General features: G+C 42.4%; 37 protein-coding genes and 1 pseudogene. 17 read left to right on the top strand and 21 right to left on the bottom strand.

What is annotated here, in order from left to right; all coding sequences use genetic code 11:
* Positions 1-162 precede the first annotated feature (162 nt).
* Both A1232T_RS06880 and A1232T_RS06870 read left to right on the top strand, forming a co-directional pair.
* Positions 163-1,269 (top strand): RNA-guided endonuclease InsQ/TnpB family protein, encoded by a 1,107-nt coding sequence (locus A1232T_RS06880; RefSeq protein WP_077448726.1) that lies wholly within the window; start codon positions 163-165, stop codon positions 1,267-1,269.
* 53 nt (positions 1,270-1,322) lie between these two features.
* Positions 1,323-2,159, top strand: a complete 837-nt coding sequence (locus tag A1232T_RS06870) for a symmetrical bis(5'-nucleosyl)-tetraphosphatase (protein WP_077448725.1) — start codon at positions 1,323-1,325, stop codon at positions 2,157-2,159.
* Positions 2,160-2,241: 82 nt separating this feature from the next.
* Here A1232T_RS06870 and A1232T_RS06865 read toward each other — a convergent pair whose 3' ends face one another.
* The 7 genes from A1232T_RS06865 to ahcY form a co-directional block, all read right to left on the bottom strand.
* Entirely contained in the window at positions 2,242-2,976 is a 735-nt protein-coding gene (locus A1232T_RS06865) for a glucose 1-dehydrogenase (protein WP_077448724.1), read from the bottom strand.
* Positions 2,977-3,121: 145 nt separating this feature from the next.
* Positions 3,122-5,524 (bottom strand): site-specific recombinase, encoded by a 2,403-nt coding sequence (locus A1232T_RS06860; protein ID WP_077448723.1) that lies wholly within the window; start codon positions 5,522-5,524, stop codon positions 3,122-3,124.
* Positions 5,525-5,742: 218 nt separating this feature from the next.
* The gene (locus tag A1232T_RS06855) at positions 5,743-7,527 is read right to left on the bottom strand and encodes an acyl-CoA dehydrogenase C-terminal domain-containing protein (RefSeq protein ID WP_077448722.1); all 1,785 of its coding nucleotides are present in this window, start codon (positions 7,525-7,527) and stop codon (positions 5,743-5,745) included.
* A gap of 117 nt (positions 7,528-7,644) precedes the next feature.
* The gene (locus A1232T_RS06850; RefSeq protein WP_077448721.1) at positions 7,645-9,438 is read right to left on the bottom strand and encodes an acyl-CoA dehydrogenase C-terminal domain-containing protein; all 1,794 of its coding nucleotides are present in this window, start codon (positions 9,436-9,438) and stop codon (positions 7,645-7,647) included.
* 481 nt (positions 9,439-9,919) lie between these two features.
* Entirely contained in the window at positions 9,920-10,819 is a 900-nt protein-coding gene (locus A1232T_RS06845) for a 16S rRNA (uracil(1498)-N(3))-methyltransferase (protein ID WP_077448720.1), read from the bottom strand.
* Positions 10,820-10,823: 4 nt separating this feature from the next.
* Positions 10,824-11,687 carry a methylenetetrahydrofolate reductase [NAD(P)H] gene (gene metF / locus A1232T_RS06840; protein ID WP_077448719.1) on the bottom strand — a complete coding sequence of 288 codons (864 nt, stop codon included), beginning with the start codon at positions 11,685-11,687 and terminating at the stop codon, positions 10,824-10,826.
* Between the two features lie 120 nt (positions 11,688-11,807).
* On the bottom strand, positions 11,808-13,229 hold the full coding sequence (gene ahcY / locus A1232T_RS06835; RefSeq protein ID WP_077448718.1) for an adenosylhomocysteinase: 1,422 nt from the start codon (positions 13,227-13,229) through the stop codon (positions 11,808-11,810).
* Positions 13,230-13,971: 742 nt separating this feature from the next.
* On the opposite strand from ahcY, the gene A1232T_RS06830 reads away from it, so the two are divergent.
* Positions 13,972-14,823: a hypothetical protein gene (locus A1232T_RS06830; protein ID WP_077448717.1), complete on the top strand. Its 852-nt coding sequence runs from the start codon at positions 13,972-13,974 to the stop codon at positions 14,821-14,823.
* A 124-nt stretch (positions 14,824-14,947) separates the two neighbouring features.
* On the opposite strand, the gene A1232T_RS06825 is transcribed toward A1232T_RS06830, so the two are convergent.
* The 3 genes from A1232T_RS06825 to A1232T_RS06815 form a co-directional block, all read right to left on the bottom strand.
* Positions 14,948-15,754 (bottom strand): 4'-phosphopantetheinyl transferase family protein, encoded by an 807-nt coding sequence (locus A1232T_RS06825; RefSeq protein ID WP_143513963.1) that lies wholly within the window; start codon positions 15,752-15,754, stop codon positions 14,948-14,950.
* Between the two features lie 65 nt (positions 15,755-15,819).
* Positions 15,820-16,332 carry a peptidoglycan-associated lipoprotein Pal gene (pal, locus tag A1232T_RS06820; RefSeq protein ID WP_077448715.1) on the bottom strand — a complete coding sequence of 171 codons (513 nt, stop codon included), beginning with the start codon at positions 16,330-16,332 and terminating at the stop codon, positions 15,820-15,822.
* 277 nt (positions 16,333-16,609) lie between these two features.
* Positions 16,610-17,257 (bottom strand): DUF6231 family protein, encoded by a 648-nt coding sequence (locus A1232T_RS06815; protein WP_077448714.1) that lies wholly within the window; start codon positions 17,255-17,257, stop codon positions 16,610-16,612.
* 163 nt (positions 17,258-17,420) lie between these two features.
* Between A1232T_RS06815 and pepN the strand changes: the two genes are divergently transcribed.
* Positions 17,421-20,111, top strand: coding sequence for an aminopeptidase N (pepN, locus tag A1232T_RS06810; protein ID WP_077448713.1), 2,691 nt, complete (start codon positions 17,421-17,423; stop codon positions 20,109-20,111).
* 124 nt (positions 20,112-20,235) lie between these two features.
* Here the strand turns inward: pepN and A1232T_RS06805 are convergent, their stop codons facing one another.
* Positions 20,236-21,321 carry a 3-deoxy-7-phosphoheptulonate synthase gene (locus A1232T_RS06805; protein ID WP_077448712.1) on the bottom strand — a complete coding sequence of 362 codons (1,086 nt, stop codon included), beginning with the start codon at positions 21,319-21,321 and terminating at the stop codon, positions 20,236-20,238.
* Positions 21,322-21,685: 364 nt separating this feature from the next.
* Here A1232T_RS06805 and lpxB point away from each other — a divergent pair, with 364 nt between their 5' ends.
* Both lpxB and A1232T_RS06795 read left to right on the top strand, forming a co-directional pair.
* Positions 21,686-22,981: a lipid-A-disaccharide synthase gene (gene lpxB, locus A1232T_RS06800; protein ID WP_077448711.1), complete on the top strand. Its 1,296-nt coding sequence runs from the start codon at positions 21,686-21,688 to the stop codon at positions 22,979-22,981.
* 65 nt (positions 22,982-23,046) lie between these two features.
* Positions 23,047-23,952 carry a ribonuclease HII gene (locus tag A1232T_RS06795; RefSeq protein ID WP_077448710.1) on the top strand — a complete coding sequence of 302 codons (906 nt, stop codon included), beginning with the start codon at positions 23,047-23,049 and terminating at the stop codon, positions 23,950-23,952.
* Positions 23,953-24,036: 84 nt separating this feature from the next.
* Here A1232T_RS06795 and A1232T_RS06790 read toward each other — a convergent pair whose 3' ends face one another.
* From A1232T_RS06790 to A1232T_RS06775, 4 genes are all read right to left on the bottom strand, one after another.
* Positions 24,037-26,577 carry an esterase/lipase family protein gene (locus tag A1232T_RS06790; RefSeq protein ID WP_077448709.1) on the bottom strand — a complete coding sequence of 847 codons (2,541 nt, stop codon included), beginning with the start codon at positions 26,575-26,577 and terminating at the stop codon, positions 24,037-24,039.
* Between the two features lie 296 nt (positions 26,578-26,873).
* A complete protein-coding gene (locus A1232T_RS06785) occupies positions 26,874-27,779 on the bottom strand; it encodes a tetratricopeptide repeat protein (protein WP_077448708.1) in 906 nt (301 codons plus the stop codon).
* 272 nt (positions 27,780-28,051) lie between these two features.
* Complete coding sequence (coq7, locus tag A1232T_RS06780; RefSeq protein WP_077448707.1) at positions 28,052-28,693, bottom strand: 2-polyprenyl-3-methyl-6-methoxy-1,4-benzoquinone monooxygenase; 642 nt, start codon at positions 28,691-28,693, stop codon at positions 28,052-28,054.
* A 76-nt stretch (positions 28,694-28,769) separates the two neighbouring features.
* Positions 28,770-30,065, bottom strand: a complete 1,296-nt coding sequence (locus A1232T_RS06775) for a L,D-transpeptidase family protein (protein WP_208606923.1) — start codon at positions 30,063-30,065, stop codon at positions 28,770-28,772.
* 375 nt (positions 30,066-30,440) lie between these two features.
* Between A1232T_RS06775 and prmB the strand changes: the two genes are divergently transcribed.
* From prmB to A1232T_RS06725, 10 genes are all read left to right on the top strand, one after another.
* On the top strand, positions 30,441-31,631 hold the full coding sequence (prmB, locus tag A1232T_RS06770) for a 50S ribosomal protein L3 N(5)-glutamine methyltransferase (protein WP_077448706.1): 1,191 nt from the start codon (positions 30,441-30,443) through the stop codon (positions 31,629-31,631).
* Positions 31,632-31,730: 99 nt separating this feature from the next.
* Positions 31,731-32,834: a chorismate synthase gene (gene aroC, locus A1232T_RS06765; protein ID WP_077448705.1), complete on the top strand. Its 1,104-nt coding sequence runs from the start codon at positions 31,731-31,733 to the stop codon at positions 32,832-32,834.
* Between the two features lie 452 nt (positions 32,835-33,286).
* Positions 33,287-33,955, top strand: a complete 669-nt coding sequence (locus A1232T_RS06760) for a nitroreductase family protein (RefSeq protein WP_077448704.1) — start codon at positions 33,287-33,289, stop codon at positions 33,953-33,955.
* 83 nt (positions 33,956-34,038) lie between these two features.
* Positions 34,039-35,361, top strand: coding sequence for an NAD(P)H-dependent glycerol-3-phosphate dehydrogenase (locus tag A1232T_RS06755; RefSeq protein WP_077448703.1), 1,323 nt, complete (start codon positions 34,039-34,041; stop codon positions 35,359-35,361).
* 20 nt (positions 35,362-35,381) lie between these two features.
* Positions 35,382-35,840 carry a phosphohistidine phosphatase SixA gene (gene sixA / locus A1232T_RS06750; RefSeq protein ID WP_077448728.1) on the top strand — a complete coding sequence of 153 codons (459 nt, stop codon included), beginning with the start codon at positions 35,382-35,384 and terminating at the stop codon, positions 35,838-35,840.
* A 70-nt stretch (positions 35,841-35,910) separates the two neighbouring features.
* The gene (locus tag A1232T_RS06745; RefSeq protein ID WP_208606922.1) at positions 35,911-36,450 is read left to right on the top strand and encodes a DUF4870 family protein; all 540 of its coding nucleotides are present in this window, start codon (positions 35,911-35,913) and stop codon (positions 36,448-36,450) included.
* A 190-nt stretch (positions 36,451-36,640) separates the two neighbouring features.
* Positions 36,641-37,678, top strand: coding sequence for a quinone-dependent dihydroorotate dehydrogenase (locus A1232T_RS06740; protein WP_077448702.1), 1,038 nt, complete (start codon positions 36,641-36,643; stop codon positions 37,676-37,678).
* Between the two features lie 184 nt (positions 37,679-37,862).
* Positions 37,863-38,396, top strand: coding sequence for a CvpA family protein (locus A1232T_RS06735; RefSeq protein WP_077448701.1), 534 nt, complete (start codon positions 37,863-37,865; stop codon positions 38,394-38,396).
* A gap of 121 nt (positions 38,397-38,517) precedes the next feature.
* Entirely contained in the window at positions 38,518-40,056 is a 1,539-nt protein-coding gene (gene purF, locus A1232T_RS06730) for an amidophosphoribosyltransferase (RefSeq protein ID WP_077448700.1), read from the top strand.
* Between the two features lie 159 nt (positions 40,057-40,215).
* Positions 40,216-40,728: a RidA family protein gene (locus tag A1232T_RS06725; RefSeq protein WP_077448699.1), complete on the top strand. Its 513-nt coding sequence runs from the start codon at positions 40,216-40,218 to the stop codon at positions 40,726-40,728.
* Between the two features lie 123 nt (positions 40,729-40,851).
* On the opposite strand, the gene A1232T_RS06720 is transcribed toward A1232T_RS06725, so the two are convergent.
* From A1232T_RS06720 to tnpA, 6 genes and pseudogenes are all read right to left on the bottom strand, one after another.
* Positions 40,852-42,330 (bottom strand): anion permease, encoded by a 1,479-nt coding sequence (locus tag A1232T_RS06720; protein ID WP_077448698.1) that lies wholly within the window; start codon positions 42,328-42,330, stop codon positions 40,852-40,854.
* A gap of 89 nt (positions 42,331-42,419) precedes the next feature.
* Positions 42,420-43,814, bottom strand: a complete 1,395-nt coding sequence (locus A1232T_RS06715; RefSeq protein ID WP_077448697.1) for an MATE family efflux transporter — start codon at positions 43,812-43,814, stop codon at positions 42,420-42,422.
* A gap of 137 nt (positions 43,815-43,951) precedes the next feature.
* Entirely contained in the window at positions 43,952-45,163 is a 1,212-nt protein-coding gene (gene secF / locus A1232T_RS06710; protein WP_077448696.1) for a protein translocase subunit SecF, read from the bottom strand.
* Positions 45,164-45,172: 9 nt separating this feature from the next.
* A complete protein-coding gene (gene secD, locus A1232T_RS06705; protein WP_077448695.1) occupies positions 45,173-47,050 on the bottom strand; it encodes a protein translocase subunit SecD in 1,878 nt (625 codons plus the stop codon).
* A gap of 345 nt (positions 47,051-47,395) precedes the next feature.
* Positions 47,396-47,728, bottom strand: a complete 333-nt coding sequence (yajC, locus tag A1232T_RS06700) for a preprotein translocase subunit YajC (RefSeq protein WP_077448694.1) — start codon at positions 47,726-47,728, stop codon at positions 47,396-47,398.
* Between the two features lie 389 nt (positions 47,729-48,117).
* Positions 48,118-48,546 (bottom strand): annotated as a pseudogene (gene tnpA, locus A1232T_RS14380) (IS200/IS605 family transposase).
* A 42-nt stretch (positions 48,547-48,588) separates the two neighbouring features.
* On the opposite strand from tnpA, the gene A1232T_RS06690 reads away from it, so the two are divergent.
* Positions 48,589-48,685 (top strand): helix-turn-helix domain-containing protein (locus A1232T_RS06690; RefSeq protein ID WP_143513962.1); only part of this gene is annotated, 97 nt, incomplete at its 3' end.

The following is a 48,685-nucleotide window of genomic DNA, read 5'->3' as shown; positions in this document are numbered from 1 at the left end:
TTAATCACTACTCCCCTGATGATCTAAAATACTTTGCTGAGGCGGCTAGTAAATTTGTGTAGATACTTATGCACTTCAGGGGGTGGATATAAGGCGACACACACTGTCGTAAGAAGTCGTTAAAGGGTTGTAAGCTAAAATTAATCTTGCCATACTAAGCATATGAAAACCCTCAAGCTACGCATTAAAGACAAACACATAAAAGAGCTGAATCGTCTAAGCGGTTCAGTGAACTTCGTGTGGAACTATATTAATGCACTTTGCTTTGAGCATCTAAAACGTACCGGTAAGTACTTTTTAGCCTATGATTTAAACCAGTACACCAAAGGTAGCGGTGAGTATTTAGGATTACACAGTCAAACCTTACAAGCTATCAATGAGACACACGCTAAATCACGTAAACAATTTAAAAAAGCCAAACTTAGCTGGCGCAGCAATCGTCCTGATGCCAAACGTAAATCACTAGGTTGGATACCCTTTAAAAAGTCTGCTATCAAATACCTAAGTACAAGACAAACGGGAAAGAAAGTACTGAGATCAACCCTACAGCTATCACTATCTAAAGGTCAAAAGCTCATCATAGATGTATTCGATAGTTACAACCTCAGTCTATATCAAATCAACACGCTTGAGATAGTACAAGACAGCCGTAATCGTTGGTATGCGTGTATTACTGTTAAAGACTTTCCTAAGCAAGTAAGTGGTAAGGGCAGCGTTGGAATTGATTTGGGCTTAAAAGAGTCTGCAACCACATCAAATGGTGACAAGCTAATTATTAAGCAAACGCAAAAATGGGCGAATAAATTAGCAGTAGCCCAGCGTGCTAAGAATAAAAAACGTGTTAAAGCAATCCACGCCAAAATTAAAAATACAAGATTAGACTTAATTCATAAATTCACCACCAAGCTTGTTAAAGATAACAGCTTAATTGTGGTTGGTGATGTTAAATCACGCTCATTTACCAATAAAAAAACCAAGCTCGCTAAATCGACATACGATGCAGGTTGGTTTGAGCTTAAAAGACAACTGGAATATAAATGCAAGCATGCAGGTTGTCAGTTTGAGATGGTAAATGAGAATTACACTACCCAGACCTGCTCGTGCTGCCATAAAATAAGTGACAGTAGTCCAAAAGGTAGAGCAGGCTTGCGAATAAGAGGATGGGCTTGTGCTGAGTGTGGCACATGGCATGATAGAGATATCAATGCTGCTAAGAACATCCTTGCGGTCGGGCTTGACCGTCTAGCTGTAGGAATCCCCTCGGTTTAGCGAGGGGAGGAAGTCAAAAATAGTAAATACTACCAATAAAATTGAGTGAATATATGAAATATCGTGCCGAGTATGTTATCGGAGATTTACAAGGATGTTATGCTGCCTATTTAGATCTTCTAAAAAAAATAGATTTTGATCCTGCGCAAGACAAGCTATGGTTTGTGGGAGATCTAGTAGCCAGAGGCGAAGACTCATTATCCACCTTACGTCATGTAAAGAACCTATGTGAGCAGGGTGCTGCTGCCACGGTATTGGGTAATCATGATATTAATTTAATTGCAGTATGGCGTGGATTTGCCCCTTTAAAGAAAAAAGATCAAACCGAAGCCATTTTAAATGCCCCAGATTGTACTGAGCTACTTAACTGGCTTAGATGTCAGCCTTTAATTGAGTTTCCTAACGAGCAGACAGTATTGGTGCATGCCGGTATTCCTCCTCACTGGAAAATCAGCGAGGCAAAAAAATATGCTCGTGAGGTACAGGTACAGCTTTCTAGCAGCTTATTTCAGCTTGATAGAGTGTTACCAGAGCTTTATAGCGGGGAAGCAGACGATTGGTCGGAGAAGCTCAATGGCTTTACTCGGATCCGAGCCATTACCAATTACTTCACTAGAATGCGGTTGTGTCAGCAAGATGGCAGTCTTGAGTTTAGTTTTAAATCAAGCTTGACTGATAAAATGCCGGAGTCATTCCGTCCTTGGTTTGAATGGGAAGTTCCACGTGATCGAAAAATATTATTCGGACATTGGGCGGCCTTGAAGGCCGATGTGGATCTGCCTACAGCCAGAGCTTTAGACGGGGGCTGTGTGTGGGGTAACTGCTTAGTGGCCTATCGATTAGAGGACGGTAAGATTTTCACCTCTTCCGATAAATGCCCAAAGTCCTAAGTTTTGTCATAATAAAAAAGCTGTCCAAATAAAAAAGCACAAGTTAAATCATGACTTGTGCTTTTTTTATAGCGTGAGCTACTTATTGAGCGGTCATGCCACCATCAGCGATAAACTCTGAACCTGTTGAGTAACTAGACTCATCTGAAGCCAAAAATAGTATTAGGTTACTCACCTCTTCAGGTTGTGCCACGCGTTTTAGAGGAATCGATTTTGCGATTCTATCAACGGCATCTTTGGTATCTCCTTGCATGATCATAGGAGTCGCGATAACGCCAGGGTGAACTGAGTTCACGCGAATACCAAAGCTTGCCAACTCTAAAGCTGCTGCCTTGGTCATGCCCCGCACCGCAAATTTAGAATCTGTATAACCAATAGCACCACCGACCAAGCCATTAATAGAAGAGATATTAATGATAGAGCCGTTGTTGGTTTTCTTCATTGATGGGGCAACCGACTTCATGCCTAAGAACACAGAAACTTGGTTAATATCAAGGATACGGCGATAGTCTGCTAATGACATATCAAATAAAGATTTCGCCATGGTGATGCCAGCATTATTGACCAGAACATTAATCGGCCCAAATTTCTCTTCAGTGATTTTGACAACGTTTAACCAATCTTCTTCGTTTGTGACGTCATGCTTGATAAATAAAGCGTTTTCTCCCAAAGAAGTGGCTAGAGCTTGCCCTTTTTCTTGGTTAATATCCGTTAAGACGACTTTAGCACCTTTCTCAAAGCATTTACGAGCATGAGTCTCACCCATACCTTGTGCAGCTCCAGTAATAACGACCACTTTATCTTGTAAGCGTCCCATAATCTTATCCTTCTTGTTTTAATAGTAACGGGTTTTATAGTGATTAGGTTTTCTCACAACTGGTTATCAAAGAATAAGCCAGCTGGGTCTCACTATTATTATACCCAACAATATAGTATTGAATATTGTCTATTAGTTACCATGTTTATTCGGGAAGCTTGGGTGGATTTTTTGGCTTTGGTAACGGGGTTTTGGCATTTTTTGTCTTATCGTTGCTTGAGCTAGCCCCTGTATCCGAATGTACGATGCCAGTTTCGAGCAGTTCAGGATTAACCAATTCAAACTCTTGAACATCCAATTTGACTATTTTTTTCTCAGTAGGGGTTGTTGGCTGATCAGTAGTTAGCTTGTCTTGGAGTTCTTTCTTCTCATTCATCTCATCAGTATGACTGGTGTCAATAGCAACTCCCTCTGGAACCACTCTGACGCTAGAGAGTCTGCGGACTGCGAAGTGTTTTGGAAACAGTTTATGCTTTTGAGTCTTATTGGCTTCTTCATAAATCATATAGCCTTGACTATCGATCTTGGCGTATTTCATCGGCTCTGGGCGTGGTAAGAAGAAGTCTCTAGGCTGAGTAAATAGGTGAGTGTACATCAATTTACTGATGGTCTTCCATTCAATGACTTCAACTCCTTTAGAGCGTAAGGCCACAATTATGGCTAAGGAGAAGCTGACCAATAAGTTGAGCGTACCGATAAGAGCCACACCCAGTAGAGATATCAAAACAACACCCAGACCAAAATCGTCTGCTGCCATATTAAAGATACCATGCGAAAAGTTAGCAGACGCAAAGGCAATATGTCGGATGTCTAAAGGCATACCGAAAATAAAGCCTACGGTCGCGGTACTGCCTAGGAACACACCAAATAGGAAGTTACCCATAATGGCGCCTAAGTTATTCTCCACAAAGGTACCAAAGCGTTGTAGCCAAGACTCTGAGACGAAGCGTAACAACAGCTTGTGACGGGCAATACGCTCACCAATATTATTAAATAAGGCTAAGTTGTCGTAATAACCGGCAATAAGGCCTGATAAAAACAAGAACACACCAGCAATTGCCGCATGGAATAACGCTAAAGAGTGGAACGGATCTAGGTCATGCAGCAGATGCTCGGCTTGTTCGATACCAATCATCGGAGTGCCTTTAACCTGTAGCCACACTATAGAGATGATTAGAGCTAAAGGCATGGCAATTAGCACGTTACCCATAATGGCGACGAATTGGGTACGTATGATATCGACCATAAGCTCTGAAAGCTTTGCTAACTGGTGTGATTTTTTGCCAGAGCTATCAGAAATGGTAGAAGCAATCGCTGCTGCGGTCATTGCCGGCTGTTTGGTCGCAACGGTACCATGAATAATATGAATAAATACGAAACCTAAGCCGTAAATCATACTGTTGACGAAGGCGCGACTCATTGGAGCCAAATCTAAGTCATAAGATAAAATCTTGATGGTGGCCATAAAGGCAATAACGAAGCCACCAATGGCGGCCATTTTGAACATCTTTTTGTAGCCCGATTTATCGGTACTAATGTAGTGTTCGCCGACACGCCCTGAGTTTTCAGTGATTTTTCGAGACAACAGCTTGGTGTTGTTATCAATTAAGTAGCCGATACTATAGCGGCGTTTGACACTGACAATAATGGCCTGAGTCAGCTCAATAATGGCTTTATCACGCTTCTTATCATCATTGGTTAGCAGCTCACTTAGGATGTGCATACGTTTTAAGCTTTGCTCTAGGCGCAGCAACATATTGGTTAATCGAATCGATATCCCTGTTTTATAAATACGCTTACGAACGGTGTTAACAATGTTGTCACACTGATCTAGCATAACCAGCAAAGGGGCAGGGTCAATGTCACGGCGCGGTGTGACATCCAGATAATCATCTAGCTGATGAGCTTCTCGGTACTCATTGGCAAAGAGAACGGCTTCTTGGTTTTGTGCCACAAACGCAGCAGAATAATCAAGCATCTGGGGGTAAGCTTTCATCAAATCTGGATGCAAGCCAATCCCGCTGACTCGGTAAGATAAAATAACCAAGGCATTTAAGATGTTGTTTTTGACAGTGGCCACAAGATCAAAGTGAGCATCATCAACCATAATTAGGTCAACCATCTCATCCCATAAGCCCTTGTCAATACAAGCCAGCCAGCGCTCATCATCTTTACCGTCAAATAAATAAGCGACCAACTCGACGATAGAGTCGTCTTCAGGCAATAAGGGAACGAAGCGATGCCCAACTAAGCGCATTAAGCTGCTGGAGAAAGTGTGGTCTGAAAAAATACCTGTGTCGGTGTATAACGACATTCTGTGGTATTGATTGAGTAGGGTTAAAACAAAAATAGCCAGACCATTGGCATACTCAGGATGTTTTTTTAGAAGAGTATTTAAGGCTTGGATTTTTTCATTAGCAAGGTCGTTATTTTTTTTATACTCAGCTTCTGATACCCGTAAAGTATCAATTAATCTTTTGAGCACATAAGGCTCAGGGCTATCGCACAGTGCATTTATTTTATGCAAAATATCTTTTAATTCTGCCACTTAATTACCCTTATTCATTCAGATATTGAGAAGGTATCGTAAAGCTTCATTAATTTCAATTAATTTAATTGCAGGTATAGAGTTTAAACTAAGATAGAAATCTATCCTTAGTAGTGGTTAACAAGGTCATATAGTGAAAAAAAGACAGCTACTAGAGCTGTCTCATTTTAAAGTTCAATGAATTATAGACTATTTCTATTATCTAGGTAGGGCTTTAATTAGGTAATATTTTGTTCAAAATATTCTAAATCAAAGTCCATCATTGGGTCACTACCGGTTTTAACCATCTCAGCATGAGCATGGATACGAGGTAGGATACGGCCAACGAAGTAGGTCGCTAGTTTTAGTTTGTTCGCGTAGAAGTCGCCTTCTTTGTCATGGGCAGCTTCAACCATCATAGCAAACATGAACGAGTAGCATAAGTAACCCATTGCATGTAGATAATCTACCGCACAGCCGTTAATTTCGCTCTTACGAGTGCTGATATTGCTCAGAACGGTTGTGGTTAGCTCTTCAATAGTGCTGGCAGCATCTAAAGTTGCTTGCTTGATTTCGTGGTCAGCTTTCATGTTAGCTACGAAATCACGGATTTCAGCTAGGAAGTTTTCTAGGTATTTGCCGTTGTTACGAGCAATTTTACGACCTAGTAAGTCTAGTGCCTGAATACCGTTTGCACCTTCGTAAATCTGAGAAATACGAGTATCACGAACGATCTGTTCCATACCCCATTCGCGGATATAGCCATGACCACCAAATACTTGCTGGCAATCAACAGTCGCTTCTAATGCTTTGTCAGTTAAGAATGCTTTAGCAATAGGCGTTAATAGTGCAACACGCGCTGCTGCTTCTTTAGCATTATCAGCGTCAACACTGAATTTAGACTCATCTAACTGCTTAGCAACATACATGGCAAAGCAGCGTGATGCTTCAGCATTAGCGCGTGAGTTTAATAGCATACGGCGAACGTCAGCGTGGTGGATAATGCTGTCAGCGGCTTTATCTGGGTTTTGAACGCCAAGGTCACTACGGCCTTGAGTACGGTCTAGGGCATAAGCAGCTGCGTTTTGGTAAGCAAGCTCAGTACCACCTAGGCCTTGTAGACCCATAGTCACACGCTCATAGTTCATCATAACGAACATAGAAGCCAGACCGGTGTTCTCTTCACCAACCATCCAACCTTTAGCGCCATCAAAGTTCATAACACAAGTTGCTGAACCTTTGATACCCATTTTGTGCTCGATAGAGCCGGCTGCTAGCGTGTTACGCTCGCCTAGGCTGCCATCTTCATTTACTAAGAATTTAGGTACTAAGAATAATGAAATACCTTTTGAACCTGCTGGAGCGTTTGGTGTTTTGGCCAATACTAAGTGAACGATGTTGTCCGCTAGGTCGTGCTCACCGCCCGTAATGAAGATTTTAGTACCAGAGATATCATAGCTACCATCATCATTTGGAACTGCTTTGGTTTTGATAATACCCAAGTCAGTACCCGCATGTGGCTCAGTTAAGCACATGGTGCCTGCCCATTCGCCTGAGTACATTTTCTCAAGATAGGTTTGTTTTTGCTCTTCAGAAGCTGAAGCCAATAGACAAAGTGTCGCACCAACGGTTAGGTTAGGGTATAGAGCGAAGGCTTGGTTGGTTGTGAAAACCATTTCTTCAGTCAACATGGTAACCATTTTAGGGAAACCTTGACCGCCGTATTCAGGATCACCACCTAGACCAATCCAACCAGCTTCTGCATACTGTTTGAAAGCATCTTTGAAGCCTGCAGGAGTAGTAACAACGCCGTCACCGTGGTAAGTAGCACCTTCTTCATCACCACTACGGTTTAAAGGAAGTAAAACGTTTTTAGAAAGTTTCGCCATTTCCTCTAGAATCATGTTAACAGTATCCATGTCAACATGAGCCAAGTTTTCGTTGGCTTGCCAGAATTTTTCAACGTCAAAAACGTCGTTTAGCATGAAGCGCATTTCATCTAGAGGGGGATTATAAATAGCCATACAATTTCCTATAATTTTTTGGGATTAACTTATGGGGTCATTCGGTTTTAATGTGAGTAATGCTACTAATGAATAGTAGCATTATTTCGTCACACTAAATAGCAGTTACAGTTGTAATTAGAAGGCAAATTGATCAACGTTCATGCTCATGTAAGGCTCAGCACCTGAGTCGATACGCGCTACATAAGTGCGGGTACGTGGCAATAGTTTGCTGAAGTAGAACTGAGCAGTTTTGATCTTAGCGTCATAGAAGTCAGTTTCAGTCGTGCCGTTTGCCAGTGCTTGCTTAGATACTGCAACCATACGTGCCCATAGGTAAGCTAGAGTCACATAGCCACTAAAGTACATGTAGTCTACAGCTGCTGCGCCAACTGCATCTGGGTTTTGGGCAGCTTGTTTACCGATTTGAGCGGTTAATTCAGCCCACTCAGCGTTTAGCTTCGCTAGAGGTGCGATGAACTCGTTCATAGACTCGTCATCTTTGTGCTCTTCACAGAACTTGTGAATTACTTTTGTGAAGTTGGCTAGCATTTTGCCTTGTGAGCCCAATACTTTACGGCCTAATAAGTCTAAAGATTGAATCTCAGTAGTTCCTTCGTATAGGCAGGCGATACGGGTATCACGTACGTTTTGTTCCATGCCCCACTCAGAGATAAAGCCGTGACCACCGTATACTTGAACACCGTGGTTAGCCGCTTCATAACCGGTTTCAGTTAAGAAAGCTTTAGCGATTGGCGTTAATAAAGACAGCATTTGATCTGCGTACTCTTGCTCTTCACCAGTACCTTTGGCAACGATGTCAGCAAACATTGATAAGTAGTAAACCAGAGCACGGCCACCTTCAGCAAATGCTTTTTCAGTTAATAGCATGTTGCGAACGGCTGGGTGTACAATAATTGGGTCAGCTACTTTCTCAGGAGCTTTGGCACCAGATAATGAGCGCATTGCTAAACGCTCTTTAGCGTATTCTAATGAACCTTGGAATGCGATTTCAGAAGCGGTTAAACCTTGAACTGCTGTACCGATACGAGCCACGTTCATGAAAGTGAACATGCAGTTTAGACCACGGTTTTCTGGGCCAATTAGGTAGCCTTTAGCACCGTCAAAGTTCATTACACAAGTTGCAGAGGCTTTAATACCCATTTTGTGTTCGATTGAACCACAAGTTACTTGGTTGCGATCGCCTAAGCTGCCGTCTTCGTTCACGTTTACTTTTGGTACGATAAATAGTGAGATGCCTTTGGTACCTGCTGGCGCGCCTGGTAGACGAGCTAGAACGATATGGATAATGTTATCCGTCATATCGTGCTCACCGGCAGAGATGAAGATTTTTTGACCCGTGATGCTGTAAGTGCCATCTTCATTTGGCTCAGCTTTAGTGCGGATAATACCTAAGTCAGAACCTGCGTGAGCTTCGGTTAGACACATGGTACCTGACCATTCACCAGTAACCATTTTTTCTAAGTAAGTGGCTTTTTGCTCATCAGTACCGTGGTGTTCGATGGTTGCGATGGCACCATGCGATAGACCTGGGTACATTGAGAATGACCAGTTTGCAGAACCCATGATTTCGTTAACCACGGTGCTTAATGAGAAAGGCATGCCTTGACCACCAAACTCTTCTTCAGCAGCAAGCGCTGCAAAGCCTAGCTCACAGTACTGTTTGTATGCTTCTTTAAAGCCTTTTGGCGTAGTCACTTCACCATTGTTGAAAGTACAGCCTTCTTCGTCACCGCTACGGTTTAAAGGGGCAATTTCATTTTCAGCAAAGCTAGCAGCGGCTTCAATATAGCTATCAATAATGTCGCGTTCTACTTCAGCGAACTGAGGGATGCTTTTATAGTGGGCACTACTGTCTAAAAGCTCATGTAAAACGAACTGCATGTCACGAAGGGGAGTTTTATATTGCATGAGACTATCCTTTAAAGAATGATTTTAGTTGACTACTTATGGTTTTAGACTGCACAAATTATGGCTTGAGTTGTTGGACCAAACTTAGCGAATTTTGATGCCAAGTATTTGATGCTTGCCCACGATAATTCGGCAGTAACTTGAAGGTAGAGTATTAAGAAATTAAAAAATTATTTGTTTTTAGTAGGGGCGAGAGAGATTTAGAGTCAAATAAGGTCATCATTAATCACGACCAGTCTTCCCTGAACTTTATTAAATTTTGTTGCCACCTATAAAAACTTCCAAGTGAAAAGATAGATGCTAGGCCGTTATTTTACAAGCACTGGCACAGACTTATGGGTCACAAAAAATATTTTGATTTTATGAAAAATCAGTTTTCTTCAGAATAAATATGAGCTTTTAAACACCAAAAAGCCGATATGAATTCAATTCATACCGGCCTTTGTGTCATTAAAAATTAAGCTCAATTAGCTATATATGATTAACGGGTTTCACTGATGTGAAGTAAGGTAGCTAGTGCGACCACAGGGGCAGTTTCGGTACGCAAGACGCGGTTGCCAAGCTGCCAAGGTAGGTAGTCTAAGTCACGAGCTTGAAGGTATTCTGCTTCTGATAATCCGCCCTCAGCACCAATTAAGATGTCAAATCTGGGTTTGGATTGGGCCTGCGCGGCTTGAGCAAAATGCTGCTTGATGGAAGCATTAATATTCAGCTGCTGTTTCTCTTCTTGGCTAGGCACCGCTAATACCAAAGGCAAGGCAACTTGATTAAAGTATTGCTGGTAGTAGTCATTGTCTACTAAATAGGCCACATCACTGTGAGGTTCACTGGCGCTTAGTCCCTGCTTCAACCATTGTTCAATGGATAAAGGGGATAAAACTAGAGGAGGCCGGTTCAGTCCACACTGCTCGCAAGCAGATATTGCTACTTGCTGCCAATGATTGAGTTTTTTATCGACCTGATTGGATTTTAAGCGTACTTCACCATGCTGGCTGGTTAGAAGTTGGATTGCTGTGGCCCCAAGCTCTGTTGATTTTTGAATGGCATAATCCATCCTATCACCACGACTCATAACAATAGCTATGGTGCTATGAAAATCACAGCTATTGTCATCATCCTCATGAGCCACAACACGGGCCTGAGCGGACTTCTTATCAATAGTCTCTAACTCAATAACACTTTGCCCGCCTAAACCATCAAAGATAAGGCTTTGCTCACCAATTTTGGCACGAAGAACTCGGCACCAATGGTGGTAAATGTCATCCGTCAAATTAAGCAGACTGCCAATAGGAAGCTGGCTTAAGCTGACAGGAGTAGAGGTGGTAATAGAGGATTCCGAACTTAGTGTGGCTAAGTTCGGACTAAAGAAAAAACGACGCATGCGATTAAGCCTGTGTGTTTGCAGAGGTCAAGCCTAAAGATTCTACTAGGCGCTTATTGGGTTCAACACGGTTCATGGTGTAGAAGTGTAGGGCAGGTACGCCTTCAGAGATAAGCACTTCACATAAGCGGTGGACCACTTCAAAGCCGAACTCACGAATGGCTTTACGGTCATCACCGTAATCGGCTAACTGCTTACGGATAAAGCGAGGGATATCTGCGCCACAGCTGTCTGCGAAGCGAATTAAGTTGGTTGAGTTGGTAATCGGCATGATACCAGCGACCAGTCTGTGCTTGTCGGTATCGACACCACGTTTTTCTAAAGCATCACGTAGGTATAAATAGCTTTCTGCGTTATAGAAAAACTGAGTGATGGCAGAGTTGGCACCGGCTTCAAATTTATTAACTAAGTTTTGAATGTCTGAGTCAAAGCTTTTGGCTTGAGGGTGCATTTCAGGGTAGGCTGCCACTTCAATTTGGAAGTGATCGCCTGAATGTTCACGGATAAAGCGTACCAAGTCTACGGCAAAGGGAAGTTCGCCCATGCCTACTTGGCCTGAAGGTAGGTCACCACGTAAAGCCACCATGCGGTCAATGCCGATTGATTTGTAGAAATCTAGAAGCTCTGCAATTTGGCTTTTGTCATCACCAATACAAGAGATGTGCGGGGCAATAGGGGTGTTGGCTCGGCTTTTCAGTGCAGCGACAATCCCTAGTGTACGCTCACGAGTGGTACCACCGGCACCATAGGTCACTGAAAAATAGCTTGGCGCCATTTCATTTAACGTATCAAAAGTTTGATACAGCTTAGTGATGCCCTCATCTGTTTTGGTTGGAAAAAACTCGAAAGAAAATTGTGGCTTATTCATACCCTGTCCTTGATAAAAAATATATACCGCCCTAATAAGAGGCTGAGAAACCAGTGAGTTCCTCAGCCTTTAATAGTAATAAGTTTATTGTCTAAAGCTAAATACTAAAACGTATTAAGGTTAGTACTTATAGTCATCAGGCTTGAATGGACCTTCAACAGGAACACCGATGTAGTCCGCTTGCTCTGATGTTAATTGAGTCATAACACCATTGAAGCCTGCGACCATAGCGGCGGCAACTTCTTCATCAAGTTTCTTCGGTAATACTTTAACGTATAAGCCGTTTGCACGTTCATCAGCTGGCAGCTCAGACAACTTCTCTTCGTGTAAGTACATTTGAGCCAGTACTTGGTTAGCAAATGAGCCGTCCATAACGCGTGATGGGTGACCGGTAGCATTACCTAGGTTCACTAAGCGGCCTTCAGCCAATAAGATTAGGTAATCGCCTTGGTCTTCTGAGCGGTAAACTTGGTGAACTTGTGGTTTGATTTCAACCCAGTTCCAGTTGTCACGCATAAACTGAGTGTCAATTTCAGTATCGAAGTGACCGATGTTACAAACCACAGCACCTGGTTTTAACGCAGCAAGCATGTGCTTGTCACACACGTGGTAGTTACCAGTAGTGGTTACAATTAGGTCAGTATCTTGTAGTAGACGAGTGTTGATGCCTTCTGCTGAGTTGGTGTTTTTACCATCGATGTATGGAGAAACCAGCTCATAGCCATCCATACAGGCTTGCATCGCACAAATTGGGTCAACTTCTGAAACGCGTACAATCATACCTTCTTGACGTAAGCTTTGAGCAGAACCTTTACCCACATCACCATAACCGATAACTAGTGCACGGCGGCCGGCAAGTAGCATGTCAGTACCACGTTTAATAGCATCGTTTAAGCTATGACGGCAGCCATATTTGTTGTCATTTTTAGACTTAGTTACCGCGTCGTTTACGTTAATAGCAGGTACTTTTAGAGTACCTTTATTAAGCATGTCGATTAGACGGTGAACCCCAGTGGTGGTCTCTTCTGAAATACCATTGATGGTGTCTAGCATTTGTGGGTAGTCGTTATGGATAAGAGCAGTTAGGTCACCGCCGTCATCTAAGATTAGGTTGGCATCCCAAAGCTCGCCATTTTCTTCGCCGCCAACAAATAACTGTTGACGTAAGCACCACTCATACTCTTCTTCTGTTTCGCCTTTCCAAGCAAACACAGGAATACCGCTAGCAGCCATTGCCGCAGCAGCGTGGTCTTGAGTAGAGAAGATGTTACATGAGGTCCAGCGTACTTCAGCACCTAGAGCCACTAGGGTTTCGATAAGTACAGCGGTTTGAATGGTCATATGAATACAACCAAGAATTTTAGCACCGGCTAAAGGTTGTGCTTCGCTATAACGCTTACGTAAGCCCATTAACGCTGGCATTTCAGCTTCAGCTAATGAAATCTCACGACGGCCATAATCCGCTAGGCTGATGTCGGCTACTTTATAGTCGCTGAAGTTTTCTAGGTTGGTTTTTGAATCGATGTTAGACACTGCGTCCATCTCGAGCTCCTTGGTATTGATAAAAAATTAAGGTGAAAGAAACGCAGGTGTCGTTGTTTGCCCATTCGCTACACAAGAGTATAAATAAAGTTAATTCAACTTATTAGATTATTTATGCGACAAATTCATGTTGCAGACAATCACTATTGAATTAAATCAAAATACAGGGTTTATCAGAAATTTATTCTCTGATAAATCTGTGTAGCTACTACTTATATAGATCATATAGAGCTATATAAAGGCTAACCGAGCCTGACAGTGGGTCTTATCTAAGTTAACTAAAGCGGTATTAAGTGCTATAATAGCGGCATTAGTCGTTATTAAACTCACTGGCGCAACACCTCTCGGCAGCTGCATATTGTAAAGGATGTGCTGACTAATGTCATCTGATGTGTTTGGTTTTTCGTCTTTGAATGACTTAAGGGTTCATAGTTAAAGTATTAAGCTTCTGTCGTATGGCAGGGTATAATGCAACCCAACTTACAAATTGTAAGCAAAAATTACAGAATCCCTATTAAAAGGCAACTTTTAGGGGATGACTTTAATTGTAAAAAAGTGTTTAATACACACATGGAAATCGGGAAACCTTTGTAAGGTGTCTCATGGATGACAATTCGAGCTACCTTTATATGATTGTGTACCATTATTATTAAGTACATAAGAGGTATAAATAGCTTGGATTGCTTTTTTGTTTATTAGGCACTTAATCAGGTTCAATTAAGTTATATACTTTGGAGATGTTATGAAACTTTTTAAATTAACAGCAGTTGCAGCAGCAGTACTAGGTTCATCAGTTGCAATGGCTCAAGACGTAGTAGTTGTTGACAACACACAAGCTGCTAACGACGTAGTAGTAGTTACTGAAGCGCCAGTACAACAAACTGGTACTAACGTTCTAGATTCAGGCAAAGGCTTCTTTAACCAAGCAGTTAACCCTGCTGCTGTAAGCGCTGAGATTGGTACTCTAGGTTACGGTGCTAACATTGCTTGGGGTATTAACGAAACTACTGAATTAACTGCTGGTTGGAACGGTTTTAGCGACGACGGTACTAAAGACCTAGACGCTAGCGACTCATGGATCAACTGGGGTAAAGCTCTAGGTGATGGCTATGGTAGCTTCAAAGGCGACATGAAATATGACGCTGACTTCAGCAACCCATACCTTGGTGTTAACTTACGTCCATGGGCTAACAATTTCACTATCGGTACTGGTATCTTAGTTCCAGATAACAAGCTTGAAGCTAGATTAACTACTGATAATGCAAACGGTGCTGACGTTAAGATTAACGGTACTAACTATACTGTTGATAATGCAGCTAACGGTGGTTACGTTGAAGCTAAAGTAGAAAACAGAAACAAACTAGCTCCATACTTAACTGTGGGCTACCGTCCAAACATCAACCAAAATTGGGGTCTGTTCGGTGAGTTAGGTGCAGCATACATGGGTAAAATGGATGCTACAGTGAAATCAAACGGTGTTACCGGTGAAAACGGCGAAACTAACGCTGATTTCGAAAAAGCTGCTCGTGATGACATCCAAAAAGATGATGTTTGGTACCCAATCGTTAAAGCTGGTGTAACTTACCGCTTCTAATTATTGGCTAAGCCAAATGATAAGAAAGCACTCCTTCGGGGGTGCTTTTTTTATATTTAAAATTTATACATCAGATACTGTTAGGGGCTGGCTTAATTTAGTAAAAATAGGTGTTCTATGGCTGCTACCAGATAGCCACTAAGCTTTCTGCAGCGATATAAACATAGGTAGTGCTTTTCTCTAGATTAGCCCAGTCTTGATAGCAGTAAATCTGTTCAGGGGTTTTAATATTTCGCTCTTTGGTAAATACAGGTAGAAGTTCCTGTGCAGCCATTAGTTTATCTTCTTTAAGTCCGGACAATAAATGGGGACTGCTTGCCGTAGAGTGCTTAATCGAAGCCTCTTTTAGCATCCATAATAGCTTTAGTGCTTGGGGGAGAAAGTCCGTATCGAGCTGTGACAGCCAATGCTTTTCTTGTGGCGTGTAGTAGCGCTCGGCAACCTTCATTGACACAGGATTTGCTTCTAAATCAATGCCAATAACTTTATCGCTATGAATAGCACAGGCTATCTTATTGACCGAGTGGGTGAAGCAAACATAATAGTTGAAGGGTAGGAGTCTATAAGGATACCTATTTTCTAATAGCTTAAGTCCGTTTGTTTTGAGTAAGTTAACTCCATTAGTCTGAATATAGGTAAATACCCAGTCTTTCATTCTTTCAAAGATCAGTTGATACAAGAGCTTTCGAACTGCGCATTTTTGAGCTTGTGCTAGTAGTGGTTTGCTATGGGATTTAGCCTTTATATTGACTTCTGTAGTGACCTCGCTGTCGATGTTATAGACAAAGCTTGAGACGGCTAAGGTAACAGCCGTTGTAGCAGACAATAAAGGGGAGCTATGACCTTGGCTATCAAAGCCAAAGTATTGAGTGTGAGTTAGGGATAAATTTTTAGCAATAAAGTCTGCAGTCATGACAGGGGTGCGATCCAAATACGAAAAACCCAGCCTAAGCTGGGTTTTTTTAAGAGTCGTTTGATTTATCTAACCCTACTTAATTAGTAAGATAATTCTGCACGACGGTTTTCAGCATGAGAGGCTTCATCAGTACCGGTAGCTGCTGGACGGTCTTCACCATAGCTGATGGTTTCAACACGAGCATCAGCAACACCTTGAGAGGCTAAGTAGTTTTTAACCGCTTGGGCACGACGCTCACCTAGAGCATGGTTGTATTCACGGCTACCGCGCTCATCGGTATGACCCGCTACTAGTACAACTGCATCAGGGTAATTCTTTAAGAAAGCCACTTGTTCGTTTAACACATTGGCAGCTTCTGCATTGATTGCACTGCTATCAAAAGCGAAATGCACAATACCACGTACATTTTGGGCAGCAGCTTGTACTTCTGCTGAGTTATTCACCAAAGGACCGGTTTGATAGGCTGCGTTACCAGGTACTGCCATAGGCGCTACCACAAACTCAGAGGTTTTTGGCTTGCTAGCACAGCCAACGGTGGCTAAAAGAGCTGCTGAAAGTAGGCTGATTGCCGAAATTTTTAATGATGAATACATAGTAGATCCTCAGATTCCTAAAAAGTGTTGTGAGCTTATGTTATTACTTATGTTGTTGTAAATCGCTCATTAACCAACACCACATGAATGGCCAAATACAGTTATTGTAAATATAGCACATTTAAAAGCAGATGTTACTTTATGTAAGTAGTCTTACTGTAAATTCATATCAGGATAATGACAAAATTTTAAAAATTAAACAAGCATTTTATCTCACCGCTTGAGGATTAACCCTGCTTATTATTGAAAGATTTGTATTAATAACCAGCCTTTGAGACTACCACCTGTATTTATCAAAATTTTCAGGGTTGGCCCAGTATTTGGCATTGAGCCAATCGGGTCGCTGTTTATAGTCATAAAGATTAAATTGCCAACTTATCAAGTCTGGCAGCTCATCAGGGGTCTTAATCGTCAGAGGAATATAGCCTAAGCTAGCAAAGTTAAGCTCACTGGAGGGCGTGTAAGTGAGCAGTAAGCTCTGTTCAGCAAATAAGTCTCGCAGTCTAATGGCAATAGAGCTGTAGCTTGCGTTGATAGGCTGTGCTTGACTCTCCTGACTGATAGAGACTGAAGTGAAATCAAAAGGTTGTATTAGGCAGCCTAGGGTATAACGTCTATTAAAGGGGGCGTTCTGAAACTCAGCTAGGGTCACGCAATCAATCACAAGTGTTGGATTGTTTTGTAGCAGCAACTGGCCAAGCTTGTCACTTATCCTGCCTTCACTGACCAATAATATAGAGGCAGTGTATTTCCCCTCGTTACTGTTATCTAATTGATGAGGGCTATCTAACTTATCTTGGTTATCTAATTGATTATGACTATCTAACTCAGAGTCTGTTTCCAAAGAAAGTTGGTGAATGACTTGTAGAATATGAGCAGCAATAAGATTTAGTTTTGAGGTAGGTTGTGCACTTGTTAATGACATAGTTTGAACTTAATAGGGTTGAGTGTTAGCAAGGCTAAAAATTATATAGAGTAGGGTATAGATAACATATTTTACCCATAATGGGTTTAAAAACAGGCAGAATGTTACAATATATAAGTGACTACTACTGCTAAATAAGAACTAATTAATAAAGAGAACTTCTATGACAGATTTAACCAATACTGATGCCAAAGATAATGCCATGATTGTGGACAGTATGACTCCAGATGCGCCAGATCATAATCCTGAAGCAACTGAGGCAACGGATGATGCAGGGATACAAAAAATATATTTAAAAGACTATACCCCGCCAAGCTACTCGGTTGAAAAAGTAGAGCTGGATATTAAATTGTTTGAAGATCACGCCACTGTTGATAGTGTGCTGACCATGAAAAGACAGCATCCAGGGGATTTGGTATTGTTGGGTCAAAATATGGATCTGACTGCCATCAGTATCAATGATAAAGCATTAAAAGACGGGGAGTATCAGCTTGACGAGGGTCAGTTGACTGTCTCTGATGCCCCAGATGATGCGGTAGTAAAAATCAGTGTGCGTCATGAGCCGCAGAAGAATACGGAGCTAGAAGGGCTTTATATCGCCGGTGAAGGTGATGACGTGATGTTTGTGACTCAGTGTGAGCCTGAAGGGTTTCGTAAGATAACTTATTATCCGGACCGCCCAGACGTTCTGTCAGTATTTACCACTCGCTTAGAAGCCGGTAAAAAGTTCCCTACCTTGTTGGCCAATGGAGATCTGATCGAGTCTGGGGAAGTCGAAGGCGATAGCAATCGTCACTACGCGATATGGCATGATGTGAGTAAGAAGCCAAGCTATCTTTTTGCTTGTGTCTTTGCTGATTTAGCAGTATTAGAAGACAGCTATACCACTATCGAAGGTCGTGATGTGAAGCTGCAGATTTATGCTAAAGCATACGATATTGATAAGTGTCACGTCGCGATGCAAGCATTAAAAGACTCAATGCACTGGGATGAAGAAAACTATGGCCGTGCCTATGATTTAGACCGTTATATGATTGTCGCGGTTAGCCAGTTCAATATGGGGGCGATGGAAAACAAAGGTCTGAACATCTTTAACACTTCTTGTGTCTTATCAAGCCCTGAGACCACGACGGATGCCCGCAGCTTTAGCGTGAAATCTATTATTGCCCATGAGTATTTTCATAACTGGACGGGTAACCGAGTAACTTGTCGTGATTGGTTCCAATTGTGTTTAAAAGAGGGGCTGACAGTTTATCGTGATCAGTCATTCTCAGCCGATCATCAGTCGCCTGCTGTGCAGCGTATCGATGATGTCTCTATGCTACGCGCTTATCAATTTACAGAGGATGCAGGCCCTTTATCGCACCCACCGCGTCCAAGTAGCTTTGTTGAAATCAACAACTTTTACACCACCACAGTCTATGAAAAAGGGGCAGAAGTGGTGCGTATGCTGGCCAATACTTTAGGCGATGAATACCGCCAAGGCACAGACACCTATTTTGATCGTTATGATGGGCAGGCTGTGACTGTAGAAGACTGGCTATCGGCATTGAGTGCTGAAGGTAAATCGGTTGAACACTTTATTGACTGGTATACTCAGCCAGGGACTCCAGAGGTGTCAGGTCATCAAAGCTTTGAGCTAGGTAAGGATAACGTTGGCAAGCTGACAGTGACTTTATCGCAAAAAACTCGTCAGGTAGAAGGGTATGAAGCACCAAAACCATTGCCTATTCCTGTAGCCGCTGCTTTATTTGATAGAACCAGTGGCGAGCTTATTGAAGAGCGTCTGCTTATGCTCGAGCAAGAAAGCCAAGACTTCGTCTTTGATCAAGTAACTACGGTTGTTGGTATAGAGCCGATTGTGTCTGTATTACGTGACTTTAGTGCTCCGGTACAGATGAAGTATCAGTATAGTGAGGCGGATTTGGCCTTCTTACTGGCCCATGAAACCAATGGCTTTAACCAGTGGCAAAGTGCGCAAGCCTTAGTTAATAAAATATTACTGCAAAATAACGAGCCAGAGGTCTATCTACAAGCGGTTAAAAAAGCATTTTTAAGTTTGGTGCAAGACGATGCAATGTTAGCGGCTAGAATCCTTGACATTCCTGCTGAGCGTGAGCTTGCTTCGGCGGTTAATAGCGATTATCAACCGAGCGTTATGAAGCAAAAACGAGACTTGCTAAAAAATAACTTAGCCCAATTTATGGCCGAAGATTGGCAACAAGTTTATAGCCAGTTACCGATTGAAAGCTATGAAGACACGCCACAAGCCAGAGGTAAGCGAGCACTACGTAATGTGGTATTGGATATGGCACTTACGGCTGGTATCGAAGAAGCACATGATTGGGCTTATGAGCAGTATCAAAAAGCCAGCTGTATGACTGAGCGACTGGGGGCATTAAGTGCCATGGTTAACCATGAGCATCCGCAAAAACAAGCGGTGCTGGCGGACTTCTATGAGCGCTTTAATAAAGAAGCCTTGGTGATGGATTTATGGTTTAGTGTACAAGCAGGTGATGAGAATGCTTCAGTTGCTGATATTGCAGCGCTTATTGAGCGTAAAGACTTCGATTGGGGTACCCCAAATAGAATTCGTGCGGTGGTAGGCAGTTTTGCGGCACAGCCGACTAAGCTTTGGAGTAAAGAAGGTTTAGAAACTTATATCGCTGTGGTACAAAAGCTGGATGAGACTAACCCTGTATTGGCTTCACGCTTATTACAAACGCTATCACGTTGGTACACTCTAGCAGAGCCTGTGCGTGCAGAGGCCAAGCAGCAATTACAACAGCTACGTAGACAGGTTAAATCTAAAAACGTAACAGAAAGCTTGCATACGATATTGAAGGCGGGCTAGTCAGCAGTAAATATCAAACCTGTTATATAAGCTAGATTCTTTTATATCAGTAATAAACAAAAAACGCCCGACATTTAAATGTCGGGCGTTTTTTTATACCAAGATAGAAGCAATAAACGCTAAATTAGCGGTTAGGAAGCACATCTTTAATGGTGTTGCGTAAGTTGCGTAGAGAAGCAACGGTACTATCCCAATCTAAACAGCCATCTGTAATAGACTTACCGTACTCAAGCTGGCTTGGGTCGCTGGTTAGCTTTTGGTTACCACCTTTTAGGTGACTTTCAATCATAAGGCCCATGATAGATTTGTTGCCATTACTAATTTGCTCAGCCACGTTTTGGATAACCATAGGCTGTAAGTAAGGGTCTTTGCCTGAGTTGGCATGGCTTGAGTCAATCATGATTTTCACCATGGCATTGCCTTTTTCTAGCTCATTTTCAGCCTGCTCAACTGAAGACTGGTCATAGTTTGGCTTACCGTTACCGCCGCGCAGTACCACGTGAGCGTATGGGTTGCCTTTTGATTTGATGATACATACCTGACCATCGCTAGATAGACCTAGGAAGTTGTGGCCTGATTTCACGGCATTCATAGCGTTAACTGCAACAGTCATGCCACCATCCGTTCCGTTTTTGAAACCTACAGGGCACGATAGGCCAGAGCTCATTTCACGGTGAGTTTGACTCTCTGTGGTACGCGCACCAATGGCTGACCAGCTGATTAGGTCTTGCATATACTGCGGTGTATTAGGATCAAGAGCCTCAGTAGCACAAGGCAAGCCCTTTTCGTTTAGATCCAATAATAGCTTACGAGCGGTACGTAGACCTTTTTCAATATCGAAGCTGTCATTCATATCAGGGTCGTTAATTAGACCTTTCCAGCCCACAGTGGTACGAGGCTTCTCGAAGTAGACACGCATCACGATGTAAATACTGTCTTTAAGTTCTTCTGCAAGCTTAACCAATTTGTCGGCATATTCATGAGCGGCTTCCACATCATGGATAGAGCAAGGACCGACCACTACCAAAAGTCGCTTATCGGTACCATCTAAAATATTCTGGATAGTAGTACGACCCTTTAGTACGGTGTCATAAGCGGCTGGAGATAGTGGATACTCGGCTTTCAGGCTAGCAGGAGTAATTAAAGGGATAAATTTTTCAATATTCACGTCATCAATATCTGCTGTGTGGGTAGTCGAGTTTATAGTCATAATCATATTGCCTAGTTTAAAATATTGTTAAAAACATTGGGAAGTTAATTTTTGGTATAACGTTATAAGGTAAGTTGTGGTAATTATAGGAATAACTTATAAGCTTAAATATCATAGGTTTATAACGTTCATTTGGGCAAGTACTTGTTCGCTCAATAAGTCATAACTTTTATTTAGGGATAACTTTATTATGGAGGCTTATTCTAAGATTGACAAGTGTTAAGCTGTCCTTATTGCTTCATATGGGGAATGACCCTTACAAATTTTTGTTATACTGTTGCTCTGATTCGATGATTTTTATCATGCCTGTCATACCCAGAGTCTAAGTTCCTTCTAATCCTTTGATAATAAAGTAGAGTTAGCTATGTTAGCAAGTGCTTCAGGCCAGACCAAACCTATGAACACTCAAGATCCTACCAAGCCGTTAGTGATTGGCATAGTTGCAGGAGAAGCTTCGGGAGATAGCTTGGGTGCAGATTTTATGGCCCAAGTAAACGATCTTATTGAAGATGTCGTTTGGGTAGGGGTGGGTGGCCCTAAGATGAAGTCACAAGGTCTGCAGTCTTTATTTCCATTAGAGCGCTTGGCGGTAATGGGCTTGGTAGAGGTGATGTCGCAGTTGCCAGACCTATTAAAAGCCCGTTCAGAGTTGGTTTCTGCTTTTAGCAAGGCACAGATAGATTGGTTTGTTGGTATTGATGCGCCAGACTTTAACTTAAGAGTAGCCAAAAAGCTAAAGCCCAAAGGGGTCTTTTGTGTGCAGTACGTCAGTCCCTCAATTTGGGCTTGGCGTGAGTCTCGTATTGAGTCTATCAAGAAAGCCACTCATTTAGTACTGTGTCTCTTCCCGTTCGAGCTTGAAGTATATCAGCGCCACAATCATCCTGCGGTTTGTGTGGGTCACCCTCTACTGCATAACCTGCCACAAGATTTGGTTGAGATTGAGACTCATGAGCAGCGTCGTGAACTTATTTGGAACAACTCAGAGCTGCATAACTTTTTTGCCAATCGTAAAGAAGACATTAGCCAGATGATTTGCTTGATGCCAGGCTCTAGACGCTCAGAGATTAATGCTATTTTGCCATTGATGCTAAATGCTGTGAGCCGGCTGTTATTGGTAGATGAAAAGCTCTGCTTTGTTGTCCCAACAGTAGACAAGAATCATCAGTACATCGTAAAAGATTTGATAGAGCGTCAAGATGAATCACTGAGAAAAGCTGTAGCAGTAGCCTATGATGAAACTCAGCAGCAGCAACACTTTAGCCAATCTATCATGGCCATGTCAGATTTGATTGTTCTCGCCTCTGGTACGGCCACATTAGAGGCTATGCTGCTCAATCGCCCAATGGTCGTGGTCTATCAGATGAAAAAGCTGACCTATGCGATAGCGAAGCGATTGGTGAAAGTGCCTTATGTATCTTTGCCAAATATATTGGCAGGAGAGGAGATTGTGCCTGAGCTTCTTCAAGAGCAGGCCAATGGTGATAATATTTGCCGTACTGTGACACGTTTGATGACACCACAGGCTTACCAAGAGCAGTTAACTCGTTTGGATGAGACCTCTACTTGGTTAAAGCAGCAAAGCAGTCAAAGTGCTGTATCAGCGGTCGTTAATGCTTGGCATGATTATATAAACCACAATCTTGTTAATAAGTCATAAGTTGTAGGCCAAACTGAGCTAATCCCTTATTTATCTATTTTTACTAATTACTAAGCAGCTTTTTAATGACCCCTTTTTACCAAACCCTGACTGAATTAGCTTTACCTTCTTCTACGGCACAAAGTAGTTTACCTTTGCCACTAGCTGCGCCCATTAAAATTGAGGGTAATATCGACCAGCAGCTGCTAAAAGATGAGCTACAAAACCTTGAGACCCCCCTTAATACGGTAGCTATAGAAGCAGCTTCTCAAAATGCTGACTTATTAACTTTTGATATAGGTATTGATGAGGTAGGGCGAGGGCCGTTGTATGGCAGTGTGGTTGTGTCAGGGGCTATTTTGCCCAGCAAGTGGTCTGCTGAAATTGAGCAAAATCCTTTGCAAGATACCGCACTATCGATACTCACTGACTCAAAAAAACTAACCGAAGCAAAACGAGAGCGTCTTTTTGATCCTATTAAGCAGCACGCTTTGGCCTATATAATCGTTGAAATTCCGGCAGCAGTCATCGATGAGGTGAATATACTACAAGCCACTATGCTTGGTATGCGGTTGGCTGGCGAGCAGCTGATGATTGCTGTTGTAGGCGCCTTGCGTCCAAATTTGGCAAATACAACTGAGCCAAATATACGGTTTAATTTATTGGTAGATGGTAATAAATTACCCGATTTAGACTGGTCGTTATTACAGCAATATGGAATCGGTAACTTCCGAGGGTCAAAGTGCTCGGTTTATGGTGAGGCGTGGGTAAAAGGTGATGCCCGCCACAGTGCCATAGCGGCGGCGAGTGTGTTGGCCAAAGTCAGTCGTGATAGACAGCTTATCGCTGATGGGGCCACATACCCAGGCTACGGCTTAGAAGGTCATAAAGGCTATCCGACTAAGGCTCATATCGAAGCCATTCAGCAGTTGGGAGTATTGCCGCAGCACAGACGTAGCTTTAAGCCAGTTCAACAAGCTCTTGAGCAGTAAAGTTAAAAAGACAAAAAAACAGACGCTTTATGTGTCTGTTTTTTTGAGTTAATTACGTTAAGTGTAAGTTAAGTCGCTCAAAGACTATTGGCGCTCAGTGTCAATGGGGTGCTGTTTTAAATGCTGATGTAAAATTTTGCGTAAAGTTAACACCGCCTCTGGAGTATCCTGAATACTATGACCGCCTTTAATAATGGTCTCAGAAGCTGCACCTTCTAAGTGAGAGCTGCCATAAGGTACAATGCCATCAGACATAGCAGGTGCCACTGTCTCAGCGATATCTGTGGTGATATCCTCAAGCTTATCAGCGGCATCATCAATCGCACCCTCAGAATCCTCTTCTTCAAAAGACGATAGGTTAACCCCCGCTTTCAGCACATCAGGAGCCTTAGTATCGGATAAACTGGTGCTAGGCGCTGTTGATAGCCTTAATCGCATAAAGCCGTTATAAATGTCTGAGTCTCTATTGGCAATAATGGAGTGATATGTCACATCGTCAGCAATTTGCAAGTCTGAAGTCAGCTTCATAAAAGAGGACTTGTCACTTAATTGACTGGCGCCATTTTGGAAATACAGAGCCCCAAGAGGGTTACTAGCAAGCTCACCCTCACTGGCAATACTGGCCAAGTTGCCGGTAATGGTCTGGATAAAGCCAAGCGGCAAATGTACCACCCGTCTTAATAACTGAGTAAACCATCTGTCAGCGAAGTCTGTGCCTCTAAAAGGAGCAGAAATAAATACCGCGGTATCAACACTTTTTAGCTGATTTAACTGCAATCTATTTAGCAGGTTCTCTCTATCCAGCTCATTGTTAACCAGCTTGCTCAGGCGCAGGGTATTTTCTTCTTGGCTTAAGCGGTGAAATTTATCTTGAAGCTTCTCATTAGAGACCAACATGCGTCCAATAACTGCGCCCATACTATGGCCAATTAATACTGAGTTTTTGCTGGCTATGTGCTGTGAGTTGGGGTCATTAATGTTGTATGCCGTCTCAATAAGCTCTTGAATTCTATAACGGTTTTCTAAAATTGGGATATTTGTGGGATAGAAAATCTGCCACACTTGATAATTCTCACGCAGCTCACTGTCACTTGAGATATCGTTGGTGATACTGATCCAAGTGGCTGGGCTTGAGGCCAATCCATGCAGCATAATGATAATGCGCTTATTAGGATCATAAGGCTCCAGCATAAACAGATGAGGCAGGACTAAGCTTTGCTGCTTAGATAACAAGTTAAAGTAGCCCACATTATCTAGACGGTTTTCAGCCAACCACATGCCATAACTTGCTGAGAAGTTAGCGGCTAAGTAGTAAGGCTCGCCAAGGATATCAATGCTCTCGGTATGATGTGGGTTGTACAGCTTAATATCGTAATTATTACTGCCTAAAACTTCTTGTAGAGTCTCTCCTTGTGGTAAAACCACGCCAGTCAACAGTAAGTTGCCGGTTAGGTGAATCCTATCCATTGGGTTTTCTGAGTTTAGTTTCTTATTATCCGAGGTGATTAAGCCTTTTACTGAAGTATTAAGGCGCTCATCAAACAAGGTAACATAGCTGATGCCAACACCTTCACGTTCACTGATGGTGTTTAGGCCAGAGAAGCTTAAGTCATGGCTAGCATAAAGCTCATCAATACTCTTATTATGGGTTTCCGTGTTTTGTAGATACTCAGGCTCATTGGGTAGATACAGGTCAATAGAGGTGGTTACCCCTTTATTAATTAAAGCCTTAAAGTCAGTGGTCGGCTCGTCAGTAGGTCGGCCTGACTCTTTTTCTAACTTTTGCTTAGCAGCCACAATTTCAGCCAAATATTTGTCTTCTTTAATTGGAGGGAAGGTGAAGTTAAGTACCTTAATCTGATCACCATATTTAACACCATTGGGATAACCCGACTTGTTAGCGTTTGAATGCTTAGGGTCATTGGTGAGTTCTGGCTCGATAAAAGAGGTAATCTTATCGGACTGCTGGGTATGATCTTTATTAGAGTACAGCTGCTTGATTAGGGCATCAGAAGCAGCTTCATAGACATCTTGAGTTTGAATATCTAAATTGGTCGATAAATTATTAGGCTTGGTTAGTATCTTTTTTTGTTTATTGGCGTTGGGGTTTAACTGGGCATAGAACAGGTAGGCGTAACTGTATTTAATGGCGCTCAATAAGTGATCGCGGTACGCAGTATTACATTCTCGTAAGTACAGTAGTGAGGCGGCGTGTTGTTCTGCCGTTTTGGGGGCATTGGCATAATAAGGGTCAATAGGAGCGCGGATAATTCTTTTGACACAGGTTTCAGAATCCGCAATAGACCTAGCTTTGGCTAGGTGTAGTTCGGCTAATAATGCCAGATGTCCTTTATTATCTTTATTTAAAATGCCTTTATCAATTCGGTTTAGGCATTTATTAAAGTCCTCCAAGCACTGATCTTCAGGCATACCTACCGAAAGTAGTTGCGAGGCGCTTTTGTTGCTTAAAGTGGGCCGAGTGACGATATTACCTCGGTTGTCGGCAATGGTTCTGCTTGAGTTTTTTTGGCTAACGGAAACTGTGCTACAAGAAGCCATGACTAAAACACTTGATGCTAAGGCAAAGCAGGTAGCCAATTTAGATATTTTAAAGTTACTGTGCATAAAGATGTCCATCATCAATGACTTAGACAAATAAAACCGTGGGTTTCATTTAATTAAATAGAATAAAAATAAAGCTATTGAAAATTATAATACCTTATTTTTAATAAATTGCTATGAAATAACACAGCAGATATCAAGGAGGTAGAGGAGTGGGGTAAGAATACATCTAAGCTAAAAGGTAGAGATAAAGTAATTAATAGAAAAAAATAAAGCCACAATTAAGTGGCTTTATTTTTTGAGCGAAATAGACTCATTGATAGGTAATCAAAGAGCGTTAGTGCCTCTTTTTATTGAACTTATTTTGCAGTAGGTAAGTCCCAAATATAGTATTTACCTGCTTCAACGATTTCAATTTGCTTAGCAATAGTGGCATCGTTAGGGTGCTTTTGCTGTAAAGATTTCAAGCGAGATAGCGCTGCAGGACGGTTATCATTAAGCAGGTCAGCCTGTGCTAAGCTCTGCTCAGCTTCTTTGTAGCTTTGAGAAGCTGCCTTCATTAGGTATTTTTTACCTTCTTTAAAGCCACCACCTTCAGATAACATCATGCCATAGATGAAGTTTGCTTCAGCACTATTAGGCTGTCTATCAATCGCTTTGGCAATAAAAGTACTGCCACGTACTGCGAAGTTAGAGCCTAAGTCTAAGTTACGGCCCATACCGTTTAATTTAGCAGCTCTTAGTAATACTTCGTAGGAAGCGTTTTCATCTTCTGCAAAAGGACGTAGCCACTTTTCTAACTCTTTTAGCTTCTCTTTGGCATAGTACTGATCAGATTTGCTGTTGAAGTTTGGTGGATAGTGGCGAGCGTTTGGACTAATTTCGTTGATGAAATCATCTAATAAACTTACATCTAACTGCTCATCTGGATTGTTGCGAGTTTTAGGAATTAATACGGTCGGGATGTAGTTGACATCTGATACTGCAACATTTGGGGTTGGGATACCAGGTAAGTTAGTTGCGGTGATGTCTACTGAATTAACTAAAGGATCATTTTTTAATTCATTGGAATCATACTTAACTTTGAATACCTTACCACCTGTGGTGTCTGCTTCGATGGCAGCTGCCGTATCAGTATTGTCTACTACCGCTGTACTGCTAGAAGATGAGCCAATACCAGGGACGGGAAGAGACTCACAGCCTGTGGCAACCAAGCTTACTAAAAGAGCACTTGAAACAAGTTTCGCAGATACCGATTTATTCATTATTAGGTCCTTATAATCAATATTAATTAATGATGCGGGTTATATATCCAAAATTACACAACTAGCATAGCGGCTAAATCTGTCTGATAGTTATTAGTTCAGTATTGAGCCGCTAGCTAGGACTATTCAATATAATAAGTGCTATAACATAGCAATTTTATAAAAAGCATTAAAGAGGCCAGTTGTAAACTTTGATTATCATTTACTAAAGAAGTGAGCACGCCACTTAGAAAATCGAAAAATAAAAGTTAGATTGAGCCAAAAACTATAAATTATAAATGATAAGCCAAACCTTTCATGCGATTGGCCATCCAGCGCATAGACACGCGAACAGGGGCTGATAAGGCTTTGCCTCCATGATTTAGAGCAGCTTCGCGGTGCTCAAGCTCCTCTATATTCATTTGGGCCAAAATCTCTTTACTGCGAATATCTTGTTCTGGTAATAAGTCGATGTGCTCTTGCAAATGCTCGCTCACTTGAGCTTCTGTCTCTGCCACAAATCCTAAGCTAAATTCATCAGAAATAAGACCTGCAATAGCCCCTAGACCAAAAGACAATCCGTACCAAACGGGCGTAAATACACTGGGGTGGCTACCTAGCTCATCAAGACGAGTCTCGCACCATACCAGGTGATCAATCTCCTCGTCAGCAGAATGCTGCATGGCCTGCTTAACTTGGTTATCTTTTGCGGTGAAAGCTTGACCGTGATACAGGCCTTGGGCACAGACTTCGCCAGTGTGGTTAATACGCATAAGCCCCGCCACATGGCGAGACTCATTGATAGAAAGCTCAGGCATTTCATCAGAGCTGACAGGTAGGGGGCGCGCAGTCTGATTTGAATGGGGAATTATGGAGCGCAAACTGCTATCAAAGCCAACAATAGCACGATCTATAATACTCAAATGTTTTGACATAACGAGCCCTTTTTCTACTTGTTATCGATTTATTAACGTCAATATTTATAAAATAGCCAGCTTACTTAAGCCCAGTTTACTTGAGCTCTACTGAAGCCCCATTTTCAATGTTTGCGTAGACTTCAAGTACGTCCCAGTTAGTCAAACGCACACAGCCTGCAGAAGCTTGACGGCTAATGCCTTCTGGTACTGGAGAACCATGGATACCATATGAAGGTTTAGACAGACCCATCCATACTACACCCACAGGGTTGTTTGGTCCTGGAGGTAGCATGAACACTTCTTTTTTGTCACCACTTTTCACAGTAGATTTATACCAAGGCATTTTCACTTTGTTGACAATCTTGAAGGTACCGGTTGGTGAAGGGGTTGCAGTGCTGCCCACAGTCGTCGGATAAGTCGCTACCAGCTTATCTCCATTATAGGCATACAAAGTTTTTGAAGCCTTGTCTGCTACCACACGGTTAATCTTAGCTTTTAATGGCGTACCCACGTTAATAACGGTGATGGTTTCCCCTTCAGTAAAGCTCTTACCTTTGTTTAGCTTCTCAAGATAGCGAACATCCATGTGGAAGCGCTCACCTAACATCTCTTTGATGTTTTGATAGTACAAACCTTTCATCTTTGACTTAGCGGCTGAGCCAGAAGGCGTCTGCACAAAGTTGGTATTCACATCATCTTTGGTCAGAGTGTATTCCACCAATACCGGCTGATTTGGGTCGATATTCTTAGTTAACGCATTCCAAGTAGCTGCGTTCATTTTACCGGTGCTAGGTAAACCTTTCATGGTCTGGAAGTTAGCCACAGCTTTGGTACTATTCATGCCCCAGCCACCATCAATAGGGCCTGGTGAAGCATGGTTCCAATCTAGTAGGGCTTGCATTTTCACAGTCATGGCTGTGTTTCTGCGCATATTTGGGGTCCAAACTGCACTGTTTACCGCACGAGCATAGTTTGACAGGTTGGTAGTTTTATAGATTTTGCCGTCTTTATTTTCAATGCTCTTAATAGAGTCGTCATCTAAAGTCGGAGTAGCGATCGCTACGGCCTGACCAGACTCAGCATCTTCTTCAGATTGTTCGGCAATTTCACTGTTGACCTGAGCTTGAATGGCCACATCGTCAGCGTCATCACTGGCCAATTCAGCACTTTCATCTGCCTGCTTCGCTTTGGCAAGGGCAGCACGTTTGTTTTCGCTCTCCGTATCATTAATTAATTTCTGAAGGCTATCAACTGGCTTAGCCTTAGGAGTTGTCTCAGCAATTGCAGAGCCACTAAAAGCAAATAAGGTAGCTGCGACAGTCGTTGCAAGTAGCTTAGGCGCGAATTTAGTTGGCATTTTGGTAAGGGTAAGTTTAGCGTTCATAGTCATACAGTTATTCACAATAATAAAGGTGTTGCTATTATGCGATGAAAAGCAGCTAGTGGCAAATGTTTACCACAAAATTGAAAGTAACTGTAACAATTGTGCTATCTAAAGCTTATCTAAATCTATAAAGAAGTGATTATCGCTAATTAAAGGCCAATTAAAGGCTAGGTTTTGATAAAGAGGCTACCACTTGGACATTAAGATTAAAGTGGTCTAGTGAGAATTATAGTGCCTTGCAAAAAATGTTGGTTATAATGGGCAGGCCTGTAAAACTATCCAAGTTTTTATTAATATCAGATTTGATTAATATCAGATAGAATGAAGCATTAGAAGTTTTACTTTAGAAATTAACTCAGTAATGGGAATAGCAGATTAACTATGTCAACAGATAACTCAAATCTAGACGAGACAACCAATTCAAACCGCTCTTTATCTTCGTTAGATGCTCAAGCTTTATTGGCTCAAATTCAAGGCTCTGAAGAAGGAGCTTTGGAAGAAGACGCCTTCGATAATTCGTTAAATGGCGAGTTTGATGAGTTACTAGCCGCCAGTCATGAAGCGGCTGAATCACTTTATACCATTCGTGATTTTATCCGCTTTTGTGTGACTCAGCTGCGCACTTATGATGTGGTTGTGGCACAAGGGACCAATGATGTCTTTGCTGAAGCCGCTGCTATTGTATTGCATACTTTATCGCTGGATTGGTCTGCAGATGAGCAAATCCTTGACTGCCGTTTAACCTCTTCAGAAAAAGCAGAAGTCTTGGCCTTACTTCAGTCACGCATCGTATATCGTCAGCCTCTAAGCTACTTAGTTAATTTGGCTTACTTTTGTGACCTACCGTTTTATGTCGATGAACGAGTTCTTATTCCAAGATCACCTATCGCCGAGCTAATCCGTCAGCAGTTTTATCCGTATTTTGAGACCAATGAGAGGGCTCAGCCATTAGGTGCAGACTCTACTCCTGATAGACCTTCATTTTATCTACATGGGTTAGAAGATAAGCAGCTTTATCAGCCAGAGCGTATCTTAGACCTGTGTACAGGTTCAGCTTGTATCGCAGTGGCGCTGGCTAGCCGATTTAGAGATGCCTTAGTAGATGCAGCAGACATTGATAATTCAGCTCTAGAAGTGGCGGCGGTCAACGTAGAGCATCATGGTATGGAGCATCAATTAAATCTAATTGAGTCTGATTTATTTGACAAAATTCCTGCTGAAAACCAGTACGAATTGATTGTTACTAACCCTCCGTATGTGGATGCGGCGGCTATGGCAGAGCTTCCTCCTGAGTTTATCCATGAGCCAGAGCATGCGCTGGCTGCCGGTCAAGATGGCTTAGACTTAGTTCATAAAATTTTAAATGAAGCTGCAGATTACCTATCACCAGAAGGTCTGTTGGTCTGTGAAGTAGGGGACAGTGACTGGGCATTACGTCAGGCTTATCCTGAAATTCAATTTAACTGGTTAAGCTTTGCTCGTGGCGGTAGCGGTGTCTTTGCTATTGATCGTGATGAGTTGTTAAATAATCGTCATTTATTTGCCGCTCAAGTGGCGCAATTAGACTCGTAAGACGTTATACACTGCCCATCCACAGATAGAACTTGTGAAAGTGATAAGGATTGATAAAGTGGATGGGTAAATTTAACTAGAAAAAAATGGGCAGAAGTTATGGCAGGGAACAGTATTGGACAGGTGTTTAGGGTAACGACATGTGGCGAATCACATGGCGAGGGACTGTTGGCGATAGTGGATGGTATTCCACCAGGCATGGAGTTGAGCAGCGCTGACTTACAGGTAGATTTAGATCGCCGTAAGCCGGGCACTTCTAAGTTTGCTACCCAGCGCCGTGAGCCAGATGAAGTCGAAATCATTTCTGGGGTGTTTGAAGGCAAAACCACAGGCACCTCAATTGGTCTATTGATTCGCAATACCAATCAAAAGTCAAAAGACTACAGTGATATCAAAGACACCTTTAGACCCGGTCATGCCGACTATACTTATAGTATGAAGTATGGCTTTCGTGACTACCGAGGCGGTGGTCGCTCTTCAGCCCGCGAAACAGCGATGCGGGTAGCAGCTGGCGCGATTGCCAAAAAATACTTGCAGCAGCGCCTTGGTATTACGATTCAAGGTCATGTGGTTCAGATGGGCAATGAGGCCACAGCCGTACAAGACCCTGCCAATATTGATTGGCAATTTGTTAATAGCAATCCTTTTTTCTGTGCCGATGCCGAGGCCATTCCAAGATTTGAGGCTTTAATTGAGCGTTTAAGAAGAGAGGGTACCAGCTGCGGGGCAAAACTTGAGGTTATTGCTTCTGGAGTGCCTGTTGGTTTAGGAGAGCCTGTCTTTGATCGTCTTGATGCTGATATTGCTCATGCAATGATGAGTATTAATGCGGTAAAAGGTGTGGAGATTGGCGATGGCATGAATGTCGCTGAGCAGTTTGGGCACACCTCGCGTGATGAACTAACCCCAGAAGGTTTCACGGCCAATCACTCAGGTGGTATCTTAGGGGGAATCTCCTCAGGCCAAGACATCAAGGTAAGTATTGCACTTAAGCCCACCTCTAGTATTACTACTCCAGGCAAGAGCATCGATGTCGAAGGCAATGCTATAGAAATGCTAACCAAAGGTCGTCACGACCCTTGTGTGGGTGTTAGAGCAACTCCTATTGCTGAAGCCATGCTCGCCATCGTACTGCTAGATCACTATTTACGCCATCGTGGTCAAAATGCGGATGTTAAACCGCCAGTATCTGCCATAGCATAGGGTTACTGCTTAACGCCAAGGCCTACTTATTTAAGGTCCAACGTTTTTAAGAACCACCGTTGCTTATAATAAGTAGCGGTGGGCTTGTCTTATACAGTTTTGACTGTCTGCTTATTTTTTTGGGGTTTTTGGGTTTAATGTACAGCCCAGCCTAGTTTTTGATTTTTTCAATCCTATCCTAACACCTGCCTTACTTTTTTTAATACGCCCTGTCCTTTTTCAAACTATCAGATAAGTAGCAGTTTGGTAATAAATATTGTAAAAAATCAGATAAGTACCAATATAGTTAGTAATGAAATAGTTAGTAATGAACTCGATAAAGACAAATAAATGATTCAGCTTTAAGTAATTTAGCTTGAATAACTTAGCTTAAGTAACTTGGCTCATCGTTACCACATTTATACATTTAATAGTTAATACACTTAAAGGAATAATTATAAATAGAGGCTATTATGACCGACCAAAATTTTGATAATGATTTAGTAAAAAATACAGAGAGTAGGGCAGACAGTACTGAAGATAATGCTCAGTCGACTAAAGTCACAGATGAGCAAGTTATTAATTGGATAAAATCTCGTCGTAGTATTGGGAATTTAACCATACCTGCTCCAAAGAAGGATCAAATTGAAGCGGCTATCGCTTGTGCGATGACCGCCCCTGACCATAAAAAGTTACAACCTTGGCGGTTTATTGTCACAGAGGGTCAAAAAAGACATGATTTTGGTCGGGCACTACTAGCAGCAGCAAAAGCCAAGGCTCAGCGTGAAGGACAAGAGCTGGATGAACGGACCGTTGAGAAAACGTTAAAGATGCCCCTAAGAGCGCCAATGATTATCACTGTGGTCACGCGTATGCAGTATCACGAAAAGGTGCCGCCTTTTGAGCAGCTACTAAGTACAGGTGCTGCGGTACAAAATCTAATATTGGCTTTAAAAGCCCAAGGATTTAGCACAGTGTGGCGCACAGGACCTTTGGCTAACGAGCCGGCTGTGAAGAGCTATTTTAATGTCGGTTCTGAAGATTACGTCACCGCTTTTGTCTATGTAGGAAGTACTCACTGCCAGATGCCAGGCCGAGGTGAGATTGATACGACTGATTTTATAACCTACGAAGCAGAATAAATCAGAGATTGAACCGCATCATCAACCGCTTATAATAAAAACATTTAAAAACTCAAACCTGTTAAAACATAGAGAGCAAGATTATGTCAGCTGACAAAAAAAACAATGAAGTTGAAGATAAAGAAATGGATCAAGCACAGACGGCTGCTAATACAGAAGCTACTGACACTGAGTCAGGTGAAGAAAAGTCTGTATTCAACTCTGGTATCTTAGCCAGCCTCTTTGACAAAGCGACCAAAGTAGGGGCGAAAGCTAAGCGGGATCAATCAGCAATTAATCCTGAAGAGATTGAGAAAACCGTACGTGATAACATGAGTAAGCCAAAAGGTTCTAATGCACCGCATCAGCTGCGTTTGGCCTTCTTAGGGGGCGGTAGCTTTGGTACGGCTATGTCCAACTTAGCGGCTCGTAATGGATGTGATTCAACCTTATGGGTTCGTAATAAGCGTACTGTGAAGTCTTTGCAAAAGAACCGGGTTAATAAGAAATATTTACCAGGCTATACTTTAGATGAGCGCTTAAAATTTGAGCATGATTTAAAGACCGCTGTTCAAGATAAAGACATTATCTTTGTGGCAGTTCCCAGCTCTGCTTTTAGAGAGACACTAAAAAATATTCGTCCTTATTTAAGTGGTCAGTCTATTGTGTCTTTAACCAAAGGCATGGAGAAGGATACGTTTAGCTTGATGAGTGATATCATTGAGCAAGAGCTGCCGGGAGTGAACTTTGGGGTAATGTCTGGCCCTAACTTAGCCGTTGAGATTATGCAGAATATGCCTTCTGCTTCAGTCATTGCCAGTGACTCAGAGCTACTGCGTCATGCTGTCCAATCTGCACTACACAGCGCCTTCTTTAGAATCTTTGCTTCTGATGATATCAAAGGCGTTGAGCTGGGAGGCGCATTGAAGAATATTTATGCCATCTCTATGGGTATGGCGGCCTCTTACAATGTGGGCGAGAATACTAAGGCCATGTTGTTAACTCGTGCTTTAGCAGAGATGAGCCGCTTTGGGGTTGCCTCTGGTGCCAATCCGCTAACCTTCTTAGGCTTATCAGGTGTTGGTGATTTATACGCGACCTGTAGCTCAGAGCTAAGCCGTAACTACCGTATCGGTAATATGCTGGGTAAAGGCTTAAGCTTAGAGGCGGCCATTAAAAAACTAGGTCAAACTGCCGAAGGGGTTAATACCATTCAGCAAGTGCACGAAAAAGCGATGAAGCTAGGTATTTATATGCCCATTACTCATGCACTACACGCGGTCATATTTGATGATCAAGCTGCCTTAGGTGTGGCGTTAAACCTAATGGAGTCTGGCTTTAGAAGTGATGTTGAGTTCGTTATGCCTCATGAATACAGCAATGAAGCATTAAATGCACAAATGACAGCAGGCATGCCGGACCAATAGGACGGATGACGGATAAAACTATGAAAGTTATTTTAATGCGTCATGGGGAAGCTGAGTATCAAACTCAGCAAGACTCAAAACGTACACTTACTAAGCTTGGGCAGCAACAAGCCGCTGAGACAGCCCAATATATTGTAGACAACTATGATCCGGATGTGTTCGTAGTTAGCCCTTATGTAAGAGCGCAGCAAACCTTGCAGGCGCTAACGGCTCTTAAGCCTGATGTGCCAGTAAAGGTGCACTCAGACATCACGCCAGATGATAACGCTATGCCTGCTTTGCATTCCTTGATGGATGTGGAAGGGGAGTGTGTGGTGGTAGTATGTCATATGCCGATTGTGGCAAAAATGGCAGCGCTACTGACTGCAGATACACCAGAGCCTTATCAGTTGGCAGAAGCCCGTGTGTTTGATGCTGACTTTATTGCTGCCGATATGGGCAGTGAAGTAGAGCGTTACGTGCCAAAGCAATACTCGTAATGGCTAAGCTAAAACTATGAGCTGGTCGCACAAATAGCTGGGTCATTGTTATTAATAAAAGGGGAGTGTTATGGATAATAATCGTGATATCCGCCAAACTTCAAAGCTTCAAGAGCCAGATTTAAAGATACCTGTGTCTGGTATGGATAGCAGTCGTCTGCAGCACTCCCAGCTGGTGACAACAGGTATGGGTCAGTCTCAGCTGGTTATTAGTAAACAGCAAGAAGAAGCTTTGATTCGCTATAACCATATTACTTATTTGTTATATGTATTAAGCTACTTTACCGCAGGCTTGCTGTGGATAGTGCCCATCATCATGAACTATGCCCGCCGTCAACAAGCAGAGCATACGTGGCTTGCCACACACTTTGATTGGCAGATTAAAACCTTCTGGTACAGCATCGTGTTTGCAGTTATCGGTATTGTAATGGCGGTGATAGGCCTTGGTGGACTAGGTCTTGGGGTGTTTTCGGACAGCTCAAACGTGGCACTAGGCTCTACAGGACTGGCTGCATTAGGTGGGCTTATTTTTCTATTTTCATTTATTTGGCAAATTTATCGTATCGTCAAAGGTTGGATTGCTTTAACAGATAAAAGACCGGTGCAATGATAGGTAGGGGAGTTGCGACAGTCGTTTTTAGTTCATACTAATCGATGATTTGCTGTGATTATACTGGTATAATCAACAGCTTCTGAGTAGAGCACAACTCGATCTTGAATGATAAGAGCTTCTTTATCTAAGAGTGTGACCCATAGCAATTCTCCCAATTTACTTACTTCATAACAGGTTATCTAGCGTTATGTCCTACGCCTTATTACGTCCTTTCTTATTTAATTTAGACCCTGAGCATGCTCACGATTTAACCCTTCAGCTTCTAGAAAAAGCGTATAAGACACATACTTTAGGTTTTATTTACTCACAGCAGTCTTTGCCGACCGAGTGTATGGGTTTACAGTTCTCAAACCCAGTGGGTCTGGCCGCAGGTCTAGACAAAAATGGCCGTTATATTGATGCTTTAGCCGAGCTTGGTTTTGGCTTTATCGAGGTGGGCACTGTGACGCCGCGACCGCAACAAGGCAATGAGAAGCCTAGATTGTTTAGAATTAAAGAGGCCGATGCCATCATTAACCGCATGGGCTTTAATAACCTTGGCGTAGATAAGCTGGTCCAAAACGTAAAAAACTGTAAATACCAAGGCAATATCGGCATTAATATCGGAAAAAATGCGGTGACTCCTGTTGAAAATGCAGTTGATGACTACATATATTGCCTGGACCGTGTTTACCCTCACGCCTCTTATATTACAGTAAATATCTCGTCTCCCAATACCAAGAATTTGCGTGACTTACAAAGCGGGGATGCATTAACTGAGTTGCTAGACAGTATTAAAAATCGTCATAACCAGTTAGCTACAGACTACGGTTTTTATGTGCCTATGGTATTAAAAGTGGCGCCTGACTTGACTGAAGATCAAGTGGACTATATTTCAAAGCAGCTTATTGAGTTTGAAATTGATGGTCTTATTGCTACCAATACCACTTTAAGCAGAACTGGGGTAGAAGATTTGCCACATGGCAATGAGGCGGGAGGCTTATCGGGTCGTCCTGTGGGTCATTTAAGTACTCAGATTATTAAACAGTTTCATGAGCGCTTGGAAGGCAAGCTGCCCATTATCGGGGTCGGCGGTATCGACAGTGGCGATAAAGCGGTACAGAAGATACATGCCGGTGCCTCCATGGTTCAGCTTTATAGCGGTATGATTTATAAAGGACCTAGGTTAGTCCAACAGTGTGTGGAAGCGATTACCAGTCACCGCGACACTCTATTTGTAGAGTAGGGCTGCTTAGCAGATATATCCTAAGTATTGAGTGAGTTTCTAAACTAACCACTGAACTTTTACCGATTGTACCGATTGAATTTTTGGCTAATACGGTAAAAAGCTTGAAAGTAAAAAAACTTGAAAAGTGAAGGGATAGGCTTAATTTATTAACTTTCTAATGAATAAGAACTAGGGTTATTGCATGGGGTTTTTAGACATCATTATTGCTGTCATAGTATTGGTGGGATTGTGGCGAGGATTTAGCTCAGGCTTTATCCGTAGCTCTATTTCACTGGTCGGGTGGTTTATTGCCCTTTTGGCCGCCACACGATTGGCAGATGACGTTGCCCCTTATATGGCTGGTTTTGTTAGTTCTCCTGTCCTGCAGGTCGGGGCTGGCTTCTTAGCTATTGTGCTAATGGTCTTAATTGTTATCCAAATATTGACGTTACTGGTATCCGGCATTGTAAAAGGGCTGAAGTTAGGCTTTGTCGATCAGCTAGCAGGTGGCGTTTTGGGAGCAGCAAAAAATGTACTGGTGGTGCTGGTTATGTTAAGTGTATCGGCACCAGTTATCGTCAATACGGCTTTATGGCAGTCCTCTGTCATAGCCCCAGAACTACTTCCTTATGCTCCTTTTGCTAAGGAATTTGCAACAAAAGTATTAGGTGAGGCATGGCAACAAATTGACGTGCCTAGCTCGCAACAGACGGACCAAGAGGCTATTGCTCAATAAGTATTGAGTTCACGGTCAACGGGTTGGTAAGTAAAAAGCTGAGTAATCAGTGAATAAGTGTAATTTAGCCACTACTAAATGAATCTTTTAACCTGTAAAGACTATTTTAAAAGGATAGAGTATGTGTGGAGTTGTAGGTGTTGCAGCACATGAACCAGTCAACCAAGTGTTGTATGACGCATTAACTGTGCTTCAACACCGTGGTCAAGATGCCGCTGGTATCGTGACCATGAAAGATGGGCGCTTCTATTTGCGTAAAGACAATGGTATGGTTCGTGATGTGTTTATGACACCTCATATGATGCGACTAATTGGTGAGTTTGGCGTAGGGCATGTAAGATACCCGACTGCTGGAACATCAAGTAGTGCAGAGGCGCAACCGTTTTATGTGAACTCTCCTTATGGTATCACACTAGCCCATAATGGTAATTTAACCAATGCTGAGAAATTGGCAAAAGAGCTTTACCAAGATGATTTACGTCATCTAAATACCAACTCAGATTCAGAAGTTCTGTTAAACGTATTGGCACATGAAATTCAGGCACTAGGCAAAACCCAGCCAACTCCTGATGAAATTTTTGAAGCTATCAGCTCAATGTATAAGCGTATTGAAGGGGCTTATGGTGTTGTGGCCTTAATTACAGGCCAAGGCTTGATTGCTTTTAGAGACCCTAATGGTATTCGCCCGCTAATTTATGGTGAGCGTGTTTCTGCTGATGGTCACACTGAATACATGGTAGCTTCAGAATCTGTGGCATTAACCGGTTCTGGCTTTAAAGTGGTTCGTGATGTTAAGCCGGGTGAAGCCATCTTCATTGACTTAAACCACAAGCTTCACACACATCAATGTACTGAGCCAAAAGAATACACTCCTTGTATGTTTGAGTATGTATATTTTGCCCGTCCTGACTCAATCATGGACAACATCTCAGTTTATAAAGCCCGTTTGCGTATGGGTGAGAAGTTGGCCGAGAAGATTCGTGATGAGTGGGGGGAAAAGCACGATATTGATGTGGTTATTCCTATTCCAGATACCTCACGTACTTCAGCGATGGAGCTTGCGCTTAACTTAAATGTTAAGTACCGTGAAGGCTTTATGAAAAACCGCTATATCGGCCGTACTTTCATTATGCCAGGTCAGCAGCAGCGCAAAAAATCTGTACGCCAGAAGCTAAATGCGGTTCCTTTAGAGTTTAAAAACAAAAACGTACTCTTGGTAGATGATTCGATTGTACGTGGTACCACTTGTCATGAAATTATTCAAATGGCACGTGATGCAGGGGCCAATAAAGTATTCTTCGCCAGTGCTGCGCCACCGGTTAAGTATCCTAACGTTTACGGTATCGATATGCCTGTGCGCTCGGAGCTAATCGCTTCAGGAAACACGGTAGAAGAAGTACGCCAAATCATCGGTGCTGATCGTCTAATTTTCCAAGATTTAGATGATTTAATTGATGCAGTACAAGATACCAAGCATAGCAAAGTAGAAGGGTTTGATTGCGCCGTATTTGACGGTAAGTACATCACAGGTACTATCACTGAAGATTACCTAAACTACTTACAAGAGCAGCGTAACGACAAAGCCAAAGCCAATGGTATCGAAGTGATAAGCAATACTCCAGATACTCCGGTGGACATGACTGGTGTACAGGAAAATTAATAACCAAATCTGAGCTGATTAAAGTATTTTATACATTTTTCAGCTCAGCTCGGTAGTTATTCTTGATAGTATGAAGGCAGGTTATGAGCATTTATGGCTTATAGCCTGCTTTTTTTTGAGGAATTTTAGTTATACAACATACATAACAAGGAAAATATTATGAAACTACCAATGATGGCAAGTTCACTTATTCTAGGTATTGGCTTAATGGGTGCTTCTGTTGCACAGGCTGAGCAAGGTGCTGAGCAAAAACAGGCGGAACAACCTGTAAAACAAGCTTCTACTTCTGTGGCTGCAGCTCAATCTAAAACTACTCCTATCTTTTATGGCACAGATGGTGCATTGCCTTTTTCGAAAGCAGTAAGAGCGGGCAACACCTTATATCTATCTGGTGAGCTGGGTATGAAAGACGGTAAGCTGGTTGAGGGCGGCGTTAAAAAAGAGACAGAGCAAGCTTTAGATAATATCAATAAAACGTTACTAAGCTATGGCTATCAATCCTCAGACTTAGTTAAATGCATGGTTATGCTGACTGATATGGAAGATTTTCCAGAATTCAACGAAGGTTATAAAGCCAAATTGGCTAAGCCTTATCCTGTACGTTCTGCTTTTGCGGTAGCAGATTTAGCACTGGGTGCCAAAGTTGAAATTGAATGTATGGCGGTTAAATAAGCCTGTATTTCAATGATATATTTAAATGAAAAAGCCGATAATCTTAGAGATTATCGGCTTTTTTGTATTGAATATTACATGAAGTAGTAGCTAAGAGTTAGTCTTAGCAGTAGCTAGTAAGAGTTAATAATAACCTAGCACCTTCCACCAAATCAGTCCTGAGCCAATCCAAATGACTAGGTTCGCCACACTCATAATAAAGCCTATGGTCCACCATTCACGCAAAGTGGTATAGCCTGAGTTAAAGATAACCGGCGCTGTACCAGTAGCATAATGGGTCAAAGTCATCATGATATTGCCCGCAGCTGCTAAGATTAAGGCATACAGCATAGGAGGCGCCCCTAAGGTAAGACCAACCGCATAGAAAGCGGCAAACATAGCCGTAACGTGTGCTGTGGTACTGGCAAAGAAGTAATGCATGTATAAATAAACTAAGGTTAAGATGACGACCGCACCTGTCCAGCTAAATCCAGTCAAGCCGATGGCCGACTCGATGCTAGAGGAAAACCAGCCAATTAAGCCTAATTTATTTAAAAAGTCTGCCATCATTACCAAGGCACCGAACCAGACGATGGTATCCCAAGCTGACTTCTCTTTTAGCACATCTTCCCAAGTTAACACCCCAGCAATTAACAGTACTGACAAACCTAAAAAAGCAGTCGCTGTGGCATCGATGGAGAATTGCTCACCAAAGATTAGTGCCGGAACATTGGCCCAAAGTAATAACATTAGGGTAAACACACCCAACATGATTTTTTCATGGCGAGTGATGGCCCCTAATTTTGCCAAGTTTTCAGAAGCATACTTTCTGGCATCAGGCGTCGCTTTAATCTCGGGCGGATAAATCATATAGATAATCAAAGGCATGACTAAGATACACAGCATCCCAGGGATGAACATTGCTAAAGCCCAAGTTGTCCAAGACAGCTGTAGCTCACTGCCTGTTGCCTTATTAACCAAGTCTACGACTAAGGGGTTTGGGGCAGTAGCGGTGATAAACATACCTGATGTAATCGGGTTGGCGTGGAAGTTAACCATAGCCAAATAGCGCCCAATTTTATTTTGGGTACCTTGTTCAGGCGTTGAGTCAAAACTTTTGGCAATAGAGCGCATGATGGGGTGAATAATCCCGCCACCACGGGCTGTGTTCGAGGGGGTAATAGGGGCAATCAATAACTCTGCAGCGGTAAGAGAGTAGGCGATACCAATGGTCTTCTTACCTACGATAGAGATAAAGTAATAAGCAATCCTAGACCCTAGGCCTGTTTTAATCAGGCCGCGCGAAATCATAACCGCAATACCAATTAACCAAATCAAAGGGCTTGAGAAGCTTGATAAGGCATCTTGCATGGCTTGCTTGGGAGTATCTGCGGTAACCCCAGTCAAGGCCACCAAGCTGATGGCGATAATTGCCAATGCGCCAATAGGCAACGCTTTACCAATAATGGCCACGATGGTTGCCACAAAGAGGGCTAATAAGTGCCAAGCGTTATCGGTAACGCCTTCAGGAGTAGGTATGACAAACCAAATGATAAGGCCAATGGCTATGGCCAATAATGTGGGTATGGGCTTGAAGGGGAGCTTTTCTGAGAGTTCCGACATAATAAAGCCTTTTTAGTTGAATGATGAAACAAATATTTTTAGGAAACTTCTTTCATGAAGTTTTGCGACATAAATCAAATAAGTGGCTACTATTTACTATAAATAAGATTTTGCTGATTACGCCATAAAATCACCGCGGCAATGACAAAGCGGGACAGTAGCAACCAATAAACCGCAAACCACACAACGGGCATAGCATACTCTTGACCATATAGTTGATACACCAGGTATGTCAATGGGAAAAATATAACTGAGACGATAATGGCTACCTGACGAATCTTCGCTCCTGCGGTGAGACCAAACATAATCCCATCGAGCCAATAGGCCCCAGCACCGATCAAAGGCAGCAGGGTGGCGATATAACGATAATCTAAAGCCAGCTCTGTGACGGCGGGTAAATCTGTCATGATATTTAAAAAGGTAGGTAGAGCAATTGCCCATATAATAGTTAAGCTTAAGGCCAGCACAAAGGTAATGATGCCAGTACGTTTTACGGCTGTCATAAACTGTGGTCGGGACTGTCTAGCTGCCGCTTGACCCGATAAGCTTTCGGCAGCAACTGCCACACCATCTAATGCGAAGGCTGAGATGCTAAGCACCTGTAGCAATACTGCATTGGTAGCCATTACCAAGTCACCTTGCTGGGCAGAAAGGCGAGTAATCCAAGCAAAGCTAAGCGTTAGCAAGATAGTTCGAATAAAGATATCTTTGTTAAGAGAAAATAAGCTCAGCATTTTATCAAAAGCAAATATCTCAGTGAGTCTTTGCTTGGTGAGGCTAGGGGCAAGAGTTTTAAATTTAATTGAGTCAGCATGCAAGGTTATTTTTGCCAAGACAATGGCAGTAATACAGCCCACAGCGTAGCCAATCACTGTACCTAAGGCGACACCTTCTAACCCCATATCAAACACATATACGAAAGTTAAGGTCAGAATAATATTAATCACTGAAATCAGAAGCTGTACCATCATCATCTGATTGGTTTTGCCTTGTCCCGCAAACCAGCCAATAAACACATAGTTCATAAGCTCAAAGACGATACCGTAATATCGCACGCTTAGATAAGTGTAAGCAGCCTGGCTACTTTCAGGATGTGCTCCTAGAAGCTGTAAACCAAGCGGCAATATAAAGGGCCTCAACAGCCAAAGAATCATAGCCAATACTACAGCCAGACCCAATGAGCGATATAAAATATCTGACAGCTCGGTAGCATCAGAGGTGCCTGTGGCTTGTCTGCCTAAAGCTTGAGCCGCCAGCCCTGAAGAGGCATATTGCAGGAAGTTGAAGCTAACCAGTATCAATAGCCAAAGTTGAGAGGCGATACCCAGTCCGGCTAAGTGGGCAGACTTAGGGAAATGTCCAACCACACCGACATCAATAGCCCCTTGCAGAGGCATGGCTAGGTTCGCTATCAATACAGGTGCAGCAATTGCAATAATATGGCGATAGCTTAAATCTAATGGGGTAGGCTTGATACGACTCATAGACTCAATACTTTTATTAAATTAAAAGACCCAAACAATAAAAAGCACCCTAAGGTGCTTTTTATTGTTACATATCTAACGATGAGTAGATATAGAGGTTTGGTTTACCAAAAACTCATTACAGATTAAGTAACAACTTAGTCTTCAAAAGATTTTGGATCATTAAAGGTAACCACTTCTTCTTGGAACTCAGGCTTGATTTTCACCACAAAGTCATCACGTGATAAGCCCATTGCTAAAGGAATAGAGCTTGAGATGTAAGTTGATGAATAAGTACCTGCAATTAGACCAATAAAGAAGGCAACAGAGAACCAGAACAAACCATCACCGCCGAGGAATAACATGGCTAGAACCACAACCAAGACGGTAGAGATGGTCATGATGGTACGACGTAAGGTTTCGGTTAGTGATAAGTCAACGATTTGTCTTGGTTCGGCGCCACGAACTCTTCTAAAGTTCTCACGAATACGGTCAAAGACTACAATCGTATCGTTCAATGAATAACCAATTAAGGCTAAGATAGCGGCCAAAACAGTCAAGTCAAACGGGAACTGGAATAAGGCGAAGATACCTAAGGTCACAACCGCATCATGTACCAAGGCCAGAAGGGCACCAACTGCCAGCTTAAACTGGAAGCGGACAGCCACATAGAGCATCATCATACCCAGTGCAGTCAAAATCGCAATCATTGAGCTGAGATAAACTTCACCGCCTACCTGACTACCAATGATGTTAACGTTACTGATTTGCGCGCTGTTGTTTGGCAGCTCTAAAGCGGTGCCTAAGCTCTCATTTAGCCCTTCTACGTTGTCAGATTGAGGGGGCAAACGAACTAAAAGCTCTGTTGTACCGCCTAGATACTGAACGACAGCATCATCAAAGCCCGCCTTCTCTAGTGACTGAATAACTTCTGTTTGTTCAACAGGGTTCTCATACTTCACATCAGCAGAAACACCACCGGTGAAGTCTAGACCTAAGTTAAGACCGTTAATAAATAATGCCCCTATACTGATTAAAACTATCAGGATCGAGAAGATTGCCATGGGTTTTTCAAGCTTCATAAAAGGAATGATGCGCTTGGAGCCCACAGCTTTAATACCACCTTCAGCTAATGCCGCTTCATCTTCATAAACTTCAGAGTCTAAGTCTGCAGCAGTGGCTAACTGGGTGTTCTCTAAATCAGCTTGGTCGATATTATCGCTGGGTGATTTTAGGGTCGTGTTGTTACCTCTACCATCACGGCGAGGGCCACGTCTGCGACGACGGCCGCCCTCAATGTATGCAGGAGTTGAGCTTTTCGGCGTTCCTGAGTTTGTATTTTGATTGTCATTCTGATTATTAGTAGACATTATTCTCTCCTAGCCTATGCTCAATTTATCGACAGATTTACGATTGCCATAAACCAAATGGACCAAAGCACGGGTTACAATAATGGCTGTAAACAACGAACTTAAAATACCAATGGCAAGGGTAATAGCAAACCCTTTAATTGGGCCAGAGCCGATAGAGAATAAGATGATGGCTACCAACAAGGTGGTGATGTTACCATCAAAGATACTACTAAAGGCACGATCGAAGCCAGCCACAATGGCTGATTTAGGTCTTACCCCTTCGCCAATCTCTTCTCGAATACGCTCAAAAATCAGAACGTTAGCATCTACGGCCATACCGATGGTCAATACAATACCAGCAATACCAGGTAGGGTTAACGACGCTCCTAAGATAGAAAGCACAGCTACCATGATGACTAAGTTGAAGGCTAGAGCAACGTTTGCAATAACCCCAAACAGACGGTAGAAAATGATCATAAACAAGAAGACCAGTAAGTAACCGACTTTTGTAGAGAACAGACCGTCATCAATATTTTGCTGTCCCAGTGAAGGACCAATGGTTCTTTCTTCCACGAAGTACATAGGGGCTGCAAGAGCACCTGAGCGAAGTAATAGAGCTAATTCGCCAGCTTCTGCATTACTGTCTAGACCTGTAATACGGAAAGATGAACCTAGTACCGCTTGAATGTTTGCTTGGCTAATAATCTTAGTTTCAGCATAAGGGGTACGGGTTTCAATAGTCTCCCCAGTTTCTGGGTCTGTGTCATAGCTCACTTTTTGTTTGTTTTCAATAAACAGTACTGCCATCTGCTTGCCAACCGCATTTTTGGTGGCATTTTGCATCAGCTTACCGCCGGCAGTATCCAGCGTAATGTTTACTTCAGGAGAGCCGTTTTCATCCACACCAGAGGTAGCACCTTGAACCTTTTCACCGGTTAAAATAGGCTGACGATTCAATAGTGATGGCGGGCCATCAAGAGTCATATAGGGGAAGGCTTCAGTGCCAGCAGGAGGAACACCACCTGCATAAGTTGCGTTTTCATCAGCTACCAAGCGGAACTCAAGGTTAGCAGTACGACCTAGAACACGCTTCGCTTCAGCGGTATCTTGTACCCCAGGTAATTCAACCACAATACGGTTGCTGCCTTGAGACTGAACCAAGGCTTCAGAGACACCTAGTTCTGCAATACGGTTGCGTAGGGTAGTTAAGTTTTGTCCTACCGCGTATTCATTGATCTCTTTTAAGGTCGCTTCATTATATTGTAAACGTAACGCTGGGCCTTGATCGTCCATCGACGCTTGCATTTCAAACTGTGTACCTTGATCACGCTGGATAATGCGCTGTGCTTTATCGCGTAAGTCGGTATCTTTAAAATGAAGCAATAGACCTTGATCAATAACATTGATGCCTTTTACAGGAACGCGTTCACTACGTAAGCTGCTGCGCACATCATTGCTAGTGGTCTTTAAGCGTTGTTCAAGAGCCTTGTCCATATCTACTTCAAGAACAAAGCGCACACCACCTCGTAAGTCGAGACCTAGTTTTAAAGGCTTAGCACCGATACTACGAAGCCAGTCAGGCGTAGTTTGCGCCAAGTTTAAAGCCACAACATAGTCATTACCAAGTTGTTGGCGTAGGACTTCTTGGGCCTTGCGCTGCGTAGCGCCATCTTCTACTCGTAATAAGGCACTGTTTTCTGAGAAAGTAGGGTCGTGGTAAGCGATACCCGCTTCATCAAGAAGTTGTTGTGATTGATTCAGCACCTCATCAGTCAGCTCGGTACCTGCTGAGGCACTAGTAATTTGTACCGCAGGCTCATCAGGGTATAAATTAGGCAGAGCATATAGCCCCGCTATGATGAGCACGGTAACGATTAAGAAATATTTCCAGGCAGGGTAATGCATAGTAGCTTCTTCACTTGAGGGAAGGTAACAGTAGAACGCTACGCTATAGCCAATCTTCGATAGATAGGAACATATAAAACGAGTTGCTAGGCCAGTGAAAAAGGCTTAACACAGTTGAATACAGTTACGCGAAGGTAATAATTATCGCGCTTTAGATATCTGAAAATGGCCCTATCGTGTCATAAAGCCGGTTGTTTTAGCAGACAGACTTTATGTGTGTAGCGCACTCTAATTAATTTAATTAAAACATATAATCCAAAAACCGAACACTAAAAAGATGAAGGCTTGCCTTTGACTCTTAATAGGTTCAATTTTTGGATTATTAAACAGTTGTAATACTATTATTTATTGCAAACCATCAATGGTGCCATTAGGCAACACGGAAATTACAGAAGCACGTTGGATCATGACATCATTTCTATCGTTTAGCGCCACAACTGCGTAATCGCCTTCGATTGACTTGATTTTGCCCATCAAACCACCTGCGAAGATAACTTCATTGCCTACAGTTAGTGAGTCAACCATATTGCGGTGCTCTTTAGCACGCTTAGATTGAGGTCTAATTACTAAGAAGTAGAAGATGGCAAAAATAGCCAACGGGAAAATCCACTGCATAATCATTGCAGAGCCACCAGCCGCTTCTGGAGCAGCATGGGCTGCTTGGATGAATAAATTCATATTAAATCCTTAAAAAATTACTATATAACAGGGATAATTAGAGCCTAACAGCAGCGATAAGATTGCTAGAATCATAAATAGCACTAGCACAATCGGTGACCACTCAAAAGGATAATTACCTATGTATTTATGGATAGGGGTATAGTTATCATAAATTAACACGCATAGTATCAAAAAAATGACTCATTGATAACTATTACTTGTAATACCATTGGTGAATAAGGCCTATAAAGGCTTTTAACCTCTAAAAAATGCTATTTAACCAAAATGAAGGCTAGCGACAGTGGCTAATATAACGTTATAATCTGATTTATTAGTTAATTTAACTTATCGTGCGTAATTCTCCACCTATAATCTTTGATTTAGGTGGAGAATTACGCACGGGCGAGCTAGTCAGGACGTTCTTGTTTTTCGATATATTGCCTAATTGTATCAATGGTAGCACCGCCAGTGGTCAGCAAACAATATGCCCTAGTCCAAAGTACAGGCTTCCAGTAAAACTCTGCCAAATGTTCTGCAAATTCTTTTCTCATCAAATGGCTAGTTACTGTTTTTAGATTTTTGATAAACTTACTTGGCATGATATTGGGGTGCATATCAAGCAGTAAATGCACATGGTTAGATGCGCCTTGAAACTCTAACAGCTCAACCTCCCATTTTTAACAAAGGTCAGTTATGAATTCTTCTAGCCTATCAAGCATAGCCCTAGTGAAGCACTCTCTGCGGTATTTAGTCACCAACACTAAGTGATATGTTAGGTTGTAAGCGCAATGATAATGCGATTTAGGTTTATTACTGATAATTGATGCTAAATGCAAATAATGCTAAGTTATACCGACACTCAAGTCGACTAAAAAGCCATGCTTAAAGCCTATAAATATCGCATTTACCCAAATCGTGAACAGCAGGTGCTTATCGAAAAGCACTTTGGCTGTAGCCGTTTTGTGTTCAATTGGG

This window comes from Psychrobacter pasteurii (genome assembly GCF_900162815.1).
GTDB classification, from domain to species: domain Bacteria; phylum Pseudomonadota; class Gammaproteobacteria; order Pseudomonadales; family Moraxellaceae; genus Psychrobacter; species Psychrobacter pasteurii.
This window is presented reverse-complemented; position numbering and strand designations above follow the sequence as displayed.

What these genes read in the sequence shown, in the direction of transcription:
- A1232T_RS06845 (WP_077448720.1), bottom strand. Translation starts at nt 10,819, where the DNA reads ATGCGTCGTTTTTTCTTTAGTCCGAACTTAGCCACACTAAGTTCGGAA.
- A1232T_RS06785 (WP_077448708.1), bottom strand. Translation starts at nt 27,779, where the DNA reads ATGAATAAATCGGTATCTGCGAAACTTGTTTCAAGTGCTCTTTTAGTA.
- A1232T_RS06870 (WP_077448725.1), top strand. Translation starts at nt 1,323, where the DNA reads ATGAAATATCGTGCCGAGTATGTTATCGGAGATTTACAAGGATGTTAT.
- A1232T_RS06715 (WP_077448697.1), bottom strand. Translation starts at nt 43,814, where the DNA reads ATGAGTCGTATCAAGCCTACCCCATTAGATTTAAGCTATCGCCATATT.
- secF (WP_077448696.1), bottom strand. Translation starts at nt 45,163, where the DNA reads ATGTCTACTAATAATCAGAATGACAATCAAAATACAAACTCAGGAACG.
- pal (WP_077448715.1), bottom strand. Translation starts at nt 16,332, where the DNA reads ATGTATTCATCATTAAAAATTTCGGCAATCAGCCTACTTTCAGCAGCT.
- metF (WP_077448719.1), bottom strand. Translation starts at nt 11,687, where the DNA reads ATGAATAAGCCACAATTTTCTTTCGAGTTTTTTCCAACCAAAACAGAT.
- A1232T_RS06760 (WP_077448704.1), top strand. Translation starts at nt 33,287, where the DNA reads ATGACCGACCAAAATTTTGATAATGATTTAGTAAAAAATACAGAGAGT.
- A1232T_RS06815 (WP_077448714.1), bottom strand. Translation starts at nt 17,257, where the DNA reads ATGTCATTAACAAGTGCACAACCTACCTCAAAACTAAATCTTATTGCT.
- A1232T_RS06735 (WP_077448701.1), top strand. Translation starts at nt 37,863, where the DNA reads ATGGGGTTTTTAGACATCATTATTGCTGTCATAGTATTGGTGGGATTG.
- A1232T_RS06720 (WP_077448698.1), bottom strand. Translation starts at nt 42,330, where the DNA reads ATGTCGGAACTCTCAGAAAAGCTCCCCTTCAAGCCCATACCCACATTA.
- sixA (WP_077448728.1), top strand. Translation starts at nt 35,382, where the DNA reads ATGAAAGTTATTTTAATGCGTCATGGGGAAGCTGAGTATCAAACTCAG.
- A1232T_RS06790 (WP_077448709.1), bottom strand. Translation starts at nt 26,577, where the DNA reads ATGCACAGTAACTTTAAAATATCTAAATTGGCTACCTGCTTTGCCTTA.
- A1232T_RS06795 (WP_077448710.1), top strand. Translation starts at nt 23,047, where the DNA reads ATGACCCCTTTTTACCAAACCCTGACTGAATTAGCTTTACCTTCTTCT.
- secD (WP_077448695.1), bottom strand. Translation starts at nt 47,050, where the DNA reads ATGCATTACCCTGCCTGGAAATATTTCTTAATCGTTACCGTGCTCATC.
- A1232T_RS06830 (WP_077448717.1), top strand. Translation starts at nt 13,972, where the DNA reads ATGAAACTTTTTAAATTAACAGCAGTTGCAGCAGCAGTACTAGGTTCA.
- purF (WP_077448700.1), top strand. Translation starts at nt 38,518, where the DNA reads ATGTGTGGAGTTGTAGGTGTTGCAGCACATGAACCAGTCAACCAAGTG.
- A1232T_RS06755 (WP_077448703.1), top strand. Translation starts at nt 34,039, where the DNA reads ATGTCAGCTGACAAAAAAAACAATGAAGTTGAAGATAAAGAAATGGAT.
- coq7 (WP_077448707.1), bottom strand. Translation starts at nt 28,693, where the DNA reads ATGTCAAAACATTTGAGTATTATAGATCGTGCTATTGTTGGCTTTGAT.
- A1232T_RS06740 (WP_077448702.1), top strand. Translation starts at nt 36,641, where the DNA reads ATGTCCTACGCCTTATTACGTCCTTTCTTATTTAATTTAGACCCTGAG.
- A1232T_RS06850 (WP_077448721.1), bottom strand. Translation starts at nt 9,438, where the DNA reads ATGCAATATAAAACTCCCCTTCGTGACATGCAGTTCGTTTTACATGAG.
- A1232T_RS06880 (WP_077448726.1), top strand. Translation starts at nt 163, where the DNA reads ATGAAAACCCTCAAGCTACGCATTAAAGACAAACACATAAAAGAGCTG.
- A1232T_RS06745 (WP_208606922.1), top strand. Translation starts at nt 35,911, where the DNA reads ATGGATAATAATCGTGATATCCGCCAAACTTCAAAGCTTCAAGAGCCA.
- yajC (WP_077448694.1), bottom strand. Translation starts at nt 47,728, where the DNA reads ATGAATTTATTCATCCAAGCAGCCCATGCTGCTCCAGAAGCGGCTGGT.
- A1232T_RS06775 (WP_208606923.1), bottom strand. Translation starts at nt 30,065, where the DNA reads ATGACTATGAACGCTAAACTTACCCTTACCAAAATGCCAACTAAATTC.
- ahcY (WP_077448718.1), bottom strand. Translation starts at nt 13,229, where the DNA reads ATGGACGCAGTGTCTAACATCGATTCAAAAACCAACCTAGAAAACTTC.
- aroC (WP_077448705.1), top strand. Translation starts at nt 31,731, where the DNA reads ATGGCAGGGAACAGTATTGGACAGGTGTTTAGGGTAACGACATGTGGC.
- prmB (WP_077448706.1), top strand. Translation starts at nt 30,441, where the DNA reads ATGTCAACAGATAACTCAAATCTAGACGAGACAACCAATTCAAACCGC.
- A1232T_RS06855 (WP_077448722.1), bottom strand. Translation starts at nt 7,527, where the DNA reads ATGGCTATTTATAATCCCCCTCTAGATGAAATGCGCTTCATGCTAAAC.
- A1232T_RS06805 (WP_077448712.1), bottom strand. Translation starts at nt 21,321, where the DNA reads ATGACTATAAACTCGACTACCCACACAGCAGATATTGATGACGTGAAT.
- A1232T_RS06725 (WP_077448699.1), top strand. Translation starts at nt 40,216, where the DNA reads ATGAAACTACCAATGATGGCAAGTTCACTTATTCTAGGTATTGGCTTA.
- A1232T_RS06865 (WP_077448724.1), bottom strand. Translation starts at nt 2,976, where the DNA reads ATGGGACGCTTACAAGATAAAGTGGTCGTTATTACTGGAGCTGCACAA.
- pepN (WP_077448713.1), top strand. Translation starts at nt 17,421, where the DNA reads ATGACAGATTTAACCAATACTGATGCCAAAGATAATGCCATGATTGTG.
- lpxB (WP_077448711.1), top strand. Translation starts at nt 21,686, where the DNA reads ATGTTAGCAAGTGCTTCAGGCCAGACCAAACCTATGAACACTCAAGAT.